Genomic DNA, 55,749 nt, shown 5'->3' with positions numbered 1-55,749 from the left:
TCGCGCCAGGGGGCCATGCCGCCGCCGATGGACGGGATCACGGTATCGCGTGACAGGAAGTAGCTGGTGGTCATGGTCTCCAGCTCGCAGCCCCGGCCCCGCAGCAATTCCAGGGCGCGCGGCACGTCGGGGTCGTTCTTGAAGCCGTAGTGGATCACCACCTGCCAGCAGTCATGGCCCAGCGGTTCGACCTGCAGGCGTTTGTCCAGGCCGATCCACGGCGTCTCGTGGTTGTGCACGGTGACGAACAGGTTCTGCTCGTGCAGCACCTTGTTGTGCTTGAGGTTGTGCAACAGCGCGTTGGGCACGGCACCGGTTTCTGCCGTAAGGAACACGGCTGTGCCGCTGACGCGGGTGGGCGGGCTGATGAACACCGACTCCAGAAAATCCTTGAGGTCGATCGCGTCTGCACGCAGCTTGTCGTTGAGCAGGCGGCGCCCTTCCTTCCAGGTCATCATCAGCGCAAACACAATGCCGCCGATGAGCAGCGGAAACCAGCCGCCCTTGAACAGCTTGAGCAGGTTGGACGCAAAAAACGCCAGGTCCACCACAAAGAAGCACCCCGTGGCCGCGATGCACAGCGCCAGCGGATAGCCCCAGCCATAGCGGATCACGAAGAAGGTGAGCGTGGTGGTGATCAGCATGTCCAGCGTGACGGCGATACCGTAGGCCGCAGCCAGATTGCTGGACGAGCGGAACATGACCACGGCCAGCACGATGGCAAAAAACAGGCCCCAATTAACCAGCGGGATGTAGATCTGCCCCGTGTCGCGCACGCTGGTGTGCTGGATGTTCAACCGCGGCAGGTAGCCCAGCTGGATCACCTGCTTGGTGACGCTGAAGGCCCCGGTGATGAGCGCCTGCGAGGCGATCACCGTGGCCATGGTGGCCAGGATCACCAGAGGGATCAGGGCCCAGTCGGGGGCCATCATGTAGAACGGGTTCTTCACGGCCTCGGGCTCGGCCAGCAGCAGCGCGCCCTGGCCGAAGTAGTTGAGCGTGAGCGCGGGCATGGCCACCGCAAACCACGCAAGCCGGATGGGCCGCTTGCCGAAGTGGCCCAGGTCGGCGTACAGCGCCTCGGCGCCCGTCACGCACAGCACCACGGCGCCCAGGATGATGAAGCTGGTGCCCGGGTTGGCCCACAGGAAGCCCAGCGCATGGTGCGGGCTCAACGCCCACAAAATCTCGGGGTGGCCCACGATGTGCGACACGCCCAGCACCGCGATGGAGATGAACCAGGTCAGCGTGATGGGGCCAAAGAATTTGCCGATGCCCCCCGTGCCCCGTTTTTGCACGGCAAACAAGCAGAACAGCACGACCAGCGTGAGCGGAATCACATAGCCCGCAAAGTGGGGCGAGACCACCTCCAGCCCCTCCACCGCTGACAGCACCGAGATGGCCGGGGTGATGACGCCGTCGCCATAGAACAGCGCCGTGCCAAACATGCCCACGGCCAGCAGCACACCGCGCAATCGGGGTTGGCCTTTGACGGCCTGAGAAGCCAGCGCCAGCATGGCCACCAGCCCGCCTTCGCCCTTGTTGTCCGCCCGCAGCACCAGCACCACGTACTTCAGCGAGACGATGACCGTCAGCGTCCAGAAGAAGATGGAGAGGATGCCGTAGATGTTGTCCTGCGTGAACGGCACATGGCCGGACCCGAAGACCTCCTTGACCGCGTACAGCACGCTGGTGCCGATATCGCCATACACGACGCCGATGGCGCCCAGCGTGAGGGCCGCCAACGAGGATTTGGAGTTTTGCACTGACCAGCCCCGCGCGCTGCGGGCGGGGTTCCATTACTGTGAGGAGCGTTATTGTGCGCCTGAGCTAGATGAAGTGTCCTGGGGGCGCCGCCCTATGTTGCAGCGCAGCAACTGGCCTTGGCAGAACGGCGCGGGCGTGGCAAGTCAGGGCGGGGCGCTGCCCCGTCTGGAAGGAGAGCGTTCAGTCGTACACCTCGGCGTCTGGGTTGGTCGCCTCCAGTTCATAGCTGGCCGCCAGCATCGCCAGCCGTGCCACCACGCCGTACATGTAAAAGCGGTTGGGCGCGCTGACACCCGGGCGCATGCCGGGCTGGGGCATGTGCGTGCTGTGCTCGAACGCCAGCGGCACAAAGCTCGCGCCGGGTGCGTTCAGATTCTCGTCCACGCCGCGCTCGGCATGCATGCGGTAGAAGCCGCCCACCACATAGCGGTCCATCATGTAGACCACGGGCTCGGCCACGGCCTCGTGCACGCGTTCTTGCGTCAGAACGCCTTCCTGGATCAGCAGGTCGTTCACCGGCTGGCCGTCCTTGATGACCGACATTTTGTTCTTGGTCTTGCGATTGACGGCGTCCAGCTCCTTGGCATCGCGCACGGTCATGATGCCCATGCCGTAGGTGCCGTTGTTGGCCTTGACGATGACAAAAGGCTTCTCGTTGATGCCGTATTCCTTGTACTTGCGGCGCACCTTGGTGAGCAACGCATCCACCGAGGTCTGCAGCTGGTCCATCCCCTTGTCCTCGGCGAAGTCCACGCCTTCGACCTGGCTGAACATGGGGTTGATGAGCCAGGGGTCGATCCCCAGCATCTTGCCAAAGCGCTTGGCCACTTCTTCGTAGTTCTTGAAGTGGGTGCTCTTGCGACGCACGCTCCAGCCGGCATGCAACGGGGGCAGAAGGTACTGCTCGTGGATGTCTTCCAGGATGCCCGGGGCGCCAGCCGAAAGGTCGTTGTTGAGCAGGATGGTGCAGGGGTCGAAATCCTTGAGTCCCAGGCGGCGCTTGGTGCGCACCACGGGCTCCAGCGTCACCGTGTCGCCGTTGGGCAGCTCGATCAGCGTGGGCTTCTTGATCTCGGGGCTGATGGAGCCCACGCGCACGTTCAGGCCCGCCATGTTGAAGATGCGCTGCAGCTGCACCACGTTGGCCAGGTAGAACGTGTTGCGCGTGTGGTTCTCCGGGATGATCAGCAGGTTGCGCGCCTCGGGGCAGATCTTCTCGATGGCGGCCATCGCGGCCTGCACGGCCAGGGGCAGCATCTCCTTGGTCAGGTTGTTCCAGCCGCCGGGGAACAGGTTGGTGTCCACCGGGGCGAGCTTGAAGCCCGCGTTGCGGATGTCCACCGAGGTATAGAACGGCGGCGTGTGCTCCATCCATTCCAGGCGGAACCAGCGTTCGATGGCGGGCATCGAGTCGAGAATGCGCTGTTCGAGTTCGTTGATCGGCCCGGTGAGGGCCGTGATGAGATGCGGAACCATAGAAGCCCTCGGGAAGCCAATTGCGGACGGATTGTAGGGATTTGGGGTCGCCCCGGTTTTTCGCAAGGCGCGCCGGCACCGTGCGTCACCGCCGCCAGAAAGCGGGCGTGAGCAGGGCCATGAAGCTCAGGATTTCCAGCCGCCCCAGCAGCATGGCCAGCGTACACACCCACACCTGAAAATCCGTCAGCACGGCATAGTTGGACGCCGGCCCCACGCTGCCCAGCCCCGGCCCCATGCAGTTGACGCTGGCAATCACGGCCGAAAACGCGGTCACCGGGTCCAGGTCAGTCAGCAGCAGGACCATGCTCAGGCCGATGATGGTGGCGCCGTACACCAGCATGAAAGCCAGCACTGAAAAGATCACCCGGTTGTCCACCACCGCATCGCCCAGCCGCACGGGCTGCACGGCGCGCGGGTGCACCAGGCGGTTCATCTCGCGCCGTGCCTGCTTGAGCAAAATCAGCATCCGCACCATCTTGATGCCGCAGCCCGTGGAGCCCGCACTGGTCGCCACGCCCGACAGAAGCAGCATGAACACAGGTGCAAACACCGGCCAGCCCAGGTAGTCCACCGTGGCGTAGCCGGTGGTGGTGGCGATGGACACCAGGTTGAACATGCCGTAGCGCAGCGCATCGAGCGGCGCGTACACGCCTTTCACCCACAGCAGCCCGGCCACCAGCAAGCCACCGCCGATCAGGGTGAACAAGGTTGCGCGCAGCTCAGGGTCGCGCCAGAAACCCTGCCAGTGGCCCTTGCGGATGGCGACGAAATACAGCGCAAAGTTGCAGCTGGCCACCAGCATGAACGCCACCGAAATGCCTTCGAGCAGGGGCGAATGGTAGAACCCGAAGCTCGTGTCATGCGGCGACATGCCGCCCAGGCTGACTGTGGTGAACATGTACATGACGGCATTGATGGGGTCCATGCCGCCCAGCCAGTACGCCAGCACACACGACAGGGAAAAGACCGCGTACACGCCCCATAGCCCCTTGGCGGTCTCGGTCATGCGCGGGGTGAGCTTGGCGTCCTTCACGGGCCCCGCCGCCTCGGCGCGGAACAGCTGGCTGCCGCCCACGCCCAACAGCGGCAGCACGGCCACCGCCAAGACCAGAATGCCCATGCCGCCCACCCATTGCAAAAAGGTACGCCACACGTTTACCGACACGGGCAGGCTGTCCAGCCCGGTCAACACGGTACCCCCGGACGTGGTGAGTCCTGACACGGCTTCGAAATACGCGTGGGTGAACGACATCGGCCGCCCCACCTCGTGCCCCGCCAGCATCAGCGGCAGCGCGGCACAAAGCGGCAGCAGCACCCACACCAGCGTGACCAGCATGACGCCATGGCGCGGCTGCAGCTCGCGCCGGAACAGGCGCAGCTTCCACCACAGGCCACAACCCACCGCAAACGTGGCTGCCATGGCGACCGGGTACACGTGCCATACCCCATCTGCCCAGAACCAGGACACTGCCAGCGGCAAACCCATGGCCAGCGCAAAGGTCATGATCAGGATGCCGAGCACCCGCAGAACGGGAAACATGTCCACCATGGCGTGTTGCTCGCAGGCTCTCAGAAAAAGGTGGCGCTCACGCGGAACAGCTTTTCCACCTCGCGCACCAGCCGCTTGTGGGGCAGGAAGAACACCACGTGGTCATTGCTCTCGATGACGGTGGAGCTGCGCGGAATGATGACCTCGGGTTCGCGCAGATCGTCCGGCGACACATCGGGAGAATCCGGCAGGCCGCGCACGATGAGCCCCATGTGCACTTCATGCGGCAGCTGCAGCTCGCTGACCTTGCGGCCCACCACCTTGGAGCTCTTGCGGTCGCCGCGCGCCACGATCTCCAGCGCCTCAGCCACGCCACGGCGCAGGCTGTGCACCGCCTGCACGTCGCCCTGGCGCACATAGGCCAGCAGCTCGCCCAGCATGGCCTGCGCAGGCGACAGCGCAATGTCGATCTGCGTGCCGTGCATCAGGTCGGCATAGCTGCGGCGGTTGATGAGCGCCAGCACGCGCCGGGCGCCCATACGCTTGGCCAGCAGGCACGACATGATGTTGTCCTCGTCGTCGTCGGTGAGGGCGAGGAACAGGTCGATCTCCTCCACGCTTTCGCCGCCCAGCAGGTCCTCGTCCGTCGTGTCGCCCTGCAGCACCAGCACATCGGAGGGCAGCTCCGACGCCAGCCCGATGCAGCGCTCGGCATCGGCCTCGATGACCTTGATGTGAAACCGCCCCGGCTCCTTGCTGAGCTGCCGCGCCAGCCGCAGGCCCACACGACCGCCCCCGGCGATCATGATGCGACGCACGGGCTTGACCGGCCGCGCGTCGCGCCGATGCAGCGCCGTCAGCACATTGGCAATGTGCCCGCTGGCAGCCAGCACGAACACCTCATCGCCTGGCTCGATGCGCGTGTTGCCGTCGCAGGCCACAAAGCGGTCGGGCTCGTCGGGAAAGCGGCGGTAGATGGCCACCAGGCGCATCGCCACGTCGGGCGAGCTTTCACGCAACTCGCAGATGGTGTGGCTGACCATGGGCGCGCCGGCCCGTGCGCGCACCGACACCAGGCAGGCCCGCCCACCCGCGAACTCGCGCACCTGCATGGCCTCGGGGTAGTCGATGAGCTTGCCGATGTAGCGCGTGAGCGATTCTTCGGGGCAGATGATGCGGTCCACGCCAAAGCCCTCCGGCCCGGTCAGCCGCTCGTCGAAGTGAAAGCCGGTGGACCGCACGCGCGCAACGCGCGTGGGGATGTTGAACAGCAGCTGCGCCATCTTGCAGCACACGAGGTTGGTCTCGTCCTGCGCGGCGCAGGCAATCAGCAGGTCGGTGTCCTGCGCGCCCGCCTCGGCCAGCACCGAGGGCTCGATGCCATTGCCCACCACCCCGCGCAGATCAAAGCGTGACTCCAGGTCGCGCAGGCGGGCGGCGTCGGTGTCGATGACGGTGATGTCATTGCGCTCGGACACCAGACTGTCTGCCACGCTTTGGCCCACGCGGCCCGCGCCGAGGATGATGATTTTCATAAGAAATCAGGGCCTAGCGCTTTACAGACAAGCGCAAACAGCTATCAATTAAGGAGCAAATCACCCCCGAACCTCGCCCTCGCCCAGCACGACGTACTTGAGCGAAGTGAGGCCTTCAATGCCCACCGGCCCTCGCGCATGGAACTTGTCGGTGCTGATGCCGATTTCCGCCCCCAGCCCATACTCAAAGCCATCGGCAAAGCGCGTGCTGGCATTCACCATCACGCTGGCCGAATCCACTTCCCGCAGGAACTGCTGGGCGTGCATGTGGTCACGCGTCAGGATGGCGTCGGTGTGGTGGCTGCCGTAGCGGTTGATGTGGGCAATCGCCTCATCCACGCCGGCCACCACCTTGATGCTGATGATGGGCGCAAGGTATTCCTCGCTCCAGTCCTGCTCGGTGGCCGGTGTCAGCAGCGCGCCGGGCACGTCCGCCAACAGCGCCAGCGACTCGGGACAGCCCCGCATCTCCACACCCTTGGCGGCATACACCACGCCAATTTGTGGCAGAAACTCCGCGGCCACGCCACGCGCCACCAGCAGGCCTTCACTCGCGTTGCAGGGGCTGTACTTGTTGGTCTTGGCGTTGTCGGCCACCTTCACCGCCATGGCCACGTCGCAAGGATCGTCCACATAGGTGTGGCAGTTGCCGTCCAGGTGCTTGATGACCGGCACCTTGGCCTCGCGGCTGATGCGCTCGATCAGGCCCTTGCCGCCGCGCGGAATGATCACATCCACAAACTGCGGCATGGCAATCAGCTGGCCAACGGCCTCGCGGTCGGTGGTCTGCACCAGCTGCACCGCGTCTTGCGGCAGGCCGGCTTCGGCCAGGGCCTGCTGCACCAGCTTGGCCAGCGCTTTGTTGGAGTCGATGGCCTCGGAGCCGCCGCGCAAGATGCAGGCGTTGCCGCTCTTGATGGACAACGATGCGGCTTCAATGGTCACGTTGGGGCGGCTCTCGTAAATCATGCCGAACACCCCAATCGGCACACGCATCTGGCCCACGCGGATGCCGCTGGGCTGCTGCTTCATGCCAAGGATTTCGCCAATGATGTCGGGCATGGCGGCCAGTTGCTCGCAGCCCTCGGCGCAGGTCTCCAGCACTTTGGGGCTGAGTTTCAGGCGGTCCACCATGGGCTCGGCCAGGCCAGCGGCGCGGGCGCGCTCCAGGTCGCGGGCGTTGTCCACCTGCAGTGCCTCCACGTTCTCGCGCAGCAGCCGGGCCAGGGTTTTGAGTGCTTTGTTTTTGATAGCTGCCGGCACCTTGGCCATGAGCGCGGAGGCCGTTTTGGCCTGCAGACCAAGGGTTTGCGTGTATTCGGCGACGTTGAGGGCGTTCATCCAGAGATTTTGCCGCACTTGGCTTTAACCTTGGAGTTTTGGCCCTCCACACGCCTCCCCCATGACCGACTCCCCTGCCGCACAACTCGCCACCCTGGCCCAGGCCCTGCAGGCCTTTGAACGCGGCGAGCACACCGCCGCCGCCCTGAGCCACCTGGCCCGCCAGCACACCACGCTACTCGCAGCCCTGCCGCCGCGCTACGGCGAGGTGTTGCTGAACTTGCTGGACCGGCTGGAATCAAGCGCGTTGTTTTCGGAGGAGAGCTGCTCGTTCAGCCAGAAGGATCTGGTGGCGAATTTGCAGATGTGGGTAGAGAAGGCGTGGGGGGTCGTGGCGGACAAAATGTAAGCTTGTCTGATCACTTACTCCCAAAAGGAACGATCCCGCGAGACTGCTGCCAGAAACCAAGGCGTGCCGCCGACATCCAGCGCCAAGATCAGCAAGCCTCCCGCCGCAATTGCCCAATCGCCGAAGCCCATCATGACCGAGATCACGACAAGCAGGGTTCCGACCAGCGGCGCGCCAGAAGCGCGCTTGTAGCCGTCCATAGAGCCGCTTGTCTGGAGCGAATAAATCCAGGGGCGAATGAACGACAAATAAAGATTCAACGCAGCGAATGCGCCGGCCAGCCCCAGTACCGAGACTGACCACGCCCCTCCTCTGACAAGTCCCGATGACATCAGCCCGTAGATCAGCGAGCCGACAGTCAGAAAAAGGGGGGAGAGCAGAAGAGCAATAAGCGAAACGTTTCGAATCAGTAATCGGAGACGCATCGCATTTGCCCTCAAGTCCTTCGGAGGCGACGTCAACGATTCACCGCGCCGCCTGCGTCAACCGGCACACCTGCAGCGCCAGCCTTTGCAGCGCCTGCCACCCATCCGTGGGCCAATCCGGCTGCTTGAGCCCCTTGACAATGCCGTCCACGACATGCGCCGACTGCAGCAACCGCGCCAGCGCCGCGTCGCTAGCCTTGGGCAGGATGCGTTCGTACAGCTTTTCCTTGGCGCCCCAGATGCGGTTTTCGCGCAGGGCCATGGGCAGGGGGCGGCCGGCGTTCATGGCGTCTTTCACGCGCTTCAGGGCGCGGATGTCTTCGGCCAGGGCCCAGTGCACCAGCACCTCGGCCTCGCCCTCGGCCTGCAGGCCGTCCAGCATGCGCTGCACGCGGGCCGTGTGGCCGGCCAGCACGGATTCGGACAGCTTGAACACGTCGTAGCGCGCCACGTTGAGCACGGCGGCCTCGACCTGGGCCCAGGTCAGCTCGCCTGCGGGGTGCAATAACGCCAGTTTCTGGATTTCCTGGTGCGCGGCCAGCAGGTTGCCTTCCACGCGGTCGGCAAAGAACTGCAGCGTGCGCTGGCCTTCCTCGCCCGCCACCACGCGTTGGCCCTGGGCGGCCAGGCGCTGGGCGATCCACTGGGGCAGCTGGGCGCGTTCGATGGGGTCGATCTGGATGGAGACGCCGCTGCCCTCCAGCGCGGCAAACCAGGCGCCGGTGCGGGTGGCCTTGTCCAGGCGGGGCAGCATGACGAGGGTCAACGTGCTGTCGTTGCCGCGGGCCGATTCAGCCACCTGCTGCAGTGCAGCACTGCCGTCCTTGCCGGGCTTGCCCGAGGGGATGCGGATTTCGACGATCTGCTTGTCGGCAAACAGGCTGAGCGAGCCACCTGCGGCCAGCACGGCGCTCCAGTCGAAATGGGCACCGGCCACGGTGTAGCTGCTGCGCTCGGTATAGCCCTGGGAGCGGGCCGTGGCGCGGATGGCGTCGGCCGCCTCTTGCTGCAGCAGGGGCTCGTCGCCGTGCAAAACATAAAGCGGCGACAAGCCCCGTTGGAGATGCTGAGGGAGTTGGGCCACGGCGACTTGCATGAGGGCGAAGTTTATCGCCCGAGGCGTCGCGCGCACTTTGAGCGTTACCTGTCATTTCGTCAGATATGTCTGGCACTTTGCTCAATAGACCACTGATATTGCACAGCTTTCTGGCTTTTCATTGGCTGTGGCGCCTTGGAGAATTCTGTGCATGGGGTGTCGTGCCGCAGGCCGACCCCAACACCCACAACCCATCTCGGAGACAACAACCATGGTGAACTACCTCGGCGTGAACAGCGTCCGCCAGCTGGTGCAGGCCGTGGGCCTGGCCCCGTTGCTGCAGCAACTCGTGGCGGCACTGGAGGAGGACTACCGCCGCTGGGCCGATTTCGACAAATCGGCCCGCCATGCGATTCATTCGCCGGGCGGCGTGATCGAGCTGATGCCCACCAGTGACGGCACGCTGTACTGCTTCAAATACGTCAACGGCCACCCCAAAAACACCGCCCAAGGGCTGCTCACGGTGACGGCTTTTGGCGTGCTGGCCGATGTGGACACCGGCTACCCCCTGCTGGTGTCCGAGCTGACCCTGACCACCGCGCTGCGCACCGCCGCCATGTCGGTGCTGGCCGCCCGGCACCTGGCGCGCACCCAGGGCCCGGGCGCGGACACCATGGCGCTGATCGGCAACGGTGCGCAGGCCGAGTTCCAAGCCCTGGCCTTCTACCACCAACTGGGGGTGCGCAGGCTGCAGCTGTTCGACACCGACCCGGCCGCCACGGCCAAGCTGCAGGCCAACCTGGCCCGACTGGCGCTGCCGGGGCTGACCGCTGAGGCCTGCGCCAGCACGGCCGATGCCGTGCAAGGCTGCGGCATCGTGACCACCGTCACGGCGGACAAGCGCAACGCCACCATCCTCACGCCCGACATGGTGGCGCCAGGCATGCACCTGAATGCCGTGGGCGGCGACTGCCCCGGCAAGACCGAGCTGCACCCCGACATCCTGCGCCGCCCGGACGCACGCGTGGTGGTGGAGTTCGCCCCCCAGTCGCGCATCGAAGGCGAAATCCAGCAACTGCCCGCCGACTTCCCCGTGGCCGAGTTTGCCGACGTGCTGGCAGGCCGCGCACCAGGCCGCACCGGGCCGGGCGATGTCACCGTGTTTGACTCGGTGGGCTTTGCGTTGGAAGATTTCTCTGCCTTGCGCACCTTGCACGCGCTGCTGCAACACCACCCGCACTTGGCCACGCCCATCGACCTGATTCCGCAGATGGACAATCCCAAGGACCTGTTCGGGCTGCTCCAGCCGCAGCGGACCACCACCCCACCCGCCCGGCACGCCACGGCGCGCCGGGCCACCACCACCCTCACCCCATGACCCTTGAGCCCCACGACACCGCCTCGCCTCCTGCCCGCACTGCCAGCCTGATCGGCGCGCCCACCGACATTGGCGCCGGCGCGCGCGGCGCGTCCATGGGGCCCGAGGCGCTGCGCGTGGCCGGCCTGCACGCGGCGCTGGCCAGCCACGGCCTGCGCGTGCGCGACTGCGGCAACCTGAACGGTCCCACCAACCCTTGGCAGGCACCCACCGAGGGCTACCGCCACCTGGCCGAGGTGGTGCAGTGGAACCAGCTGGTGTTCGACGCGGTGCTGGCCGAGCTGCGCGCCGGCCACCTTCCCATCCTGCTAGGCGGCGACCACAGCCTGGGCCTGGGCAGCATCAGCGCCGTGGCCCGCCACTGTGCCGAGTCTGGCAAAAAGCTGCGCGTGCTGTGGCTGGATGCGCATGCCGACTTCAACACCAGCGCGCTCACGCCCAGCGGCAATGTGCACGGCATGCCCGTGGCCTGCCTGTGTGGCTTTGGCCCGCGCGAACTGACGCATCTGGCCGGCATGCCCGGCGGCGGTCCGGCCCTGCACCCGTCGCAGATCCGCCAGATCGGCATCCGCAGCGTGGACCCGGGCGAAAAGCGCTTTGTGCACGAGCAGGGCCTGGAGGTGTTTGACATGCGCGCCATTGACGAGGTGGGCATGCGCGTGGTGATGGAGCGCGCCTTGAGCGGCCTGGATGCCGACACCCATCTGCACGTGAGCTTTGACGTGGACTTTCTGGACGCCGACATCGCCCCCGGCGTGGGCACTACCGTGCCCGGCGGCCCCACCTACCGCGAGGCGCAGCTGTGCATGGAGATGATTGCCGACAGCGGCCGCCTGGCGTCGCTGGACATCATGGAGCTGAACCCCGCCCTGGACGTGCGCAACCGCACGGCCGTACTGGCGGTGGACCTGGTGGAGTCGCTGTTTGGCAAGAGCACGCTGATGCGGACCCGGCCGGTGTGACGAGGCGCCCCCCGAACGACGGCACCAAACTATTAAATTGATAGCTGCTAGCGCTTATCCATCAAGCGCCAGAGACCAATTTCATTAAAAGTTCTGGCGGGTGATTGAGATGCCTCACCCCAGCACAGCCCGCACCTGCTCGGCCGTGGGCAGCGGCGCCACGGCGCCAAAGCCCTGCACGGCCAGCGATGCCGCCGTGTTGGCATAGGCCACCGCGGCGGCCAGGTCGTCGCCCAGCGCCAGGCGCGCGAGCAGGTTGCCATCAAAGCAATCGCCCGCCCCCGTGGCATCCACCAGCGCCACGCTGCGGCCCGGCACACGCTGGCGCGGCACGGCGGGGTCAGTGCTGCTCAGCAGCACGCCATCAGCCCCTAGCTTGACCACCACCGTGGCTGCGCCCTGCGCATGGCCCCAGTCGGCAATCGCATCCGCATCGTGCAGGCCCAGCAGCGCGGCCATGTCATCGAGCCCCGGCAGGAAGATGTCGCACAGCGACACCGCATGCGCGATGCAGGCCCGCGCCCGTGCCAGCGGCCAGAGCTTGAGGCGCAGGTTGGGGTCGAACGCCACGCGTGCACCGGCGGCCCGCGCCACGCGCATGGCCTCAAAGGCCGTGTCGCAGGCCGAGGCCGACACCGCCAGCGAGATGCCCGACACATGCAGGATGTGGCACTGCTGCAGCACCGCTGTGGGCGCATCCAGCAACCACGCAGGTGCCATGCGGCTGGCGGCCGAGCCCGCGCGCAGGTAGCTGAACTCGTGGCCCGCTGCGCCGTGCGTCACAAAGTAGATGCCCGTGGGGTGCTGCGCATCGCGCTCCACCGCCGTGGTGTCCACGCCCTCGCGCGCCCACAGGTCCAGCAGGGCCTGGCCAAAGGCATCGCTGCCCAGGCGGGTAAGGTATGCGGTGCGTGCGCCCGCGCGGGCGGCGGCGATCACGGCGTTGCTGGTGTCGCCCCCAAAGCCCTGCAGGTACTGCGGCTCGCCAGGACGCGTCTGGTTGAACTCCACCAGCGCCTCGCCCAGCGCCACCACGTCCCACACGGCTTGCTTGGCTGCGGTCATGGCTCAGCCGCGCGGCTTGTAGGCCGTCACGTCAATCTCGACCTTGGCGTCGATCATCAGGCGCGATTCGACGGTGGAGCGTGCGGGGCGGTGGTCGCCAAAACACTCCATGTACACGCGGTTGAAGCTGCCGAAGTCCCGCGCATCGGCCAGCCAGACGCTGACCTTGGCCACATCGTCCAGGGTGCAGTCGGCCAGGGCCAGGGCGTCCTTGACGCGCTGGAACACCTGGCGCGTCTGCGCTTCGATGCCGCCGACAACGACCTGGCCCTGGTCGTCGGTAGGCACCTGGCCCGAGACAAAAACGAAGTCGCCGGCACGGGTGGCGGGCGAGAGGGGGCGTGCGAGGCGATCGGACGCGAGCGGCGCTTGGCCGAGGGTTTCTACTGGCATGGAAAACGCTCCTTTGAGTAAAGATATTACACACTTCCTTCCAGAAATGCCCATCTCGTTCGCAATTCTGGCATCGAATGTGCTTATTCGTGTAATCCTATTACTTCGAGGTGTGCAATGCAAACGTCTGGAACCAACCTGGTGCAGCATCCGCTGCCAACGCCTGAACTGCGGGGCCGCCGCAAGCTGCTGGGTGCTGCGGCGCTGACCGCAGCCCTCACCCTGGCCTGCAGCGCCAGCTGGGCCCAAACGGCCGCCACCGCCCCAGTCAAGGGCGGCGCCGCCAACCTCGCCATGGTGGGCGAGCCCCAGGGCCTGGACCCCATGGTGAGCACCGCCGACCTGGTGGGCACCATCATGCAGCACGTGTACGAGCCGCTGTACACCTTCGACGCCAACTGGGCCATCGCCCCCATGCTGGCCGAGGGCCTGCCCACCGTCTCCAAGGACGGGCTGGCCTACACCATCCCCCTGCGCAAGGGCGTGAAGTTCCACAACGGCCGCGAGATGACGGCCGACGACGTGGTGGCCTCGCTGCAGCGCTGGATGGAGCTGAACCCTCGTGGCAAGGCCGTGGGCAAGGAAGTGGCCTCGCTCACCGCCAAGGGTGCACTGGCGGTGGAACTGAAGCTGAAAAATCCTTACGCGCCGCTGCTGGCCCAGCTGGCCCTGCCCAGCGGCATGGCTGCCATCATGGCCAAGGAGAGCATTGCGCCCCAGCTCAAGGACTTCGTCGGCACCGGCCCCTACCAGTTCAAGGAACGCCGCCCCGACCAGTTCACCGTGCTGGTGCGTTTTGACGGCTACGCCAGCCGCAAGGAAGCCGCCAGCGGCTACGCCGGCAAGCGCGAGGCGCTGCTCGACGAGCTGCGCTTTGTGCCCGTGCCCAGCGCCAACACGCGCGTCGAGGGCGCGCTCTCGGGCCAGTTCCAGTACGCCGACCTGCTGCCCGTGGAGGCTATTGGCCGCGTTGAAAAAGGCGCGCCCGCCGTGGTGCCCATCGTGACCAAGAACTTTGGCTTCCCGTACATCGTGTTCAACACCAAGGAAGGCGTGCTGGCCTCGCAGCCCATGCGCCGCGCGGTGCAGACCGCCGTGGGCACAGGCGAGCTGCTGGCCGCAGGCTTTGGCGACAACCGCTTCTTTGTGGTGGAGCCCAACTTCTTCCCCAAGGGCACGCCGTATTACTCGGACGCGGGCAGCAAGCTCTACAACGAGCGCAATCCGCAAGCCGCGAAAGACCAGGCAGCCAAGGCCAGCTACAACGGCCAGCCCGTGCGCATCATGGCCAGCCGCCAGTACGAGTTCCACTACAACATGGCGCTGGTGATGTCAGAGCAGCTCAAGAAGGCGGGCTTCAAAACCGAGCTGCAGGTGGTGGACTGGGCCACGCTGGTGCAGCGCCGCAACGATCCCAAGCTGTGGGACGTGTACTTCACCCACTCGGGCCTGTTTCCCGAGCCCATGCTCTCGCCACCACAACTGGGCGACGGTGCGCCAGGCTGGTGGGAGTCTGACGCCAAGAAGGCCGCGCTGTCTGCATTCAACCAAGAGACGGACCCCTCCAAGCGTGGCGCGCTGTGGGGCAAGGTGCAGCAAGTGGTGTACGACGAAGTGCCCTTCATCGAGGTGGGCAAGTTCAACGGCCTGTCGGCCCGCTCGGCCAAGCTGCAAGGCTATACCCCTGCCATCTGGCCGTTCTTCTGGAACACTGGCTTGGCCAAGTAAGCAGGGGCAGACAGCACCATGATGCGATTTCTGTTGAAGCGCCTGGGCGGCGCCGTGGTGGTGCTGGCCCTGGTGGCGGTGCTGGTGTTCTGCCTCACGCGGCTGGCCTCGGGCGACCCCGTGGCACTGCTGCTGGGCGACCAGGCCACCGCTGCCGACATTGCCCAGGCCCGCGCGCAGTACGGGCTGGACAAGCCCCTGCCCGTGCAGTTCGCGCTGTGGGTGGGCGAGCTGCTGCAGGGCAACCTGGGGCATTCGCTCTTTTTGCAGCGACCCGTGGCCCAGGCCCTGCTGGAGCGGGCCGAGCCCACGCTGTTCCTCGCGCTGTTTGCCGTGGGCATTGCCGCGCTGGTGGGCGTGCCCTGCGGCATGGCCGCCGCCGTCTGGCGCGGCAGCGCCACCGACCAGGCCGTGAGTGGTGTGGCCATGCTGGGCGCAAGCGTGCCCAGCTTCTGGCTGGGCCTCATCCTCATCCAGCTGTTTGCGGTCAAGCTCGGGTGGTTTCCCGCCTCGGGCTATGGCGACCCCACGGCCACGCTGGGCGAACGGCTGTCGCACCTCATGCTGCCCGCACTGGTGCTGGGCTTGCTCAATTCGGCGCTCATCATCCGCTTCACGCGTGCCTCCATGCTCGACATCCTGGGCGAAGACTATGTGCGCACCGCCCGCGCCAAGGGCCTGCCCGAAGGAACCATCATGGTCAAGCATGTGCTGCGCAATGCGCTGGTGCCCATCGTCACCGTGCTGGGGCTGACCATGGCGCTGATGATCGGCGGCACCGTGGTGACCGAGACCGTGTTCAACCTCCCCGGCGTGGGCAACCTGGTGGTGCGGGCCGTGCTGCGGCGCGACTACCCCGTGATCCAGGGCACGCTCTTGATGATTGCCGCCATCTACGTCTTCATCAACCTGGCCATCGACTTTCTGTACACGCTGGTGGACCCCCGTATCCGCCTGGAAGCACCATGAACCCGAGCCCTTCCTTCTGGCACCGCCTGCGGGCCGTGCTGCGCCGCCTGTTCGCCCGCAAGGTGGTGCTGGCCTCAGCCATCGTGATTGCGCTGGTGGCCAGCATCGCTGTCGTCTTCCCCTGGGTGTCCGATGCGGACCCCAACGCCCTGTCGATCAGCGAGCGGCTGCACGCGCCTTCGGGCACGCACTGGGCGGGCACCGACGAGCTGGGCCGCGATGTGTTGCTGCGCATCGTGCACGGCGCGCGCTATTCGCTGCTGATTGGCCTGGTCACCGCCGCAGGCGCTGTGCTGCTGGGCACGCTGCTGGGCATGTTTGCAGGGTTCTTCCGCAAGCTGGACGCACCACTGATGCGCGTGGTGGACGCGATGATGTCCTTCCCCGACATCCTGCTGGGCATTGCGCTGGTGTCCATCCTGGGCGTATCGCTGTGGAACGTGATGCTGGCGCTGGTCATCGTCTACACCCCGCGCGTGGCGCGTGTGGTGCGCGCCACCACGCTGGTGCTGCGCGAGCTGCTGTTTGTGGACGCGGCCCGCGCCCTGGGCGTGCGCACGCACCTCATCCTGTGGCGCCATATCCTGCCCAACCTGATGTCGCCCATCCTGGTACAGGTGACGTTCATCTTTGCCTACGCCATCCTGGCCGAGGCGGGCCTGTCCTTTCTGGGCGTGGGCGTGCCGCCCGACATCCCCACCTGGGGCACCATGATCGCGGGCAGCCTGGACTATGCCGACAAGGCCTTCTGGACCATCTTTGCCCCCGGCGTGGCCATTGTGCTCACAGCCCTGTCGCTGCAGATGCTGGGCGACGGCGTGCGCGACCTGCTTGACCCCAAACTGAAGAAGACCGTATGACCTCCCCCACGATGAGCGCCGCGCCGCGGCTCGAAGTCAGCGGCCTGTCCACCTCGTTCGCCACCGATGCGGGCCGCATCCAGAGCGTGGCCGATGTGTCCTTTGCCATCCACCCCGGCGAAACGCTGGCGCTGGTGGGCGAATCGGGCTCGGGCAAGTCGGTGACCAGCCTCACCCTCATGGGTCTGCACGCCCGCACCTCGCAGGCGCAGGTCACGGGCCAGGCCTGGTTTGTACAGCGCGACGGCCGCAAGGTCGATTTGCTGGCCATGCCCGAGGCCGAGAAGCGTACATTGCGCGGCAACGAGCTGGCCATGATCTTTCAGGAGCCCATGACCAGCCTGAACCCCGTGCTGACGGTGGGCGAGCAGATTGCCGAGTCCGCCCGCCTGCATTTGAAGCTGGACCGCAGCGCCGCACTGGCCCACGCCCGCCGCATGCTGGAGCTGGTCGAGATCCCCGCCGCTGCGCAGCGCGTGCACGAGTACCCGCACCAGCTCTCGGGCGGCATGCGCCAGCGCGTGATGATTGCGCTGGCCATGGCCTGCAACCCCACGCTGCTGATTGCCGACGAGCCCACCACCGCGCTGGACGTGACCATCCAGGCGCAGATCCTGTCGTTGATGGGGCGGCTGCAGAAAGAGACCGGCATGAGCATGCTGTTCATCACGCACAACCTGGGCGTGGTGGCGCAATACGCAGACGCCGTGGCCGTGATGTACGCCGGGCGCATTGTCGAGTCCGCACCTGTGCGCGACCTGTTTGCACGGCCCGAGCACCCCTACACGCGCGGCCTGCTGGCCTGCCTGCCCGGCGTGGCCCGGCGGCAAGCCCTGGCGGCAGGCACGCCCGCCCACGGCCGGCGGCAACTAGTGGCCATACCGGGCCAGGTGTCCAGCCCACTGGCGCCCCCCCCCGGCTGCGCCTTTGCGCCGCGCTGCGCCCGCCAGCAACCCGACTGCACCCACGCCATGCCCGCGCTGGAGGCGGCAGGCCCACGCCGCATGGTGCGCTGCCTGCACCGCGAGAAACACCCCGAACCCGCCGAGGTGAGTGCATGAACGCCGTCCTGAACCCACCCCCCACCATGGCCCCGGCCGATACCACCGCACCGCTTTTGGAAATTGCCCACCTGCGCAAGCACTTTGGCAGTGGCCCGCACCCCGTGCGCGCGGTGGACGACGTGAGCTTCACCATCCGCCGGGGCGAGACCCTGGGCCTGGTGGGCGAATCGGGCTCGGGCAAAAGCACCATTGGCCGCCTGCTCACGCGCCTGGTAGACCCCACCAGCGGCGAAATGCGCTACCACGGCGGCACGGTGCCGCAAGACCTGGCTCAGCTCTCGCAGTCGCAATACCGGCCGCTGCGCTCGCAGATCCAGATCATTTTTCAGGACCCGTACGCCAGCCTGAACCCCCGCATGCGCATCCGCGAAGTGCTGGCCGAGGCGCTGGATACGCACGGCCTGGCCAAGGGCGCTGCACGCCTGCCGCGCATCCACCAGTTGCTGGAGCAGGTGGGCCTCAGGCCCGAGCATGCCGAGCGTTTTCCGCACGAGTTCTCGGGCGGGCAGCGCCAGCGCATCGGCATTGCGCGTGCGCTGGCTGTAGAGCCCCAATTCATCGTGGCCGACGAGCCGCTGTCAGCACTAGACGTTTCCATCCAGGCACAGGTCGTGAACCTGCTGGGCGAGCTGAAAGAGCAGCTGGGCCTGACGCTGCTGTTCATCTCGCACGACCTCGACGTGGTGGAATACCTGTGCGACCGCGTGGTGGTGCTGTACCTGGGCCGGGTGATGGAGATTGCGCCGACCGAAGCGCTGTACGCCCAGCCCCAGCACCCCTACACCCAGGCCCTGCTGGCGGCAGCGCCCATCCCCGACCCCGCCCAGCGCCGCAGCATTGCGCTGCTGCAGGGCGACCTGCCCAGCCCGGCCCACCCGCCTTCGGGCTGCGTGTTCCGCACCCGTTGCACACAGGCCGAGGCGCGCTGCGCCAGCGCCGACATGCAGCTGCGCGAAGTGGCCCCCGGCCACCTGCACACCTGCTGGAAAACAGCACCTTCTCACCCCGCACCATGACCGACGAATTCCTGCTTGACCACCGCTGCAAGGGCTACCCGCTGCACGCAGCCCCCAGCCGCCCCGCCGACCTCGGCCAGCGCGGCTGGAACGTGCTGGCGGGCGACCTGCCCTTGCCCATTGCCGTCATCCGCGAAAGCGCCATGGCCCACAACCTGGCCTGGATGCAGGCCTATGCCGAGCGCAAGGGCGTGGCCCTGGCGCCGCACGGCAAGACCACCCTGTCGCCCGAGCTATTTGCCCAGCAGCTGCAGGCGGGCGCCTGGGGCCTGACCTTTGCTACCGTGTACCAGCTCTGCGTAGGGGTGGACGCCGGTGCGCGCCGCGCCATCATCGCCAACCAGGTGCTGTGCGATGCCGACCTGGACGGCCTGGACGCACTGCTGCAGCGCCACCCCGACCTGCGCGTGTGGTTCCTCATCGACAGCCTGGCTCAGCTGCGCTGCATTGAAGACTGGGCCGAGCGGCGCGGCCACACCGCGCGTGGTGAACGGCGCCTGGATACCTTGCTGGAGATGGGCGTGCCCGGCCAGCGCACCGGCTGCCGCACGCTGGAAGAAGCCCTGGCGCTGGCCCAGGCCATGGCTGCGTCGCCCGCCGTGCAGCTGGGCGGGGTGGAGTGCTACGAAGGCGGCGTGGCCCGCTGCGACAGTGAGCACGATGCACGCGAAGTCACGGCCCTGGTGCGCCGCGTGACCGAGGTGGCCCGCGCCTGCGATGCGCGGGGCCTGTTTGCCGATGCGGAGATTTTGCTCACCGCAGGCGGCTCGGCCGTGTTCGACCTCGTCATTCCGCTGCTGCGCACCCAAGGGCTGTCCAAACCCGTGCTGGGCGTGCTGCGCTCGGGCTGCTACATCACACACGACCATGGCAACTACCAGCGCTTCTTGAAGCATGTGGAGCAGCGCGAGGGGCTGGACGCATCGCTGCGCCCCGCGCTCGAAGTCTGGACCCTGGTGCAATCCGTACCCGAGCCTGGGCTGGCCCTGCTCAGCGGCGGGCGGCGCGATGTCTCGTACGATCTGGAGATGCCCGTGCCCGTGCGCTGGGCGCCGCGCCACGAGCGCCGCGCCGCCAGCACCCCCACCGGGTGGACGGTGAGCGCGCTCAACGACCACCACGCCTACCTGCGCTACGACCCCGCAACAGGCCCCGCCCCCGCCGTGGGCGACCGGGTGGCCCTGGGCATTTCGCACCCCTGCACCACTTTTGACAAATGGCGCTGGCTGCCCGTCGTGGACGACGAGGGCACCATCACCCGCGCCATCAGCACCCGTTTTTGACCATGTCCAAAGCTACCCCTACCAGCCTGCTGCAACAACTGCGCGAGCGCCAGCCCGAACTGCCCGAAGCGCAGCGCAACGTGGTGCGCGTGGTGCTGGACGACCCGCGCGCCGCCGTGGTCGCCACCGTGGAACAACTGGCCCAGCAGGCGGGCGTGTCCATGCCCACCATCGTGCGCACCTGCCGCAGCTTTGGCCACGATTCGGTGCGCGAATTCATGGTCGCCCTGGCGCAGGACTTGGCCGTGTCGGGCTCGCACCTGCACCGCAGCGTGCTGGCCGACGACAGCGCGCAGGACGTGGCCAGCAAGATCGTGCACGCCGCCGTCTCGTCGCTGACCGAGCTGGGGCGCAACCTGGATGCCGAAGTGCTCGACCAGGTGGCCGAGCGGCTGGCGCAGGCGCGGCGCATCGACTGCTACTCGGTCGGTGCGGCATCGACCTTCATGGCCAGCGAGCTGCAAAGCCGCCTGTTCCGCCTGGGCTGCACGGCCAACGCGATTTTTGATGCGCACCAGCAGCTGGTGTCGGCCAGCACGCTGGGGCCCGATGGCGTGGCCTTTGTCATCTCGCACGTGGGGCGCATGCCCTATGCGCTGGAGGCCGCGCGCTTTGCCCGCTCGCAAGGTGCCACCGTGGTGGCGCTGACCCAGCCCGGCACGCCGCTGGCCGAGGTGGCCGACCTAGTGCTGGCCGTGTCGGTGCCGCAGGACGCGGTGATGCGCGTAGGCACCGAGGCCTATCTGGCCCACCTGGTGGTGATTGAAATCCTGACCGTGCGCCTGGCGCAAAAGCTGGGCCCCGTGGCCACCCGCGGGCTGCAGCAGTTCAAGCAGCTGCTGCACAAACACGGTTTTGACAGCGCCGAATACGTCGGCGCGTTTGACAGCCACGCGGGCCAGAGCCACTCCAGCACCGCCAGCCACCCCACAGACCCATCGCGCGGCCGGGCCGCTGAGGAATGACATGGCGCATGCAACGCTGCTGAGCAATGGCCGCATCGTGGACGGCACGCCCCGCCCCGGCTGGGTGGGCGACCTGCTGATCGAGGGTGATCACATCACCGCCCTGGCCCCGCACGGCCAGATCGCCCCCGCCGCCCTGGCCCGTGCCCGGGCCAACGAACACTTCACCGAAGTGGACTGCACGGGCCGCGTGATCGCCCCGGGCTTCATCGACGTGCACACCCATGACGACGCCGCCGTGCTGGACACGCCCACCATGCTGCCCAAGCTATCGCAGGGCATCACCACCGTCATCGTGGGCAACTGCGGCATTTCGCTGGCCCCCGTGGTCACCGACAGCCCGCTCGCTCCGCTCTCGCTGCTGGGGCGCCTGCAGTTTCGCCATGCCAGCATGGCCGAATACGCCCGCGCCGTGAACGCAGCCCAGCCCGCCGTGAACGTGGCCGCGCTGATGGGCCACACGGCCCTGCGCATGCGCCACCTGGCCGACCTGCGACAGACCGCCACCGCCGACGAGCGCGCCGCCATGGCCGCCGACATGGAAGAAGCGATGGCCGCCGGGGCACTGGGCCTGTCGTCCGGCATCTTCTACAGCGAGGCCTACGCGGCCGATGTCGAGGAGCTGGTGGCTGTCGCCTCTGTGGCAGCCCGCCACGGCGGTGTGTATGCCACGCACATCCGCGACGAGCTGGCGGGCATCCTGCCTGCGCTGCAAGAGGCCGCGCTCACCGCCCGCCAGTCGGGCCTGCCGCTGGTGATCTCGCACCACAAATGCGCCGGACCCGCCAACTGGGGCCGCACGCGCGAGACACTGCCGCTGATCGACCAGCTGGCGCAGCAGCAAGAGATTGCGATGGACGTGTACCCGTACACCGCGGGCTCGACCGTGCTGCGCGAGGACCTGGTGGACGGCATCATCGACATCCTCATCACCGGCAGCCAGCCGCACCCCGAGATGGCCGGGCGCTACCTGGCGGACATTGCGCGCGAGTGGGGTGTGCCCCAGCAGGAGGCCGCCGTGCGCCTCCAGCCCGGCGGGGCCTGCTACTTCCAGATGCGCGAGGACGATGTGGAACGCGTGATTGCGCACCCGCTGTCCATGATTGGCTCAGATGGCCTGCCACACGACGAACGACCACACCCGCGCCTGTGGGGCGCGTTCCCGCGCGTGTTGGCCTGTTACTGGCGTGAAAAAGGCTTGCTGCAACTCGAAGAGGCCGTGCACAAGATGACGGGCCTGTCGGCCCAGCGGTTTCGCCTGGGTGGACGCGGCCTGCTGTTGGCGGGGAACATGGCCGATGTGGTGGTGCTGGACCCTGAGCGCGTGCGCGACCTGGCCACGTTCGAGCAGCCCCAGCAGTTCAGCGAGGGCATCGAGCAGGTGTGGGTGAATGGTGTGCTGAGCTACACCGCTGCACAGCGCGCCACGGGGGCGCGGGCGGGCCGCTTTGTGCGCAGGCAGGCCGTCGAGGCGGCACCGGCGTGAGCCACTCTTTGCGGGGTCTGGCCGGCATCAGTTGCTATAGATTCAATAGCTTTCAGCGCTTTCTGAATATGCGCTGGAGGTCATTTTGACTCAAACTCAAGCCCACCGTGCCGCCGCCAGGCGGCGCAGCAGTTGCTGCACCAGATCGGTCTGCATGTTGCGGAACAGCAGGGCCTCTTCGGCCTCTTTGGCCAAGGCGATGGTTTCGTTGTAGCTGATATCGCGCTGCTGCAGCAGCTCGGTCACGGGGATGACTTCGGTGCCGTCCTGCGTGCGCAGGCGGAACTTGATGCGCAGACGCAGCTGCAGTTCGCGCACCTGGCCGGAGGCGTTCTGGCCCACCACCACGCGCTCCTGCTGCTCCTGCAGCAGGTCCATGATGACCTGGGCCGTGGGCAGGGCAGCCGGGTCCCGCAGCACCTGCAGCGGGCTGCCGGAGCCTTCGAGCGTGCGCTGCAGCTCCCGCGCCAGCGGCGAGCCCACGGGCGCGGCGATGTAGAGCGAGCGGAACGCAAACTCGGGAACGCCCCGCAGCCGGAAGCCACAGGCAGAGAGCAACGCCAAGGGCGCCAGGGACAGCAGTGTGCGCTTTTGCATCGTCATCCCTGCCAATCAGACCACCACGTTGACGAGGCGGCCGGGGACAATGATGACGCGCTTGGGCGCGGCACCGGCGGCCTGGGCAATGAAGGCTTCGCTCGCCAGCGCAATGCGCTCGATCTCGGCCTTGTCGGCCTGGGCGGGCACGTGGATGGAGCCGCGCAGCTTGCCGTTGACCTGCAGCATGAGCTCGATCTCGTCCTGCACCAGCGCAGCCGGGTCCACCTGCGGCCAGGCGGCATCAAGCAGATCGCCCAGGTGGTTGGCATAGCCCAGGCTGCTCCACAGGCCGTGCGCAATGTGGGGGGTGGCCGGGTACAGGCAGCGCAGCAGGATGCCAAAGCCTTCGATCAGCGCCACCTGAGCACCAGCCGAGTCGGTGGCCTTGAAGTCTTCGAGCGCGTTGATCATCTTCATCGCGCCGGAGACCACGGTGTTGTACTGCATGCGCTGGTAGTCGTAGTCCACCTGCTTGAGCACGGTGTGGATCTCCAGGCGCAGGGCCTTGGCTTCTTTGCCAAACTCAACATCTTTCAGGCTGCTGGCGCTTACTACGCTTGCGCTTGCAGCTCCCATATCCATAGCAGACAGCTTGAGACCAAAGTTCCACACCCGGCGCAGGAAGCGGTAGCTGCCTTCCACCGCAGCGTCGTTCCACTCCAGCGTGGCCTCGGGCGGTGCGGTGAACATGGTGTACAGGCGGGCGGTATCGGCGCCGTACTTCTCGATCAGGTCCTGCGGGTCTACGCCATTGTTCTTGGACTTGGACATGGTGCCCACGCCCTCGTAGTCGATGGGCGTGCCCACGGGCAACATACCGTCGCCGCTGGTGGCCTCGTTCTTCAGCTTGGCACCGATGATCTTGCCGCCTTCGTCCAGCACATGCTCCACGTCGTGCGGCCAGAAATAGTCCTTGCCGCCCTTGGCGGTGCGGCGGCTGTAGATGTGGTTGAGCACCATGCCCTGCGTGAGCAGCTTGGTGAAGGGCTCATCGACCTTGACCAAGCCCAGGTCACGCATGACCTTGGTCCAGAAGCGCGCGTACAGCAGGTGCAGGATGGCGTGCTCAATGCCGCCGATGTACTGGTCCATCGGCATCCAGTAGTCCGCACCGCCCGCCACCATCGCGTCGGCGTTCTTGGGGTCGCAATACCGCATGAAGTACCACGAGCTGTCCACGAAGGTGTCCATGGTGTCCGTCTCGCGGCGCGCGGGCTTGCCGCACACGGGACAGGTCACGCCGGCGTGGAAGCCTTCGTGCTTGTGCAACGGGTTGCCAGAGCCGTCGGGGATGCAGTCTTGCGGCAGCACCACGGGCAGGTCTTTTTCGGGGACGGGCACCGCGCCGTGTTCGTCGCAGTGGATGATCGGAATCGGCGTGCCCCAGTAGCGCTGGCGGCTCACGCCCCAGTCGCGCAGACGCCAGGTGGTCTTCTTTTCGCCCAGGCCTTTTTGCTGCAGCGCGTGCGCCACGGCGTCCACGGCTTCCTTGTAGCTCATGCCGCTGAAGCTGTCGGAGTTGATGGTGACGCCGCGCTGCTTGTCGCCGTACCAGTCGTTCCAGTGGTGGAAATCAAAGTGCTCGCCATCGACCAGCACCACCTGCTTGATCTCGATGCCGTACTTGAGCGCAAACGCAAAGTCGCGCTCGTCGTGCGCAGGCACGCCCATCACCGCGCCGTCGCCATAGCCCATGAGCACGTAGTTGCCGACCCAGACCTCGACCTTTTCCTCGGTCAGCGGGTGGGTGACGAAGAGCCCCGTGGGCACGCCTTTCTTCTCTTGCGTGGCCAGCTCGGCCTCGGTGGTGCCTCCGGTCTTGCACTCTTCGATAAAGGCGGCCAGTTGCGGATTGGTCTTGGCAGCGTGCGTGGCCAGGGGGTGTTCGGGCGCCACGGCGCAGAAGGTCACGCCCATGATGGTGTCGGCGCGCGTGGTGAACACGTACATCTTGCCGTCGCCGATCAATGCGCCATCGTCGCCAGCGATGTCGTGCGTGAAGGCGAAGCGCACGCCTTCGCTCTTGCCGATCCAGTTCTCCTGCATCAGCTTCACACGTTCGGGCCAGCCGGGCAGCTTGTCGCCGGTTACGAAGTCGAGCAGTTCTTCGGCGTAATCGGTGATCTTGAGATAGTAGCCGGGGATCTCGCGCTTTTCAACCACGGCTCCGGTGCGCCAGCCCTTGCCGTCAATCACCTGCTCGTTGGCCAGCACGGTCTGGTCCACCGGGTCCCAGTTCACCACCTGGGTCTTGCGGTAGGCGATGCCCTTTTCCAGCATCTTCAAAAACAGCCACTGGTTCCACTTGTAGTACTCGGGGTCGCAGGTGGCGACCTCGCGGCTCCAGTCGATGGCAAGGCCCATGGCCTGCATCTGCTTCTTCATGTACGCGATGTTTTCGTACGTCCACTTGGCCGGTGGCACGCCGTTTTTCAGCGCCGCGTTTTCGGCGGGCAGGCCAAAGGCGTCCCAGCCCATGGGCATCAACACGTTGTGGCCGTTCATGCGCAGGTAGCGCGTGAGCATGTCGTTGATGGTGTAGTTGCGCACATGGCCCATGTGCAGCTTGCCGCTGGGGTACGGCAGCATGGAGCAGGCGTAGAACTTCTTCTTGCTCGTGTCTTCCGTCACGCGGTAGGCGTCGGTGGCGGTCCAGTGGTCGTGCGCGGCGCGTTCGACGTCTTGGGGAGAGTATTTGTCTTGCATGGGGGCTCGGGGTGAGAGAAGAGTGCAGCCGCTGGCCGCGCTGCGGGGGATTTTAGGCGGTGAAGCCCGCTGCGCTGGGGGGCGCTGTGTCAGCGCGACGGTGCAGAAGGGGCGGGCGGGCCGGCCGACGCCGCAGGCTCGGCCACAAAACCGATGCGCTGCAGGCCCGCAAGGTGCGCTGCGCCCATGACCTCGACCACGCGGCCGTAGGGTACGGCGGCGTCAGCCCGCAGTTGCACTTCGGTGTCCGGCCGCTCGGCACCGATGCGGCGTAGGCGCTCGGCCAGCGCGGCCTGGGCCAGCGGCTGGTCGTCCAGATACGCCTGGCCGGAGGCATCGACCACGAGGGTGACGAACTGCGGTGCCGTGCCCGGCGTGGCGCCCTCCGAGCGGGGCAGGTCCAGCCGGATCGAGCTGGCCAGCAACGGCGCAGTGAGTATGAAGATGACCACCAGCACCAGCATCACGTCCACCAGCGGCGTCATGTTGATGTCGCTCATGGGCTGCGGCCCCGTGGTGCGCTCAAGTCTGCCGAAAGCCATGGTTGCAGCGGGCTCCGCGAAGGGTCAGGGCTTGTGGGCGCTGGTGTCGAGGATAAGCTCGCGCAGGTCGCGCGCAAACCCTTCCAGGTCGGCCTCGACGCGGCCGATGAGCCGGCCGAACACGTTGTAGGCCAGCACCGCCGGAATCGCCACGGCCAGCCCTGCCGCGGTCATGACCAAGGCCTCGCCCACAGGGCCTGAGACCTTGTCGATGGTGATCTGCCCCGCCCCGGCCATGGCCGTGAGGGCATGGAAGATGCCCCAGACGGTGCCGAGCAGCCCCACAAACGGCGCAGTGGAGCCCACGGTGGCCAGCAGCACCTGCCCGTACTGCAGGCGCCCCAGCACCTCGTGCAGCGCATTGCGCAGCACGCGCGTGAGCCGCTGCGGCAGGCCGCCGGCCGTTGCCAGGCTGGCATGTTCACTGGGTGATGGCTCACTTGCTATGGAATATGCAGCAGCCACCAAAGGCAGGACAAGCGCTTCCCTGTCAAAAGATTGCAATCGCTGTGAGGCCAGGTCCAGCGAAGGTGCCTGCCAGAATGCCGCCGTGCAGCGAGCCACGTCCGTGGTTGCGCGCCGCATGAGGCGCAGCTTCCACACGATGACCACCCAGCTGGCCACCGACATGGCCAGCAGGATCAGCGCGGTGCCCTGCGTAACGGCGTCGCCCTGGCGCCACCAGTGGAGTGCATCCATGGCGAAGCGCGCGCCTAGCTGTTCAAACCGAGCACGTCGAACATGTCATACATGCCCACCTTGTGCTGCGCGAGGAAGCGGACTGCGCGCAGGCTGCCCTGGGCATAGGTAGCGCGGCTGGAGGACTTGTGGGTGATCTCGATGCGCTCGCCGATGCCGGCGAACAGCACCGTGTGGTCGCCCACGATGTCGCCGCCGCGGATGGTGGCAAAGCCGATGCTGGACGGGTCGCGCTCGCCTGTCACGCCCTCGCGGGCGTAGACGGCGCACTCCTTGAGGTCGCGGCCCATGGCGTCGGCGATCACCTCGCCCATCTTGAGCGCGGTGCCCGACGGTGCGTCGACCTTGTGGCGGTGGTGGGCTTCGATGATCTCGATGTCGTACCCGGTGGACATCGCCTTGGCGGCCATCTGCAGCAGCTTGAGCGTGACGTTGACACCCACGCTCATGTTGGGAGCCATGACAATGGCCGTGTGCCGGGCAAAAGCGGCGATTTCGGCCTTTTGCGCATCGCTGAAACCCGTGGTGCCGATGACGGCCTTCACACCCAGCTGGCTGCACACGGCCAGGTGGGCCAGCGTGCCTTCAGGGCGCGTGAAATCGATCAGGACATCGGCGTTCTGCAGGCCCGCCTTGATGTCGGAGGTGATGGCCACGCCACTGGCATGGCCAAGGAAGGCCGTTGCGTCGGACCCCACTGCAGGGCTCGCGGCCACGTCCAGCGCGCCTGCCAGCACGCAATCGTCGCTGGCGCGGATGGCTTCGATCAGCATGCGGCCCATGCGGCCCGATGCGCCGGCCACGGCCACGCGGCAAGGGGCGCTAGAAGGGGCTGCGGCGGCGGGCGAAGGTATCCCTGTCATGAAAATCCTGTGCTTAGAGAATCTGGGAAATTGCCACGGCACGTACCCCGAGGGCCCCATGCCGCAATACCGCTGCCCGTGTCAGCGTCCGGGCGCTTCCAGCGGTGGGTAGCTGATGGATGCGGGCTCCAGCGGAGCGGCCGTGGGCGCGGTGGGCGGGCGCGGTGAGGGCGGATACTTGGCCAGTTGCTCGGGCGTGGCCTCCAGCACGGGCACCTTGCCCTTGGCACCGCGCGATCCCAGCGAGGCCACAAACTCGGTCTCGGTGGGCATCTCATCGCCCTCGGAGCGCTCCAGCACGTCGCCGGTGAAATACACGGTCAGCTTGCGCGTCTGGATCTCTTCATTGGCGCGTTTGAGCGTGAACACGTACTCCCAGCGGTCGGCGTGGAACAGGCTGGTGACCAGGGGCGTACCAAGGATCTCGCGCACCTGCTGGCGGCTCATGCCGGGCTGCAAGGCTTCGACCTGCTCGCGCGACACAAAGTTGCCCTGCACGATGTCCACCTTGTAGGGCGTGACCATGCTGGCTATGCGGTTACTGGCGCCATTGAAACTGCTGCAGCCAGCCAGGGCCGCCATGCTGGCGCCGATCAAGAGGACCACCGCCGGGCGGGCGCTGCAACGGGCTTTGACGGGCATGGATAGAGGGGCTGAGGATATGATCGCCCCATTGTAGCGGCAGCCCCCCGGCCCCTGGGGCCGGGCCCGCCTCCCGAAAGACCATGCCATGACCAACATCGACGAACTCAAAAGCACGGGACTCAAGGCCACGCTGCCCCGCCTGAAGATTCTGGAGATATTCCAGAAAGGCACTCAGCGCCACATGACCGCCGAAGATGTGTTCCGCGTGCTGCTGGAGGAACGCTCGGACATCGGCCTGGCCACGGTCTACCGCGTGCTTACGCAGTTCGAGCAGGCCAGCATCCTGATCCGCAGCAATTTCGAGAGCGGCAAGGCGGTCTACGAGCTCAACGAAGGCCAGCACCACGACCACTTCATCTGCACCAGCTGCGGCAAGGTGGAAGAGTTCTACGACGCGGAGATCGAAAAACGCCAGCAGGCCGTGGCCAAGGCCAAGGGGTGGGTGGTGCAGGACCACACAATGGCGCTATACGGGCAGTGTGCCGCCTGCGCAAAAAAAGGGTAACCCCCTGAGCCGCTTCGCGCCATCCCCCTGAAGGGGGACGCCCCCAGCGCACGGAGTGGAACCGACATTTGCATGTCAGGCGGCCCTTGCGCGAGGACACTGGCGCTGGGGAGCGCCAGTGCGCACCCGCGTTTAAGCATCAGAATCGGCCTTTTCGCCCGTCCATCAAGCGCAAATAGCTATCAAATACAGAGCAAACTAGCCACCCGTGTCGCGCTCCATGGCGCGACGGTGGCGTTCGACGAATTCCTGGTAGGTGTCGATGCCGCGCAGTTGCAGGATGGTGTTGCGCACGGCGGCTTCGACCAGCACGGCAATGTTGCGGCCGGCCACCACCTGGATTACGACCTTGAGCACGGGCACGCCCAGCACGTCCTGCGTGAGCGGCTCGTAGGGCAGACGCTCGTAATCGCGCTCCAGCGTCTCTTTGCGCACCAGGTGCACGATGAGCTTGAGCCGCATCTTGCGGCGCACCGCCGTCTCGCCAAAGATGGCGCGAATATCAAGAAGACCGATGCCGCGCACTTCCAGCAGGTTCTGCAGCAGCTCGGGGCACTTGCCTTCGATGGTGGTCTGGTTGATGCGGAAGAAGTCCACCGCATCGTCCGCCACCAGGCCGTTGCCGCGCGAGATCAACTCCAGGCCCAGTTCACTTTTGCCGAGGCCTGATTCGCCGGTGATCAGCACGCCCAGCCCCAGGATGTCCATGAACACCCCGTGCATGGTGGTGCGGTCGGCGAAGTGCTTGGACAGGTAGGCGCGCAGCACATCGATGACAAACGCCGACGACTCGCGCGTGGAGAACATCGGAATCTGCGCGCGCTCGCACATGGACACCAGGGCGTCGGGCGCGGTCTGGTTGTCGGCCAACACGAGCACCGGCGGCTCCAGCGTGACGATGCGCGCAATACGGCGCTTGCAGTCGTCGGGCGACGCGTTGCTGAGATAGGCGATCTCGCGCTCGCCCAGGATCTGGACGCGATAGGGGTGGATGTAGTTGAGGTAGCCGACCAGGTCGGCGCCCGAGCGCGCGGAGCGCACAGCCACTTCGTCGAACCGGCGCTCCGAAGCGCCAAGGCCCGCCACCCATTCCCATTTCAGCAGCCCACGGAATTCCTCGAACAGGACATCGGCACTGACAACGTTGGGCTTCACGGCGGGTCAGAAAAAGCGCAGCAGCCGCAAAAAAAGGATCAGGCGGTCTGCGTGGACTGCCAGCCCGCGATCATGCCGTGCAGCTCGGCGGCATCGGTGCAGGCCTTGAGCTTTTCGCGCAGGGCGGAATCGCTCAGCAGCTCGGCAATTTCAGACAGGATTTCCAGGTGCTTTTGCGTGGCGGCCTCGGGTACCAGCAAAAAGATCAGCAGGCCCACCGGCTGCTCGTCGGGCGCATCGAAACCGATGGGGTTGAGCAGCTGGAACACCGCGGCCATCGGGGCCTTGAGCCCCTTGATGCGGCCGTGCGGGATGGCGACGCCATGGCCCAGGCCCGTGGAACCGAGCCGCTCGCGCGCAAAAAGGCTGTCTGTAATCAGCGCGCGGGACAGGCCATGCTGGCTTTCGAACAGGAGACCCGCTTCTTCAAAAGCACGCTTCTTGCTGGTGGCGTCCAGGCTGACGAGCACTTGTGCGGAGGGCAGGATGGAGGCGAGTCGGTTCATGGTGAAGGGTAACAATTATGCACAGGTTGGCGAAAACCCTGAGGTAAAGGTGCGCCGGGCAACAAAAAAACCGCCCGTTCGGGGCGGCTGCGTGCCAGGTTCAGGGCAGTCGCATCAGGCGTGCATCACTGCAACACGCGTTTGGCAGATTCGTGCTGGTGGTCCTGCAGGCGGTCCTTGTGGCGCACGACCTGCCGATCCATCTTGTCGACAAGATCATCTACAGCGGCATACAGGTCAGCATGGGAGCTTTCGGCAAACAGGTCGTTTCCTTTGACGTGGATGTTGCATTCCGCTCGCTGCCTCTTCTCCTTTTCCTTCTGCTTCTCTACGGTCAGCAGGACCTTGACATCGACAACCTGGTCAAAATGGCGGGTGATCCGGTCCAGCTTGGTGGTGACGTAGTTGCGCAAGGCGGGGGTTACTTCGAGGTGGTGGCCGCTGATCGTCAAGTTCATAAGTAAGTCTCCTGTGGCTCTCGGTGAAAGAAACGCCGCCCTGGATCAGAGGAGCGGCTCGGCGAACTTGGATGCATCCGTTGACGTGAGTTCACTATGCCCCTGCCCCCTCCGAAATGCAATCCCATTCCGCTCCGGCATGCTGGGTTATGCCGGCAGAGGTGCCAAAGGACCCGAATGAGCGCACAATGAGCAAGTTATCCGGAGCGAGTCACCCTGCCGCCGCTTCGCGCAGCGTCCCTCGGGGACACACCTCAACGCGCCGTGTCCGAGGCCCCATGCAAGCGCAGGCGGCCTACCACCACCATGGACAGCAGGCTGGCGGCAATGCCCACCAGCGCAGCCACCCAGTAGTGCTGCACCAGCCCCTGCGCATCGCGGCTGATGATCACCCCCCCGACAAACGAGGCCACGCCCATGGCAGCCGACTGCACCGAAGCGTTGAGCGTCATGAATGTGCCCCGCAGCGATGGCTGCGCCGCCGAAGTGATGATGGCCATGCCGGGAATCATGCGGCCGCTAACAAAAGCAAACATGAGCGTGGACACCAGCAACACGCCCCACAGCGGCAGGCCCTGCGTGAGCGTGATGCCCAGGATGCACGGCAACCCCGCCAGCGCCAGCCAGCGGAACGTGACCACCTTGCCATGGCGGTCCGTGGCCCGCCCGAAGATGCGGGCCGTGAACAGCGTGGCCACGCCGCCGCACAGGTAGGCCAGCGGGATCTGGTCGGCACGCACCCCGGCGTTGGCCTGCATGTAGATCGTGATGTAGGGGATGACCGTGAACCCCGCAGACATCAGCAACCCAGAGTACAGGAACGCCCAGCGGTGGTTAGCATCGGCCAGCACCTGCGCAATGCCGCCCAGGACCGAGCGGCCGCTGGCAGCGTGCACGTGGCCGGTGAGGGTGGGCATGGTGCGCGCCGCCAGCACAGCCAACACACCCACCATGGCCGCAATGCCGAAAAACGGCAGGTTCCAGCCGCCGTATTGCGCAGCGATGAGCCCGATCGGCACGCCCGCCACGGTGGAGACGGAGAACGCGGTCATGATGATGCCCATGGCGCGCCCGCGCCGCTCGTAGGGCACCACGTCCGCCACGATGGTCTGCGACAGCGCCGACAGCACACCGCCGAACACCCCGGCCAGAATGCGCGCACCCATGAGCGTGCCGTACGTGGGCGCCAAGCCACAGGCCAACGTGGCCAAGCCAAACAGCCCGTATAGCACCAGCAGCAGGCGCTTGCGGCCGAACCTGTCGATATAGGTGGACGCCATCAGGCCGGAAGCCCCGGCAGACAGCGTGTAGGCCGACACCAGCAGTCCGAACTGGGCGTCGCTGATGGAAAACAGCGCTGTGAGCTGCGGCCCCAGCGGCATCATGATCATGAAGTCCAGGATGTGGGTGAACTGGATCCCCGCCAGGGTCAACAGCAGCCAGAGTTCGCGGCGCGGCGATAGCAGAGGGGCAGAGCCCGGGGCGCCAGGCGGCGCAGAGGTGGAAATGGCAGACACAGTCAGGCAGGGCGGGCGGCGGCCAACGGAGGTGCAGGGCCGCACAGTGTGCCGCATGCGCAGCGACATCGCAGAGACAGCGACGGCCGGCTGGGTCGCTGGCTGGCCCCGCGCGTAAAATCCGCAGCTTGCCCGCGCCCGTGCGCGCACTGCCGCAGCGGGCACAGCGTCCTCCCCTACCCCACACCATGACCCAGCCCAGCTCCAACGCCCTGCACACCTCCGCCCTGACTTCGCTGCCCCTGCTGGCACGCGGCAAGGTGCGCGACAACTACGCCGTGGGCGACGACCGCATCCTGATGGTGGCCAGCGACCGCCTTTCGGCATTCGACGTGATCATGGGCGAGCCCATTCCTGGCAAGGGCGAACTGCTCACGCAGATGGCGCTGTTCTGGTTCGACAAGCTGGGCCATATCTGCCCCAACCACCTGACCGGCGATGCCCCCGAGAGCGTGGTCAGCCCGGCAGAAGCCGCGCAGATCCGCGGGCGGTCCATGCTCGTGCGGCGCCTCAAACCCATCCCGGTGGAAGCTGTGGTGCGCGGCTACCTGGCCGGCAGTGGCTGGAAGGAATACCAGGAAAGCCGCTCTGTGTGCGGCGTGCCGCTGCCCGAGGGCCTGACCAACGCCGCCAAGCTACCCGAGCCCATCTACACCCCGGCCGCCAAGGCCGCGGTGGGCGAGCACGATGAGAACATCACCTTTGAGCGCACGGTCGAGATGATCGGGCTCGATCTGGCCACCCGCATCCGCGACCTGAGCATCGCCATCTACAAGGCGGCTGCAGAGATCGCGCTGACCAAAGGCATGATCATTGCCGACACGAAATTCGAGTTTGGTCTGGCGCCCGACGGCACGCTGGTTTTGATGGACGAAGTGCTCACCCCCGACAGCTCGCGCTACTGGCCTGTGGAGGGCTACGAGGCCGCACTCGCCGCAGGCCAGAACCCGCCCAGCTACGACAAGCAGTTTGTGCGCGACTGGCTGGAGCAGGCCCAGGTCAACGGCAAGCCCTGGGACAAGACCGCGCCCTCGCCGCGCCTGCCGCAGGCGGTGATTGAGAAGACCGCAGCCAAGTACCGCGAGGCGCTGGAGCGGTTGACGGGCTGAACCCGGCTCATCCCCAAGGCGCTTCCATGGCCCTCTCTCTCCAAATCGCCGGGATCACTGCAGCAGCGTTTCAGCCGCCTCCAGGCGCATCAGCGGCTGGCCGTCGGCATCGCGCAGCACCAGCTGCCGGCCCTGCAGACGAAAGCTCTGCACCGCAGCCAGCGCGGCCAAGTAGCGCTCCTCGGTAGCACCCGACGCCAAGCACAAAGAGATGCCGGACACCAGTCCCGCAAACTGCAGCCGCCCGCCCTGCACGGCGTAGTCCACCAGAAACCGGTTGCAGCCGCCAAACCCCATGGCACGCGGCTCGTCGGCCTGCAGTAGCAAGTATGGTGCAGCGCTCCCCTCGGCCGGCACGGGCACGGGCTCGCCTTCCAGTTCCACCAGACGCCAGTGCGTCAGGGCCAGCGGCACGGCGGCCTCCACGGTCGCGGCGTGGGGCGGCACCCGCAGCAACTGCAGGCTCACGCGGCGGTAGGCAGCGTCCTGCGGCACGGGGGTGCGGGTATCGGTGGTCCACAACACGCGGTCTTCGAGCGAGATGGTGGCACGCACCTCGTACCGGCCCTTGGGCACAAAGCGGGACGAGGGATAGGGAATCTGTAGCGCAAACGGGGGCTGACCGGCCGGCGCTCGGCGCTGGCGGCCCAGCACCACGGGCGGCTGGTCGGGCTGGGTGACGTCAAGCAGCGTGGCCTCGAAGACCGCCTCGGGCGGCAGCACCACCCGCTCGCGCGCCACGGCCACGCCAGTGACCACGGCGTCCGGCTCGGGCGGGCGGGACGCGCAGCCCGCCGTTGCCAGCACCACGAGCAGCACAAGGGCCAGCCCAACGGCAGAGGAGCAGCGCGAAGGGTCGCGGGTGCCCAGAACGTTCATGGCTTTACCAACCCACCAGAAGCGCGGCGGACAACCAGCCTGCCGCGCTGGGTGCTAGTCCACTGGATCCGAGAAATCGGCGGTACGCCGGGGCTGCGGCGGGTGCGCGGCAAGGCGCCTGGCGCAGCCAAGGCTGCCTGCCTTGGCAAGGCAGGCAACGCCGCCGCGCGCCCACCGCAACCCCGGCCCGCAGGGTGAGGGTCTGGCAAAGCCGCACTCGTCGTTGCCGTGCTCGCCGGGTGTACAACCCGGCTGCGCCCGGCGCCTAGATTGCGGCTTTGCCAGACCCTCACGCACCGCCGATTTCTCGGATCCAGTGGACTAGCCCTCAGCTCAGCACCACGCTCGACAGGCGGCGGCGGTACGTGGCCACCACCGGGTCGTCGGGCGGAATCTGGCCGTCGGCCACCTTCACCTTGGGGGGCTCGATGAGGTCGAGGATGGCCACGTAAGTCTTTCGCGCCGCCTCGTCGTTCCAGGCCTTGTCGCGCATGAGGATTTCCAGCAGTTCGTCCATGGCATCCGTCCAGCGCTGGCCGGCGATAAGCCAGCGCGCGCGGGCAAACCGGGTGTCGAAATCACGTTTGTTAGCGGCAATTTTTGAATCAAATTCGGCTCCAGCGCTTTCTCGATAAGCGCCAGCAGCTACAAAATCAAGAGCGTCCATCCAGGTCTTGAGCGCTGCGAGCTTGCGCGAGGTGCCTGCCTTGGCGATCACAGGGGCGAAGGCCACCTTGGCATCGTCGTCGCGGCCCAGCTGCAGCAGCAGCTTGACGTAGTCAAACCGCACCTCGTCGTTGGACGGGTCCGTCACCACGGCGTGCTGCAGCTTCTCCAGCGCCGTGCCGGTGTCGCCTTCTGCCAGCGCGTCCAGGGCCTCTTCCTCCTCGGCCTCGGCCACCATTTCTTCGGCGGTGGGCACGTGCTTGTCGAGGAAGGCGCGCACCTGGCCTTCGGGCAGCGCGCCCATGAAGCCATCCACAGGCTGGCCGTTCATGAGAAGCACACAGGTGGGGATGCTGCGGATGCCGAACATGCCGGCGAGCTGCTGCTCCTGGTCAGAGTCGATCTTGACGAGCTTGAAGCGGCCCGCGTATTCGGTTTCGAGCTTTTCGAGCACCGGGCCGAGCGACTTGCAGGGGCCGCACCAAGGTGCCCAGAAGTCCACCAACACGGGGACGTTCATGGAGGCGGCAACCACCTCGACTTCAAAGTTTTCTACGGTGACGTCAATCATGGTGAATCCGGGCCTGGGGCCGGTGCAATGTGGGAAGTTCGCGCTATTTTGGCCCATGGACGGCGCAACGCGCGGTGCAGGGGAAACGCAAAAAGTAAAATCGCGGGTTCCACCTACAGCGGTGCGGCAGTCCCCGGGCGCCGCCGCCACCCTCCAACCACCATGAAACCCATCCAGATCGGCGTGGTCATGGGTTCCAGCAGCGACTGGGACACCATGCAGCACGCGGTGCAAATCCTTGAGCAGTTCGGCATTGCCCATGAAGCCCGCGTGGTGTCGGCCCACCGCATGCCCGACGACATGTTCGCCTACGCCGAAGCCGCCGCCGGCCGGGGCCTGAAGGCCATCATCGCAGGCGCAGGTGGCGCCGCCCACCTGCCGGGCATGATCGCCGCCAAGACCCCCGTGCCCGTGCTGGGCGTGCCCGTGGCCAGCCGCCACCTGCAGGGCGTGGATTCGCTGCATTCCATCGTGCAGATGCCCAAAGGCATCCCCGTGGCCACGTTCGCGATTGGCACGGCGGGCGCGGCCAATGCGGCCCTGTTTGCCGTGGCCCTGCTGGCCAATGAAAGCACTGAGCTTCGCCAGCGCCTGGAAGCCTTCCGCGCCGAGCAGACCGAAGTGGCGCGCAACATGACCCTGCCGCCCGTCGCATGACTTCCAGCCAACCACTCTTGCCGGGTTCGACGCTGGGCGTGCTCGGCGGCGGCCAGCTGGGCCGCATGTTCGTGCACCAGGCGCAGGCCATGGGCTACTTCACCGCCGTGCTGGACGCCGACCCCGACAGCCCCGCCGGCCTGGTGAGCCATCACCACATCCGCACCGGCTACGAAGACCCCACCGGCCTGGCCGAGCTGGCCCGCGTGGCCGATGCGGTGACCACCGAATTCGAGAACGTGCCCGCCGCCGCGCTGGCCGCCCTGGCACAGCAGCGGCCGGTGTCCCCGGCCGCCAGCGCCGTGTCGGTGGCGCAAGACCGCGCACGGGAGAAAGCGCATTTCGTCGCCTGCGGCGTGCCCTGCGCGCCGTATGCCGTCATCGAGACCGCGGAGCAGCTGGCAGCCACCTCCTCTGACTTGCTGCCGGGCATCTTGAAAACCGCCCGCATGGGCTACGACGGCAAGGGCCAAGTGCGCGTGAAGACGCCCGCCGAGCTGTCCGCCGCCTGGGACTCTGTGGGCCGCGTACCCTGCGTGCTGGAGAAGATGCTGCCGCTGGCGCTTGAATGCTCGGTGATCGTGGCGCGGGGCCACGACGGCGCCATGGTGCACTTGCCCGTGCAGCGCAACCTGCACCGGGACGGCATCCTGGCCGTGACCGAGGTTTATGAACAAAACCTGCCCCCAGCGCTTGCTACACAAGCGGTAGCAGCTGCGAAATCTGTAGCACAAGTCCTGCAGTACGTGGGCGTGCTGTGCGTGGAATTCTTCGTGCTGCAGGATGGCAGCCTGGTAGTCAACGAGATTGCCCCGCGCCCCCACAACAGCGGCCACTACAGCCAGAACGCGTGCGACATGTCGCAGTTCGAGCTGCAGGTTCGCACCCTGGCCCGCATGCCGCTGACGCAGCCGCGCCAGCACAGCGCGGCCGTGATGCTCAACCTGCTGGGCGACCTGTGGTTTGCGCACGGCGGCGACACTGCGCAGACGCCCCCCTGGGCGGAGGTCCTGGCCTTGCCCGGCACGCACCTGCACCTGTACGGCAAGCGGGATGCCAAGCGCGGCCGCAAGATGGGCCACCTCAACATCACGGCCGCCACGCCCGAGGCCGCGCGCGCCACGGCGCTGAAGGCGGCTGAGTTTCTCGGCATCGCGCCGTTCTGACCATGGTTCTTGACGGCAACGACCCTAAGGCCATCGCCGCCGCCGCCCGTGCGGTGCGTAGCGGCGCCCTGCTCGGCCTGCCCACCGAAACGGTGTACGGCCTCGCGGCCGACGCCAGCAGCGACGCGGCTGTGGCGCAGATTTTTGCCGCCAAAGGTCGGCCCAGCGACCACCCGCTGATCGTGCACGTGGCCAATGCCAACGGCATCGCGCACTTCGCCCGAGAGGTGCCCGCGTTCGCTCAGAAGCTGGTGGACGCTTTCTGGCCCGGCCCGCTCACCGTCATCCTGCCGCGCCTGCCCGGCGTGGCCACGGCCGCCACGGGCGGCCAGGACAGCGTGGGCCTGCGCTGCCCGGCCCACCCCGTGGCGCATGCGCTGCTGCTGGCCTGCGCGGCGCCGGGCGATGGCCCCGAGGCCGGAGGCCCGCCCGTGTGGGGCGTGGCCGCGCCCAGCGCCAACCGCTTTGGCCGCGTGAGCCCCACCACCGCGCAGCATGTGCAGGACGAGCTGGGCCCGGATTTGCTGGTGCTGGACGGCGGTCCCTGCCAGGTGGGTATCGAAAGCACCATCGTGGACTGCACGCGCGGCGTGCCCGTGCTGCTGCGCCCCGGCGCCATCACGCGCGAGCAGATTGCGCGGGCTTGCGGCATGGCGCCCTTGTCCAAGGACGAGCTGCCCGAGCACACGCCCCGCGCCTCGGGCACGCTGGAGTCGCATTACGCCCCCACCGCAAAGGTGCGCCTGATGGACGCCAAGGCCCTGCAGACTGGCCTGGATGTGCTGGGCGCCGACGCCCGCAACATTGCCGTGTATGCGCGTGCGGCGCTGCGCACCCAGTCTTCCGAACTGGTGATGCGCCGCATGCCGGACGACGCTGCCGCCACAGCCCAGCAATTGTTTGCCGTGCTGCGCGGGTTTGACGATGAAGGCGTGAAGCTGATCTGGATCGAAACCCCACCCGCCACGCCCGAGTGGGAAGGTGTGCGCGACCGCTTGCAAAGAGCGGCGGCTGGGTGATATCTCCGTCTGGCGCCCTGCGGCTTCCCTGGCCTGCGCGGCGCCGGTGTCCACCAGCACTTCATGTACTGGGGCCGCTTTACAAGCGTTGACTTGGCGTCGTTAAACTACCCGCCACCTTTTCTGGAGAAATACATGGCAGCAAATTGGATGCGGCGCACCGCAATGGTCGCCGCAGTTGCATCGGCCGCGTTGCTCGCGGCCTGTGGTTCCAGCACCACCGAATCGGCGATCACGCCGTCGCGCTTCATTGCGTTTGGCGACGCCAATGCCGACGTGGGCCAGAACGGCTCGCGCTACACCGTGAACGATGGCAGCGTGAACAATTGGACGCTGCAGGTCGCCGCGAACTACGGCAAGTCGCTCACCCCGGCGTCTGCGGGGGGCCTGAGCTACGCCACCGGCAATGCCCGCGTCCAGGCCAAGCCGGACGCTGCCGGCAACGCCAGCACACGCACAGTGACCGAGCAGATCGATGCCTTCCTGGCCAGCGGGAGCTTTGGCGCCAGCGATATGGTGCTGGTGACCGGTGGCATCAGCGACGTGATCGCTGGCATGGCCGCCGTCAATGCAGGCACGATGACGCCCGAAGCCATGGTGGCCGCATCGCGCAAGGCGGGCGAAGACCTGGCCGCGCAAGTGCGCCGCCTGGTGCAGGCCGGTGCGAAATATGTGGTGGTGGCCGGCACCTACGACCTGAGCAAGACCCCCTGGGCCAAGGCCATCGGCCGCGAGGCGCTGCTGACCGACGCCAGCAGCCGCTTCAATGACGGCCTGCTGGTGAACATCGTGGACCTGGGCGCCAACGTGCTGTACGTGGACCTGGCCTACTACGTGAACCTCTACGCCGGCGTGCCCGGCAACTATGGTTTCAACAACGCCACGGACGCCGTCTGCACCTCGGTGGATGCGGGCAACGGCATCGGCATCGGCGCGGGCCAGGTCAACTCGGCGCTGTGCAACGCCTCCACCCTGTTGCCCAATGCCAACCAGACGTCCTATGTGTTTGCCGACCGTGTATACCTCACGCCCTCGGCGCAGCGCCAGTTTGGCACCTACGCTTACGACCGCCTGCGCGCACGCTGGTAAACGCGCGAGGGCTGCGGCCCTGCGCTTCGCCATGCAAAAAGGGCCGCCCTGCGGGGCGGCCCTTTTTTATGTCCGAAAGCGGCCCGAAGGCAGCAGGACGGTTTTGCTTACTTCACCGTCTCGAACATCGCGCGCGCCTGGGCGTGACAGAACGGGGGTTCGTAAGTGCCGTGGTAGGCGCCGTAGTAGGTGGCAAACGCAGCCGAGGTGGGGTCGGTGGGCGCCACGCCGCCGGGGGCAAACGCGGCCTGGATCATGGCGTCTACGTCCACCGAGGTGACGTTGGTCACGCCGCGCGCGTCAAAGTCGGCCTTCATCACGGCCTGGTGAATGGCGGGCGGCACGGTGGGGTCGCCCGCGCCACCGCACAGCAGCACGCGCGCCTTGGGCGTCCAGCCCAGCAAGTCGTTCTTCTTGGCCGCGAGGTACAGCGGGTGGGTGGTGCTGGTTTGCGAGCCAGCGATGAATTCAGGCTGGAACACCGCGTCGCGGGCCTGGTTGGGTGTGCCACCGGGCAGGGTGCCACTGGTCACCAGCGTGGTGTAGTTCAGGGTGGGGTGGGGCAGGAGGTTCTCGATGTAGCCCGAATACGGGGTCTTGAACACTGTACGCACGTCGGTATAGACATCGCCATACACCTTCTGCCATGCGGTCACCAGATAGGGCACAAAGAATTGCACGCCCGCAATCGCATCAGGAATGCGCAGCGAGCCGGACAGGTTGTAGGGCCCGGCCAGGTGGGCGCCGCCCACCACGTTGAATTCGTTGCCATAGTCTCGCTCGGCCGCGCGGTGGGCGGCCATGGACGAGTGCCCGCCCTGCGAGTAGCCGGTGAACATCACCTTGCCCGACAGGCTGGCGCCCACCGTGCCTGCCGCATTGCGCGCGGCCCGCACCGAGTCGATGACTGAGGTGGCCTCTGAGTCTGCGTGCAGATAAGGATGGAAGCTGTAGCCGGACTTGGCAAAGCCCAGGTAATCAGTGGCCACCACGGCATAGCCCTGTGCCGCATACATGGCGGCGAGCAGGAAGGTTTCGCTGTCCTGCGGGTTGGCCAGCGTGCGAGGTTTTTGCACATCCGTGCCCTTGGCGTAGGCCACCAGAGGTGCGGCCGCCGTGCTGCAACTGCCAGCGGGCACCAGCATCACGCCCGATGCGTTGGTGCGCTCGCCGCTCTTAGCACCCACGGTCGCATAGTTCAGCGACACCACCTTCACGTCGCATTTGGCTTTTCCGCTGACGGCCTGCAGGCCGCTGCTCTGGGTGCCGGCATCGATCTGCGCAGCACTCAGCGTGGCCAGCGTCGCCGGCGGATCTATCAGTGCGCCGCGAGCGGGGTCGTCGGAGCCACCACAAGCCACAAGCAGGACCGCAGCGGCGGCGACACAGGAAAGGCGGAAACAGTTCATGGATGGATACCTCGGTCAGTGAAGAACGAGGCATCCTGCGCGCATCTGCGCTGCAACATCCATTGGGGAATACGCGGGCCGCGCCGCCACGCAGACGCGTAGGCGACAGCGGCGGCGCGGGCCCGGCCGCGCGCCGGGCGGTGCTCAACGTTCGCTGCGGGTGCCGTAGCGCAGCTTCATGCCCAGGATGGCGCTCGCCAACACCAGGGTGATGGCATTGGCCGCCACGATGGGCCAGGCCGACAAGGCCAGCCCGTAGACCAGCCACAGCGCAATGCCCGCCGTGAAAACGCTGTACATGCCAAGCGAAATGCCGCTCACGTCCCGCGTGCGGAAGGTGTGCAGCGCCTGCGGCACAAAGCTGCAGGTGGTCAGGGCGGCGGCAAGGTAGCCGATCAGTTCGGGGATGAGCATGGGGCTTGGATGGGTAGGCTGGCGGGCACGAAGCTTGTGGATGAGCGTCAACGGCGGCAAGTGCTGAACGTCAGCGCTTCACTTCACTGGTCTCGCGCCGTCCAGTCGATCAGGCTGTCGAGCACAGGCCGCGCCGTGCCAGCGTTGGCATGGTTGACCACGGCCACCAGCACGTAGCGGCGCCCGCTGGCGGCGTGCACGTAGCCGGCCACAGCCATCACGTCACGCAGGCTGCCGGTCTTGAGGTGGGCCGTGCCCGCGCGGCTTTGGCTGCGGCGCAGCGTGCCGTCCACGCCCGAGATGGGCAGCGACGCCACCAGCTCTGGCATCACCGGGGCCGCCCAGGCCACCTGCAGCATGCGGCCCAGCGCCTGGGCAGTCAGGCGCGCGTCGCGGCTCAGCCCCGCACCGTTGTCCGCCAGCGGGACCTCCGCATCACCCACCCGGGACAACCACCATTGGCGCAGCGTGTCGCGCGCTCCGTCAAAGGTGGCCACGCCATTCTTTTGCAATGCCAGGGTCAGGAACACGTGCTGGGCCATCACGTTGTTGCTGAACTTGTTCACGTCGCGCACCACTTCGGCCAGCGTGGGCGAGGTCACGACAAATGCCGGCTTGAGCCCCGCCGGCACCTTGCCCTCGCGCACGCTCCCCGTGAGCTTGCCGCCCAGCTCGCGCCACATGCCCTCCACGGCGCGCGCGGCAAAACCGCGCGGGTCGGCCGCAGCGACGGGCCACACGCGCTCGCCGCACGCGGCGGGGTACACGCCCTGGAAGACGACCTTGGCAGGGTCGTTCAGTTCGGCCCGCAATGCGCCGCGCCAGTCGCCGCACTCCGTGCCTGCGGCGGCCAGTGCCACCGTGGCCTGGCGCTGCACACCCGCCAGCGGTGGGTCGTACTGGATGCGAGCCAGCCCGGCAGCCACATCGGGCACAAAGGTCATGACGGACGACTTGTAGTTCAGCAGCAGCGCGTCCGGCGCGGCGTTGTAGGGGCGCAGCGGCTCGCCGTCAAACCGCGCAGGGTCGTGCTCGGGCACATCGAAAGCCGTGCGGTCCAGCACGATGTCGCCAACGATCACCTGGATGCCCTGGCCCTGCAGGCGCCGCATCAACAGCCACAGGCGTTCCATCACGAGCTTGGGGTCCCCCTGGCCCTGGATGTAAACGTTGCCGCGCAGACTGCCGTCCTGCACTGTGCCCTGCAGATAGACTGGTGTATTCCAGACATAGGCGGGCCCGAGCTGCTCCAGCGCCGCATAGGTGGTCACGAGCTTCATGACCGAGGCCGGATTGACAGGCACCTGCGCGCGGTGCGCCAGGCGCGGCGCCGTGCGCGGCGTGCCTTGCGCGTCCCCCACCAGCACACTGAGCGCATCCCGCGGCAGCCGGGCGCGCGCGAGTGCGGCTTCGACCTCGGGCGGCAGGGGCGCAGCCGCGGCAGCCACTCCCTGGGGTGGGGTCTGTGCCTGGGCCATGCCTGCCGCGCCTGTCCCCACGGCGGCACTCAAAGCCATCACCACCGTGACAGGCCTGCAGGCGACCAGGAAGCGCAAGAATTTCTTCATTTTTTGCATGCCCGGCAGTCTAGCTTCGCTCCAAAGCGTGGCGCAGAGCGCACAGTTCTGCCGCTGCAACTGCTTACACTCGATAACCAATGGCGGGATTCCCCGACCGGCGCATATCCCCCGCCTCAAGCCAGCGCCTACCAATGCACTCCGTTCCATGAGCCTGTTTTCAAACCTCTCCGTTGCCAAGCGTCTTGCACTGGGTTTTGCCCTGGTGCTGTTGTTGTCCATGGCCGTCATCGGCTTGAGCATTTCCCGCCTGAACGCCTTGGCTGACGCCACGGAAGAGATGGTGCAAAACCCCATCAAGACCGAGCGCCTGGTGAGCGACTGGGCGCGCAACCTGCGCAGCGGGATCACGCGCACTGCGGCTGTCGCGCGCAGCAGCGACGCCTCACTGGCAGATTTTTTTGCCGAAGACAGCAAAGCGTCCTCCAAAAGCTCGGGCGAGCTGCAAAAGGCCGTGGAGACGCTTATGCAGCTGGACTCGGAGAAAAAACTTTTCCAGGAGATCGGCGAGCTGCGCACCGTGTACCTCAAGAACCGCGACACCATCTTTGCGCTGAAGAAGGAAGGCAAGGTGGACGAAGCCAATACGCTGCTGGAGACGCAGTTCATGCCCGACGCCGCCCGCTACGCGGCCAAGATGGAAGACCTGCTGCGCAACCAGCGCGAGCAGGTGGACCGGCTGGGCCAAGCCATTCAGGACAATCGCCAGGCGAGTCGCCGGCTGCTGCTGGCTCTGGGCTTGCTGAGCGTGGCCCTGGGCGCGCTGTTTTCGTGGCTGCTGGCCCGCTCGGTCACCCAGCCGCTGGCCCAGGCGTCTGACTTGGCCCGCCGCGTGGCGGACGGCGACCTCACGGCACCTGTACCAGCCCACGGCAAGGATGAGCTGGGCGCGCTGATGTCGTCGCTGGAACTCATGCAGAACAACCTGGCGAACGTGGTGGACCGGGTGCGCAGCGGCTCCGAGTCGGTGTCGAACGCCAGCGCCGAGATCGCCCAGGGCAACAGCGACCTGAGTGCGCGCACGGAGCACCAGGCCAGCGCGCTGGAGGAAACGGCAGCCAGCATGGAGCAGCTCAACTCGGCCGTGCGCCATAACGCGGACAACGCACGCCAGGCCAACCAGCTTGCACTGACCGCGTCCCAGGTGGCCGCGCAGGGTGGCGCAGTGGTGGGCGAAGTGGTGGAGACCATGAAGGGCATCAACGACGCAAGCCGCAAGATCAGCGACATCATCAGCGTGATCGACAGCATCGCCTTCCAGACCAACATCCTGGCGCTGAACGCCGCCGTGGAGGCTGCCCGTGCGGGCGAACAAGGCCGCGGTTTTGCGGTGGTGGCGTCGGAAGTGCGAAGCCTGGCCAGCCGCAGCGCCGAGGCTGCCAAGGAAATCAAGACCCTCATCAGCGCCAGCGTGGAACGCGTGGAGCAGGGCACAGCGCTGGTGGACAAGGCGGGCGCCACGATGAGCGAAGTGGTGGGCAGCATCCGCCGCGTCACGGACATCATGGGCGAGATCAGTTCGGCCAGCAACGAACAAAGCGCCGGCGTGGCCCAGGTGGGCGAGGCCGTTACTTCCATGGACCAGGCCACACAGCAGAACGCGGCACTGGTGGAAGAAATGGCTGCCGCGGCCAGCAGCCTGCGCACCCAGGCGCAAGACCTGGTCCAGGTGGTGGCGGTGTTCAAGCTCGCGGCGCATCAGCAGCGCACCCCGGCGGCGGCCGTTGTTGCGGCTGCGCCCCGTGCGCCCCGCCCGGCCGCAGCCACCCCGCCCACGCCCGCAGCCCGGACCAGCGCGACCGCCAAGGCGGCCTCACCCCGGCCTCTGCCAGCCAAAGCGGCCGCAGACAAGGCCCCGGCGCCCGCGCTGCCCGCTGCGGGACGCGCGGCAGCAGGCAGCGATGACGATTGGGAGTCGTTCTGACCGCCTGAGCCCGCCTCAGCCACGCGCCCGCCGATAATCGGCGGATGCGTCTATCTCCCCGCGCCATGGGCCTGCTGGCGGCCGTCGTGACGGTCACCATCTGGACGGGCTTCATCGTGATTGCCCGCGCTTCGGCCCAGCGCACGCTCACCCCGTTCGACATCGCGCTGATGCGCATCACTGGCGCCAGCCTGGTTTTGCTGCCCTGGGGATGGTGGATGGTGCGGCGGCGCAAGGCTGCACACGCGGCCGAAGCCGCACGGGCCGGAGCGGACGGTGGGGTGCCGCCCTCCAGCCTGCTTGGTATCTCCCCGCTCCCGCTGCGCACGACCGCGCTGCTGGGCAGCTTTGGCGGGCTGCTGTATGCGCTGCTGGCGTATTCGGGGTTCTTCCATGCGCCTGCCACGCACGCGGCCGTTCTGATGCCCGGCAGCCTGCCGCTGTGGACGGCGCTGCTGGCGGCCGCGCTGCTGCGCGACCACATCACCCCGTTGCGTGCTGCGGGGCTGGCGCTGATTGTGGCGGGCGACCTGCTGGTGGGCGGGCGCAGCCTGCTGGCGGCGTTTTCGGGCGGCGACGTGTGGAAGGGCGATGTGCTCTTCATGCTGGCCGCCGCCTGCTGGGCCACCTACAGCGTGCTCGCGCGCCGCCACGCGGTGGACGCCGTGCAGGCCACCATTGCCATCACGGCCTTCGCCTGTCTGGTGTACCTGCCCGCCTATGCCCTGCTGGTGGCGCTGGGCGCCGTCACCAGCCACTTGGCGATGGCGCCGTGGAGCGAGATCGTTTTCCAGATGATCTTCCAAGGCTGCGGCTCCGTGGTGATCTCGGGCATCAGCTTCACGCGCATGATCCAGCACTACGGCCCGGTGCGCTCCACCATGATCACCGCGCTGGTGCCGGGCCTCTCGGCCATCGGTGCGGTGGTGTTCCTGCACGAACCCATGTACTGGAACCTGGTGGCCGGGCTGCTGCTGGTCACCATGGGTATTCTGCTGGGCGTGCTGCGCAAGCCCGGCCCGGGCGCGGCACATGCTGCTGCACCTGCCGCGCCCACCACGCCCGTTGCCTCTTCCGTGAAGCCCCGATGAATCTGCTCGCTTTCGACACCAGTACCGACACGCTTTCCATCGCCGTACAGCACGCCGGCGGCACGGTGCAACACACCGGCCCGGGCGGCGCCCAGGCCTCGGCCACGCTGATCCCCGCCGTGCGGCAGCTGCTGGCGCAGGCGGGGCTGTCCTTCGACACGCTGGACGCCATCGTTTTCGGCCGCGGGCCCGGCTCCTTCACGGGCCTGCGCACCGCCTGTGCCGTGGCGCAGGGGCTGGCCTTTGGCGCACGCGGCGGCCAGGGTGTGCCGGTGCTGCCCGTGGACACGCTGCTGGCCGTGGCCGAAGCCGCGCGCCTGCAGCACGGCTGCACGCAGGTGGTGGCGGTGCTCGACGCGCGCATGGACGAGGTCTACCACGCGCGCTGCGAGTGGCAGCCGGCCGAAGCCCGTTGGCGCACCGATGCCGACTTTGGCGTGAGCGCCCCCGACACCGTGCTTCCCCCCGCCGGGTGGACGGTGGCGGGCAATGCGCAGGCGGCCTATGGCGAGCGGCTGGCACCCGGCGCGCGCCACGTGCACACCCTGCCCACGGCAGCCGCGCTGGTCAGTCTGGCTCCCGCCCTGCTGGCCGCGGGTGGGGCCATGGCCGCCAGCGACGCGCTGCCGCGTTACATCCGCGATAAAGTGGCGCAAACAACGGCCGAACGTGCGGCCTTGCGTGCTGCAGCCGCCTCTGCCACACCCACCTGACCCCACCGACAAACCCGCATGAGCGCCCTGCCAACGCCCACTGACGCCACCCTGCCGCCCCAGCCCCAGGCGCGCTTCGAGACGCTGACGCTGGCTCGGCTGGATGCCGTGCTGGCCGTGGAGCAGCGCGCCTACTCGCACCCCTGGACGCGCGGCAACTTCACCGACGCGCTGGCTTCGGGCTACCAGGCCCAGCTGCTGATGGCGGGCGACCACTTGCTGGGCTACTTTGTGGCCATGCTGGGTGTGGATGAGGTGCACCTGCTCAACATCACCGTGGCACCGGAGTTCCAGCGCCAGGGCTGGGCCCGGGTGCTGCTGGACGCGCTGGCCCTGTGGTCGCGTGGCCGCGGCGCGCAGTGGCTGTGGCTGGAGGTGCGCGCCAGCAACCTGCGTGCCCAGCACATCTACGAGGCGCACGGGTATCGCCGCGTGGGTGAGCGCAAGCGCTACTACCCCGCAGACCATGGCCAGCGCGAGGACGCCGTCGTCATGAGCCTGCCCCTGTGACGCAGCAGCGCTTCCCCCAATTCACCTTGCCACCCCTTCCACCGCACTACCCTGTATGAGCCTTCACCTTGATGCGCGGCAGCGCGCCATGCTGCAAGAAATGGGTATCACCGTGTGGGGGCCGCCCGAGGCCACGGCGGTAGAAGCACCATCAGGCCCGGTGGCAGCGCCGGTGTCTGCGCGCGCACCGGCAAGCCCTGCATCCGCTTCGTTGCCGCCCTCCCCAGCACCGGCGGCCAGCCCGCCTGCAGCCCGCGCGGCTGTACCGGCCACGGCGGCGCCCGCTCCCACTGCCGCCGGCGACGTCCCTTCGCCACAGCTGCACCAGTTGCACCCGGCCCGCCCGCTCTACCCTGGCGCAGACCCGGCCAAGACTCCCGCCGGCCTGGGCGCAGGATGGCTCATCGTGGCCGAAGTGCCCCAGCCCGCCGACCCGCTGGCCGGCGACGTGGGCCGCCTGCTGGACAACATGCTGCGCGCCATGCAACTGCACCGCCATCCGCGTGTGTACCTGGCGGCGCTGGAGCGCGTGGCGCCTGGCGGGCCTTCACCCACGCCCCCCGGCGCTACGAGGGACGTGGCCACAGCGCTGGCCGACGCCGTGGCCGCGCTGCAGCCCGCCATGGTGCTGGTGCTGGGCCATGTCGCCGCGCGCATCGCGCTTGGCCGCTCGGAGCCCCTCGGCCGCCTGCGCGCGGGGCCGCACCAAGTGGCGGGGTGCCCCGCCGTGGTCACCTACGACCCGGCGTTTTTGCTGCGGTCACAAGACAGCAAGGCCGCCACCTGGGCCGACCTGTGCCGCGCGCTGGCCACCGTGCGCAGCGCAGCGCAGGGTGGTGCGGTGCCATAATCCGCCGCCTGCCGTGTTTTTGATGCGGCGCGCTTCTTTTCTTCTTACTACGACACATACGGAGACAGCTCCTTGGAAACCTACCCCAGTTGGTAGCTTTCAGCTCCCCGGCGCCTGCCGCGTGGGGTTGAAAGCACCCCACCACCCCCACCGCAGATGCAACACAACAAGGGAGTGAGCCCATGCTCAACATCTTCACGCTCGCCAATGGCCGGCTGTTCCAGGAAGAAATTGAATCGCTGGAAGAGCTGACCAAGTTCCAGCCGATCTGGGTGGACCTGGAAGCCCCCACGCTCGAAGAAAAACGCTGGATCAAGCAGCACTACGGCCTGTCCATCCCCGAGGATGCGATGGACGAGGACATCGAGGAGTCCGCCCGCTTCTACGAAGAAGACAACGGTGAGCTGCACATCCGCAGTGACTTTCTGATTGACGACGACGAAGACCCCCGCTCGGTGCGCGTGGCGTTCATCCTGAACCAGCACAACGCCAACCTCAAGAGCCGGGGCGTGCTGTTTTCCATCCACGATGAAGACGTGCCCGTGTTCCGCCTGCTGCGAATGCGCGCGCGCCGGGCCCCGGGGTTGATCGAAGACGCCAAGGAAGTGCTGCTCAAGCTGTTTGATGCAGACGCCGAGTATTCGGCCGACACGCTGGAAGGCATCTACGATGAGTTGGAGCAAGTGAGCAAGCAGGTGCTGGCCGGCGACGTGACCGACACCCGCGCCGGCGAGGTGCTGGCCGCGATAGCGCGCCAGGAAGACTTGAACGGCCGCATCCGCCGCAACGTGATGGACACGCGCCGCGCCGTGAGCTTCATGATGCGCAGCAAGATGCTCAACTCCGAGCAGTTCGAGGAAGCCCGCCAGATCCTGCGCGACATCGAGTCGCTGGACAACCACACGGCATTTCTGTTCGACAAGATCAACTTCCTGATGGACGCCACGGTCGGTTTCATCAACATCAACCAGAACAAGATCATCAAGATCTTCTCGGTGGCGAGCGTGGCCTTGCTGCCGCCCACGCTGATCGCCAGCGTTTACGGCATGAACTTCAAGTTCATGCCCGAACTGGACTGGGCGCTGGGGTATCCGTATGCGCTGGGGCTGATGCTGGCAAGTGCGCTCGGGCCCATGTGGTACTTCCGCAAACGCGGCTGGTTGAAATAGGTTCCCCCCTGTGGCGCTGCGCGCCTTCCCCCTGAGGGGGACGCCTCCAGTGGGCCGGCGAAGCCGGATCCACGGTGGCGCTGGTATTTCGGGCGCGCCGGTTTCACTGCGCGGTGGCGGAACTGGTCGCTGCTGGCGTTTTGACTCCCCAAGCCCACGCCCCGCTCCTTCGGGCTGAGCTTGTCGAAGCCTCTGCAAGCCTGATGGCGGATTCAGCGGCCCGCCCAGCGAAAATATGAGTCAAATCACCCTCTTGCGCTTACCCATCAAGCGCTAGCAGCTATCAATTTCATAGTTTTTGCATCAACGTCAGCACCATGTGCTCGGCGTAGCGGCTAGCGACCGTCTGCACAAAGCGGGGGAAGTCCACGTGCGCGGTGTCGTCGGCGCGGTCGGAGATCGTGCGCGCGGCGGCAAAGGGGATGCCATAGTCGTGGCACACCTGGGCGACGGCGGCGCCTTCCATCTCCACGGCCAGCGCGGGGTGGCCGGCGTCTTGCAATGTGGTGCGCAGGCGGTGCGCCTCGTCGGCGGCGCAGACAAAGCGGTCGCCGCTGGCGATCAGACCGTGGTGGGCCCGGTGGGAGGTGACTGCGGGCGCGCCCAGCAGCTCAGGTTTGAAGCCGAATTGGCCTCTAGCGCTTGCCACACATGCGCCAGCAGCTTCCAAAAGAATAGCAGACAGGTCTGCATCGCAGGCCAGGCGGCTGCGGGCGTAGCCGGGTACTTCCCAGCGCGGGAACAGGGGTGATGCGTCCATGTCGTGCTGCAGGTAGTCCTCGGCCACCACCACGTCGCCCACGTTCACCCCGTCCCCCAGGCCGCCCGCCACGCCGGTAAACACGATGCGCGCCACGCCAAACCGCTCGACGAGTGCCGTCGCCGTGGTGGCCGCTGCCACCTTGCCAATGCCGGAGAGGGCCAGCACCACCGCGCGGCCAGCCAGTTCGCCGCGCCAGAAGGCACGTCCCGCATGCATCAGGCGCTGCGGGTGGGCGAGGTGGGCGACCAGGGTGCTTTGTTCTTCGGGCAGAGCGCTAAGGATGGCGGTAGTCATTGCGCCATATGGTTAAAACTGGCACACCCCAGACCAGCGGACGCCGCGCAAGCGCCGCCAAGCCGCCTGAGCGGCGCTTCGCTTGCGTGCGCTGGCGTCGTCCCCCTTCCTGCTGCGCGCAGCGCATCGAGAGAAGGGGCTGAGGGCCGCGGCTCCGAGCCTGCCTGCGCAGGCTTGGACAGCCCGAAGAGCTGCCGCCTCTGGCGGCCAGCACCGAGCCGTGAAGCGGCTCAGGGGGATGCTCACTTCTTATCCCGCAGCTCGCGGCGCAGGATCTTGCCCACGGGGGTCTTGGGCAGCTCGGTGCGGAACTCGATCACCTTGGGCTGCTTGTAGCCCGTCAGGTTGGCCTTGCAGTACTCCTTGACCTGCGCCTCGGTCAGCGCCGGGTCCTTCTTCACGATGACCAGCTTCACGGCCTCGCCGGTCTTCTCGTCGGGCACGCCGACCACGGCGCATTCGAGCACGCCGGGGCAGTTGGCCACCACTTCCTCGACCTCGTTGGGGTAGACGTTGAAGCCGCTGACCAGCACCATGTCCTTCTTGCGGTCCACGATCTTGAAGTAACCGCGCTCGTCCATGATGCCGATGTCGCCGGACTTGAAGAAGCCGTCGTCGGTCATGACCTTGGCGGTTTCGTCGGGGCGCTGCCAGTAGCCGGCCATCACCTGCGGGCCCTTGATCGCGATCTCGCCGGGCTGGCCGAAGGTGGTCACTTCGCGGCCTTCGTCGTCCAGCAGCTTCATCCAGGTGCCTGGCAGGGGAACGCCGATGGTGCCGGTGTATTCGGTGGCCGTCACCGGGTTGCAGCTGGCCGAAGGGCTGGTCTCCGACAAGCCGTAGCCTTCGCAGATGGGGCAGCCGGTCTTCTCCAGCCACAGCTTGGCCACCGCGCCCTGCACGGCCATGCCGCCGCCCACCGAGACCTTGAGGTTTTTCCAGTTGACCGTGTTGAAGTCGGGGTGGTTGGCCAGGCCGTTGAACAGCGTGTTGACGGCCGGGAAGCTGTGGAAGGTGTGCTTGGACAGTTCCTTCAGCACCGCGGGCAGGTCGCGCGGGTTGGGGATCAGGATGGTCTTGCCGCCCGTGCGCATGCTCAGCATCATGTTCACGGTGAACGCGAAGATGTGGTACAGCGGCAGCGCGCACACGGCCGTTGGCTGCTCGCCTGCAGGCACCTTGCTCATCACCGGCGAGTTCCAGGCCTCGGACTGCAGCACGTTGGCGAGGATGTTGCGGTGGAGCAGCACCGCGCCCTTGCTCACGCCGGTGGTGCCGCCGGTGTATTGCAGCAGCGCGATGTCGTCGGGGCGGATGTCGGGCTTCTTGAGCGAACCGCGTGTGCCCTGGGCCACGGCGTCGTTGAAGCGCACCGCGCCGGGCAGGTCAAAGGTGGGCACCATCTTCTTGACGTTGCGCACCACGTAATTGACCAGCGCACCTTTGAGCAGGCCCAGCTGGTCGCCCATGGCGCACAGCACCACGTGCTTGACGGGCGTGTTGGCAATGCAGCTTTGCAGGGTGGCCGCAAAGTTCTCGATGATGACGATGGCCTTGGCTCCCGAGTCCTTGAGCTGGTGCTCCAGTTCGCGCGGGGTGTACAGCGGGTTCACGTTGACCACGACAAAGCCCGCGCGCAGGATGGCCGCCACGGCCACGGGATACTGCGGCACATTGGGCATCATGATGGCCACGCGGTCACCCTTGACCAAGCCCAGGCTCTGCAAGTACGCCGCAAACGCGCTGGAGAGCGAGTCGGTCTGGGCGTAGGTCACCTCTTTGCCCATGAAGCTGTAGGCCACCCGGCTGGCGTACTTCGCAAAGGCCTCGTCCATCAAGGCCACGAGGGAGGGGTACTGCGAGGGGTCGATGTCGGCAGGAACACCTTGGGGATAGGCTGCCAGCCAGGGGCGGTCGGTCATTTGCGTTGTCTCCTAGTCAGTTTATTGGGGGCCATAAAAACCGTGCCATCGCTTTCAGCACGGTCGTGCTTTTTTCGCAGGGGAATTATGCCTGTCAGCTCTTGAGGGTGGCGAGCACTTCGTCGAGCATTTTCTTGGCATCGCCGAACAGCATGCGGTTGTTGTCCTTGTAGAACAGAGGGTTGTCCACACCCGCATAGCCGGACGCCATGGAGCGCTTCATCACGATGGAGGTTCTGGCCTTCCACACCTCCAGCACAGGCATGCCCGCAATGGGGCTGGTGGGGTCGTCCAGGGCGCTGGGGTTCACGATGTCGTTGGCGCCGATGACCATGGCCACGTCGGTGTCGCCGAAGTCCTCGTTGATCTCGTCCATTTCCATCACGATGTCGTAGGGCACCTTGGCCTCGGCCAGCAGCACGTTCATGTGGCCCGGCATGCGACCCGCGACCGGGTGGATCCCAAAGCGCACGTTCACGCCCTTGCTGCGCAGGGTTTGGGTGATCTCGTTCACGGTGTGCTGCGCCTGCGCCACGGCCATGCCGTAACCGGGCACGATGATGACGCTCTTGGCATCGCGCAGCAGCTCGGCGGTCTCGGCAGCACTCACTGGCACGGCTTCGCCTTGGGGCTCGGCAGCATCGCCCTTCTTGGCCGGCGTGCCCGCGCCGGACCCGAATCCGCCCGCAATCACGCTGATGAAGTTGCGGTTCATCGCATTGCACATGATGTAGCTCAGGATGGCGCCGGACGAACCTACGAGCGCGCCGGTGACGATCAACAGGTCGTTGCTGAGCATGAAGCCCGTGGCCGCAGCCGCCCAGCCGGAATAGCTGTTGAGCATGGACACCACCACGGGCATGTCGGCCCCGCCTATGGCCATCACCATGTGGATGCCGAAGAGCAGCGCGATGACCGTCATCACCATCAGCGGCACCATGCCTTGCTCCACCGTTTCGGCACGCAGGAACTCGCGGCCGAACCAGATCACGATCAGCAGCGCAGCGAGGTTGAGCCAGTGGCGCGCCGGCAGCAGCAGCGGCTTGCCGCCAATCTTGCCGTTGAGCTTGCCGAAGGCGATCAGCGAGCCGCTGAAGGTGACGGCACCAATAAGGATACCTACATAGATCTCCACCTCATGGATGGCCTTTTCTGCGCCCTGCAGCTGGATGGACGTGTCCACGTAGCTCGCAAACCCCACCAGGCAAGCCGCCAAGCCCACCAGGCTGTGCATCAGGGCGACCAGCTCGGGCATCTGCGTCATCTTGACAATGCGGGCGGCAAACAGGCCAATGCCGCCCCCGATGACCAGCGCCGCAATGATCCAGGCGATTCCCCCGCTGCTCACGCGCGGGCCGAACACCGTGGCCAGCACGGCCAGCGCCATGCCGACCATGCCGAACAGGTTGCCCCGGCGCGAGGTTTCGGGGTTGGAGAGTCCGCCCAGGCTCAGGATGAACAAAATGGCCGCGCCCAGGTAGGCCACGGTGGCAAGGCTTTGGGACATGTTCTGTGCTCCTCGTTCTTGTTGTTGTGATGACTTACTTGCGGAACATGGCCAGCATGCGGCGCGTGACCGCAAAGCCGCCGAACATGTTGATGGCCGTGAGCACGATGGCCGCAAACGCCAGCCACTGAATGAGCCCGTCCGGGCGCCCGTTCACCCCAGCTTCGGGCGGCGCAATCTGCACCAGCGCGCCGATGGCAATGATGCTGGAGATGGCGTTGGTCACACTCATAAGCGGCGTGTGCAGCGCGGGTGTGACGTTCCACACAACCATGTAGCCGATGAAGCAGGCCAGCACGAACACCGTGAAGTGGCCCAGGAACGCCGCGGGCGCGTAGGCGCCGATGAACCAGAAAGCTACGGCGGCAACCGCAAAAAGGATGGCCAGCGTCTTGGCGGGCAGCGGGGCGCTGCTGCCATGGCCGTGCCCGCCCTTCTTCTGCTCAACCAGCGCTGCAGCCTTGGGTGCAGGGGCGGGGGCTTGCTGGAGCGGCGGCGCGGGCCAGGTGATGGCACCGTCCTTGACCACGGTGAGGCCGCGGATCGCATCGTCTTCCATGTTGACCACGGCCACGCCGTCCTTGGCCTTGCACAGCTCTTCCGTCAGGCGCAGCAGGTTGGTGGCATAGAGGGTGGAAGACTGCTTGGCCAGGCGCGATGCCAGGTCGGTGTAGCCGACGATGGTGACGCCGTGGCGCACTACCGCCTCGCCAGGCACCGTCAGCTCGCAGTTGCCACCTTGCTCGGCGGCCATGTCCACGATCACGCTGCCAGGCTTCATGCTCTGCACCATTTCGGCGGTGATGAGCTTGGGCGCGGGTTTGCCAGGGATCAGCGCGGTGGTGATGATGATGTCGGCGTCCTTGGCCTGCTCCGCATACATCTTGCGCTGCGCGGCCTGGAAGCCTTCGCTCATCACCTTGGCGTAGCCACCGCCGCCCGAGCCCTCTTCCTCATAGTCCACTTTCACGAACTCGCCGCCCAGCGACTTGACCTGGTCGGCCACCTCGGCGCGCGTGTCGTTGGCACGCACGATGGCGCCCAGGTTGGCGGCCGTACCTATGGCCGCGAGGCCCGCGACGCCAGCACCCGCAATAAACACCTTGGCGGGCGGCACCTTGCCCGCGGCCGTGATCTGGCCGTTGAAGAAGCGGCCGAAGGCGTTGGCCGCCTCGATGACGGCGCGGTAGCCGCTGACCCCGGCCGTGGAAGTGAGCGCATCCATCTTCTGTGCGCGGCTCAGGGTGCGCGGCAGGCAGTCAATGGCCAACACGGTGGCCTTGCGGGCTGCGAGTTGCTGCATCAGCTCGGGGTTCTGGGCAGGCCAGATGAAGTCGATGAGTGTGGTGCCCTCTCGCAGCAGCGCCACTTCGCCGCTGGTGGGCGGGCGCACCTTGAAGACGATGTCCGCAGCGCCCCACAGTGCGGCCGCGTCGGGCAGCACCTGCGCGCCGGCGGCGCGGTAGGCATCGTCACTGAAATTGGCCGCTTCCCCGGCGCCCGATTCCACCGCCACCTCGAACCCCAGCTTGATCAGCTTTTCGACCACATCGGGCACGGTGGCGACGCGCTTTTCGCCGGGGTATATCTCCTTCGGCACGCCAATACGCTGCGGCGGTGGGACAGGGTTTGAGGTCTGCATGGGCGGTCTCCTTGGATGGGTG

General features: G+C 66.7%; 51 protein-coding genes (1 of these 51 cut by a window edge). 23 read left to right on the top strand and 28 right to left on the bottom strand.

Annotated elements, in window-relative coordinates; genetic code table 11:
* From ACK4HJ_RS04455 to ACK4HJ_RS04435, 5 genes are all read right to left on the bottom strand, one after another.
* On the bottom strand, positions 1–1,766 hold the 5' portion of the coding sequence (locus tag ACK4HJ_RS04455) for a potassium transporter Kup (RefSeq protein WP_409828069.1). The gene continues 103 nt to the left of window position 1, outside the view; the window shows 1,766 of its 1,869 coding nt (coding positions 1–1,766); it begins with the start codon at positions 1,764–1,766; its stop codon lies beyond the left edge, outside the window.
* 181 nt (positions 1,767–1,947) lie between these two features.
* The gene (gene gshA / locus ACK4HJ_RS04450) at positions 1,948–3,243 is read right to left on the bottom strand and encodes a glutamate--cysteine ligase (protein WP_409828068.1); all 1,296 of its coding nucleotides are present in this window, start codon (positions 3,241–3,243) and stop codon (positions 1,948–1,950) included.
* Between the two features lie 85 nt (positions 3,244–3,328).
* On the bottom strand, positions 3,329–4,795 hold the full coding sequence (locus tag ACK4HJ_RS04445) for a TrkH family potassium uptake protein (RefSeq protein WP_409828066.1): 1,467 nt from the start codon (positions 4,793–4,795) through the stop codon (positions 3,329–3,331).
* A gap of 20 nt (positions 4,796–4,815) precedes the next feature.
* A complete protein-coding gene (gene trkA / locus ACK4HJ_RS04440) occupies positions 4,816–6,270 on the bottom strand; it encodes a Trk system potassium transporter TrkA (RefSeq protein WP_409828064.1) in 1,455 nt (484 codons plus the stop codon).
* Positions 6,271–6,330: 60 nt separating this feature from the next.
* Positions 6,331–7,611, bottom strand: a complete 1,281-nt coding sequence (locus tag ACK4HJ_RS04435; RefSeq protein ID WP_409828062.1) for a glutamate-5-semialdehyde dehydrogenase — start codon at positions 7,609–7,611, stop codon at positions 6,331–6,333.
* Positions 7,612–7,672: 61 nt separating this feature from the next.
* Here ACK4HJ_RS04435 and ACK4HJ_RS04430 point away from each other — a divergent pair, with 61 nt between their 5' ends.
* Positions 7,673–7,960 carry a hypothetical protein gene (locus tag ACK4HJ_RS04430; RefSeq protein ID WP_409828060.1) on the top strand — a complete coding sequence of 96 codons (288 nt, stop codon included), beginning with the start codon at positions 7,673–7,675 and terminating at the stop codon, positions 7,958–7,960.
* 14 nt (positions 7,961–7,974) lie between these two features.
* On the opposite strand, the gene ACK4HJ_RS04425 is transcribed toward ACK4HJ_RS04430, so the two are convergent.
* Both ACK4HJ_RS04425 and holA read right to left on the bottom strand, forming a co-directional pair.
* Positions 7,975–8,385, bottom strand: coding sequence for a hypothetical protein (locus tag ACK4HJ_RS04425; protein ID WP_409828058.1), 411 nt, complete (start codon positions 8,383–8,385; stop codon positions 7,975–7,977).
* Positions 8,386–8,425: 40 nt separating this feature from the next.
* Positions 8,426–9,481: a DNA polymerase III subunit delta gene (gene holA, locus ACK4HJ_RS04420; RefSeq protein ID WP_409828057.1), complete on the bottom strand. Its 1,056-nt coding sequence runs from the start codon at positions 9,479–9,481 to the stop codon at positions 8,426–8,428.
* Positions 9,482–9,692: 211 nt separating this feature from the next.
* On the opposite strand from holA, the gene ACK4HJ_RS04415 reads away from it, so the two are divergent.
* Complete coding sequence (locus tag ACK4HJ_RS04415) at positions 9,693–10,799, top strand: ornithine cyclodeaminase (RefSeq protein ID WP_409828055.1); 1,107 nt, start codon at positions 9,693–9,695, stop codon at positions 10,797–10,799.
* Complete coding sequence (rocF, locus tag ACK4HJ_RS04410) at positions 10,796–11,761, top strand: arginase (protein ID WP_409828053.1); 966 nt, start codon at positions 10,796–10,798, stop codon at positions 11,759–11,761. Before ACK4HJ_RS04415 ends, rocF begins: the two co-directional genes overlap by 4 nt.
* Before the next feature lie 114 nt (positions 11,762–11,875).
* Here rocF and ACK4HJ_RS04405 read toward each other — a convergent pair whose 3' ends face one another.
* Together ACK4HJ_RS04405 and ACK4HJ_RS04400 are read right to left on the bottom strand one after the other, a co-directional pair.
* Complete coding sequence (locus ACK4HJ_RS04405; protein WP_409828052.1) at positions 11,876–12,826, bottom strand: sugar kinase; 951 nt, start codon at positions 12,824–12,826, stop codon at positions 11,876–11,878.
* Between the two features lie 3 nt (positions 12,827–12,829).
* A complete protein-coding gene (locus ACK4HJ_RS04400) occupies positions 12,830–13,219 on the bottom strand; it encodes a RidA family protein (RefSeq protein ID WP_192429645.1) in 390 nt (129 codons plus the stop codon).
* 117 nt (positions 13,220–13,336) lie between these two features.
* Between ACK4HJ_RS04400 and ACK4HJ_RS04395 the strand changes: the two genes are divergently transcribed.
* The 8 genes from ACK4HJ_RS04395 to ACK4HJ_RS04360 are packed head-to-tail and all read left to right on the top strand — an operon-like array spanning position 13,337 to position 22,590.
* The gene (locus tag ACK4HJ_RS04395; RefSeq protein WP_409828050.1) at positions 13,337–14,947 is read left to right on the top strand and encodes an ABC transporter substrate-binding protein; all 1,611 of its coding nucleotides are present in this window, start codon (positions 13,337–13,339) and stop codon (positions 14,945–14,947) included.
* Positions 14,948–14,965: 18 nt separating this feature from the next.
* Positions 14,966–15,916 carry an ABC transporter permease gene (locus ACK4HJ_RS04390; RefSeq protein ID WP_409828049.1) on the top strand — a complete coding sequence of 317 codons (951 nt, stop codon included), beginning with the start codon at positions 14,966–14,968 and terminating at the stop codon, positions 15,914–15,916.
* Positions 15,913–16,776, top strand: coding sequence for an ABC transporter permease (locus tag ACK4HJ_RS04385; RefSeq protein ID WP_010466583.1), 864 nt, complete (start codon positions 15,913–15,915; stop codon positions 16,774–16,776). The genes ACK4HJ_RS04390 and ACK4HJ_RS04385 overlap by 4 nt, the downstream gene beginning before the upstream one ends.
* The gene (locus ACK4HJ_RS04380) at positions 16,773–17,837 is read left to right on the top strand and encodes an ABC transporter ATP-binding protein (RefSeq protein ID WP_409828048.1); all 1,065 of its coding nucleotides are present in this window, start codon (positions 16,773–16,775) and stop codon (positions 17,835–17,837) included. Before ACK4HJ_RS04385 ends, ACK4HJ_RS04380 begins: the two co-directional genes overlap by 4 nt.
* Positions 17,834–18,856 (top strand): ABC transporter ATP-binding protein, encoded by a 1,023-nt coding sequence (locus tag ACK4HJ_RS04375; RefSeq protein WP_409828046.1) that lies wholly within the window; start codon positions 17,834–17,836, stop codon positions 18,854–18,856. The genes ACK4HJ_RS04380 and ACK4HJ_RS04375 overlap by 4 nt, the downstream gene beginning before the upstream one ends.
* Positions 18,853–20,139 carry an amino acid deaminase gene (locus ACK4HJ_RS04370; RefSeq protein ID WP_409828044.1) on the top strand — a complete coding sequence of 429 codons (1,287 nt, stop codon included), beginning with the start codon at positions 18,853–18,855 and terminating at the stop codon, positions 20,137–20,139. Before ACK4HJ_RS04375 ends, ACK4HJ_RS04370 begins: the two co-directional genes overlap by 4 nt.
* Positions 20,140–20,141: 2 nt before the next feature.
* On the top strand, positions 20,142–21,104 hold the full coding sequence (locus ACK4HJ_RS04365) for a MurR/RpiR family transcriptional regulator (protein ID WP_409828043.1): 963 nt from the start codon (positions 20,142–20,144) through the stop codon (positions 21,102–21,104).
* Between the two features lies 1 nt (position 21,105).
* Positions 21,106–22,590 carry an N-acyl-D-amino-acid deacylase family protein gene (locus ACK4HJ_RS04360; RefSeq protein ID WP_409828041.1) on the top strand — a complete coding sequence of 495 codons (1,485 nt, stop codon included), beginning with the start codon at positions 21,106–21,108 and terminating at the stop codon, positions 22,588–22,590.
* A 96-nt stretch (positions 22,591–22,686) separates the two neighbouring features.
* On the opposite strand, the gene lptE is transcribed toward ACK4HJ_RS04360, so the two are convergent.
* From lptE to ACK4HJ_RS04330, 6 genes are all read right to left on the bottom strand, one after another.
* A complete protein-coding gene (gene lptE, locus ACK4HJ_RS04355; RefSeq protein WP_409828040.1) occupies positions 22,687–23,187 on the bottom strand; it encodes an LPS assembly lipoprotein LptE in 501 nt (166 codons plus the stop codon).
* Between the two features lie 15 nt (positions 23,188–23,202).
* Positions 23,203–25,896 carry a leucine--tRNA ligase gene (leuS, locus tag ACK4HJ_RS04350; RefSeq protein WP_409828038.1) on the bottom strand — a complete coding sequence of 898 codons (2,694 nt, stop codon included), beginning with the start codon at positions 25,894–25,896 and terminating at the stop codon, positions 23,203–23,205.
* 89 nt (positions 25,897–25,985) lie between these two features.
* On the bottom strand, positions 25,986–26,438 hold the full coding sequence (locus ACK4HJ_RS04345) for an ExbD/TolR family protein (protein WP_409828036.1): 453 nt from the start codon (positions 26,436–26,438) through the stop codon (positions 25,986–25,988).
* Positions 26,439–26,462: 24 nt separating this feature from the next.
* Positions 26,463–27,137, bottom strand: coding sequence for a MotA/TolQ/ExbB proton channel family protein (locus ACK4HJ_RS04340; protein WP_409828034.1), 675 nt, complete (start codon positions 27,135–27,137; stop codon positions 26,463–26,465).
* A 14-nt stretch (positions 27,138–27,151) separates the two neighbouring features.
* Complete coding sequence (dapB, locus tag ACK4HJ_RS04335; RefSeq protein WP_409828032.1) at positions 27,152–28,000, bottom strand: 4-hydroxy-tetrahydrodipicolinate reductase; 849 nt, start codon at positions 27,998–28,000, stop codon at positions 27,152–27,154.
* Between the two features lie 81 nt (positions 28,001–28,081).
* A complete protein-coding gene (locus tag ACK4HJ_RS04330) occupies positions 28,082–28,642 on the bottom strand; it encodes an outer membrane protein assembly factor BamE (RefSeq protein WP_409828030.1) in 561 nt (186 codons plus the stop codon).
* A gap of 88 nt (positions 28,643–28,730) precedes the next feature.
* On the opposite strand from ACK4HJ_RS04330, the gene fur reads away from it, so the two are divergent.
* Positions 28,731–29,150 carry a ferric iron uptake transcriptional regulator gene (fur, locus tag ACK4HJ_RS04325; RefSeq protein ID WP_409828029.1) on the top strand — a complete coding sequence of 140 codons (420 nt, stop codon included), beginning with the start codon at positions 28,731–28,733 and terminating at the stop codon, positions 29,148–29,150.
* Between the two features lie 198 nt (positions 29,151–29,348).
* On the opposite strand, the gene hprK is transcribed toward fur, so the two are convergent.
* The 4 genes from hprK to ACK4HJ_RS04305 form a co-directional block, all read right to left on the bottom strand.
* Positions 29,349–30,305 carry an HPr(Ser) kinase/phosphatase gene (hprK, locus tag ACK4HJ_RS04320; protein WP_409828028.1) on the bottom strand — a complete coding sequence of 319 codons (957 nt, stop codon included), beginning with the start codon at positions 30,303–30,305 and terminating at the stop codon, positions 29,349–29,351.
* 38 nt (positions 30,306–30,343) lie between these two features.
* Positions 30,344–30,811: a PTS sugar transporter subunit IIA gene (locus ACK4HJ_RS04315; protein ID WP_409828026.1), complete on the bottom strand. Its 468-nt coding sequence runs from the start codon at positions 30,809–30,811 to the stop codon at positions 30,344–30,346.
* Between the two features lie 125 nt (positions 30,812–30,936).
* Positions 30,937–31,269: a ribosome hibernation-promoting factor, HPF/YfiA family gene (hpf, locus tag ACK4HJ_RS04310; protein ID WP_409828024.1), complete on the bottom strand. Its 333-nt coding sequence runs from the start codon at positions 31,267–31,269 to the stop codon at positions 30,937–30,939.
* A gap of 254 nt (positions 31,270–31,523) precedes the next feature.
* A complete protein-coding gene (locus tag ACK4HJ_RS04305; RefSeq protein ID WP_409828023.1) occupies positions 31,524–32,786 on the bottom strand; it encodes an MFS transporter in 1,263 nt (420 codons plus the stop codon).
* Between the two features lie 188 nt (positions 32,787–32,974).
* On the opposite strand from ACK4HJ_RS04305, the gene ACK4HJ_RS04300 reads away from it, so the two are divergent.
* A complete protein-coding gene (locus ACK4HJ_RS04300) occupies positions 32,975–33,895 on the top strand; it encodes a phosphoribosylaminoimidazolesuccinocarboxamide synthase (protein WP_409828022.1) in 921 nt (306 codons plus the stop codon).
* Positions 33,896–33,949: 54 nt separating this feature from the next.
* Here ACK4HJ_RS04300 and ACK4HJ_RS04295 read toward each other — a convergent pair whose 3' ends face one another.
* Together ACK4HJ_RS04295 and trxA are read right to left on the bottom strand one after the other, a co-directional pair.
* Positions 33,950–34,774, bottom strand: coding sequence for an META domain-containing protein (locus ACK4HJ_RS04295; protein WP_409828020.1), 825 nt, complete (start codon positions 34,772–34,774; stop codon positions 33,950–33,952).
* A 328-nt stretch (positions 34,775–35,102) separates the two neighbouring features.
* Positions 35,103–36,011 carry a thioredoxin gene (gene trxA, locus ACK4HJ_RS04290; protein WP_409828018.1) on the bottom strand — a complete coding sequence of 303 codons (909 nt, stop codon included), beginning with the start codon at positions 36,009–36,011 and terminating at the stop codon, positions 35,103–35,105.
* Between the two features lie 162 nt (positions 36,012–36,173).
* Between trxA and purE the strand changes: the two genes are divergently transcribed.
* From purE to ACK4HJ_RS04270, 4 genes are all read left to right on the top strand, one after another.
* Positions 36,174–36,668: a 5-(carboxyamino)imidazole ribonucleotide mutase gene (gene purE, locus ACK4HJ_RS04285; RefSeq protein WP_409828017.1), complete on the top strand. Its 495-nt coding sequence runs from the start codon at positions 36,174–36,176 to the stop codon at positions 36,666–36,668.
* Positions 36,665–37,834: a 5-(carboxyamino)imidazole ribonucleotide synthase gene (locus ACK4HJ_RS04280; protein WP_409828014.1), complete on the top strand. Its 1,170-nt coding sequence runs from the start codon at positions 36,665–36,667 to the stop codon at positions 37,832–37,834. Before purE ends, ACK4HJ_RS04280 begins: the two co-directional genes overlap by 4 nt.
* A gap of 2 nt (positions 37,835–37,836) precedes the next feature.
* Entirely contained in the window at positions 37,837–38,853 is a 1,017-nt protein-coding gene (locus ACK4HJ_RS04275) for an L-threonylcarbamoyladenylate synthase (protein ID WP_409828013.1), read from the top strand.
* Between the two features lie 135 nt (positions 38,854–38,988).
* Positions 38,989–39,942 (top strand): SGNH/GDSL hydrolase family protein, encoded by a 954-nt coding sequence (locus tag ACK4HJ_RS04270; protein ID WP_409828010.1) that lies wholly within the window; start codon positions 38,989–38,991, stop codon positions 39,940–39,942.
* 107 nt (positions 39,943–40,049) lie between these two features.
* Here ACK4HJ_RS04270 and ACK4HJ_RS04265 read toward each other — a convergent pair whose 3' ends face one another.
* The 3 genes from ACK4HJ_RS04265 to dacB form a co-directional block, all read right to left on the bottom strand.
* Entirely contained in the window at positions 40,050–41,351 is a 1,302-nt protein-coding gene (locus tag ACK4HJ_RS04265; RefSeq protein ID WP_409828008.1) for a lipase family protein, read from the bottom strand.
* Positions 41,352–41,495: 144 nt separating this feature from the next.
* A complete protein-coding gene (locus ACK4HJ_RS04260) occupies positions 41,496–41,765 on the bottom strand; it encodes a SemiSWEET transporter (RefSeq protein ID WP_409828006.1) in 270 nt (89 codons plus the stop codon).
* 83 nt (positions 41,766–41,848) lie between these two features.
* A complete protein-coding gene (gene dacB / locus ACK4HJ_RS04255) occupies positions 41,849–43,333 on the bottom strand; it encodes a D-alanyl-D-alanine carboxypeptidase/D-alanyl-D-alanine-endopeptidase (protein ID WP_409828004.1) in 1,485 nt (494 codons plus the stop codon).
* Positions 43,334–43,490: 157 nt separating this feature from the next.
* Here dacB and ACK4HJ_RS04250 point away from each other — a divergent pair, with 157 nt between their 5' ends.
* From ACK4HJ_RS04250 to corA, 6 genes are all read left to right on the top strand, one after another.
* Positions 43,491–45,266, top strand: a complete 1,776-nt coding sequence (locus ACK4HJ_RS04250) for a methyl-accepting chemotaxis protein (RefSeq protein ID WP_409828002.1) — start codon at positions 43,491–43,493, stop codon at positions 45,264–45,266.
* Between the two features lie 44 nt (positions 45,267–45,310).
* A complete protein-coding gene (locus tag ACK4HJ_RS04245) occupies positions 45,311–46,357 on the top strand; it encodes a DMT family transporter (RefSeq protein WP_409828000.1) in 1,047 nt (348 codons plus the stop codon).
* Entirely contained in the window at positions 46,354–47,070 is a 717-nt protein-coding gene (gene tsaB, locus ACK4HJ_RS04240; RefSeq protein ID WP_409827998.1) for a tRNA (adenosine(37)-N6)-threonylcarbamoyltransferase complex dimerization subunit type 1 TsaB, read from the top strand. The genes ACK4HJ_RS04245 and tsaB overlap by 4 nt, the downstream gene beginning before the upstream one ends.
* An 18-nt stretch (positions 47,071–47,088) precedes the next feature.
* Entirely contained in the window at positions 47,089–47,580 is a 492-nt protein-coding gene (gene rimI, locus ACK4HJ_RS04235) for a ribosomal protein S18-alanine N-acetyltransferase (protein WP_409827996.1), read from the top strand.
* A 55-nt stretch (positions 47,581–47,635) separates the two neighbouring features.
* Positions 47,636–48,430: a uracil-DNA glycosylase family protein gene (locus tag ACK4HJ_RS04230; protein WP_409827994.1), complete on the top strand. Its 795-nt coding sequence runs from the start codon at positions 47,636–47,638 to the stop codon at positions 48,428–48,430.
* Positions 48,431–48,612: 182 nt separating this feature from the next.
* Positions 48,613–49,599, top strand: a complete 987-nt coding sequence (gene corA, locus ACK4HJ_RS04225; RefSeq protein WP_409827992.1) for a magnesium/cobalt transporter CorA — start codon at positions 48,613–48,615, stop codon at positions 49,597–49,599.
* A 289-nt stretch (positions 49,600–49,888) separates the two neighbouring features.
* On the opposite strand, the gene ACK4HJ_RS04220 is transcribed toward corA, so the two are convergent.
* From ACK4HJ_RS04220 to ACK4HJ_RS04205, 4 genes are all read right to left on the bottom strand, one after another.
* Positions 49,889–50,656, bottom strand: a complete 768-nt coding sequence (locus ACK4HJ_RS04220; protein ID WP_409827990.1) for a 5'-methylthioadenosine/adenosylhomocysteine nucleosidase — start codon at positions 50,654–50,656, stop codon at positions 49,889–49,891.
* Between the two features lie 242 nt (positions 50,657–50,898).
* A complete protein-coding gene (locus ACK4HJ_RS04215) occupies positions 50,899–52,578 on the bottom strand; it encodes a long-chain-fatty-acid--CoA ligase (protein WP_409827988.1) in 1,680 nt (559 codons plus the stop codon).
* A gap of 94 nt (positions 52,579–52,672) precedes the next feature.
* On the bottom strand, positions 52,673–54,085 hold the full coding sequence (pntB, locus tag ACK4HJ_RS04210) for a Re/Si-specific NAD(P)(+) transhydrogenase subunit beta (protein WP_409827987.1): 1,413 nt from the start codon (positions 54,083–54,085) through the stop codon (positions 52,673–52,675).
* 34 nt (positions 54,086–54,119) lie between these two features.
* Positions 54,120–55,727: a Re/Si-specific NAD(P)(+) transhydrogenase subunit alpha gene (locus tag ACK4HJ_RS04205; RefSeq protein WP_409827985.1), complete on the bottom strand. Its 1,608-nt coding sequence runs from the start codon at positions 55,725–55,727 to the stop codon at positions 54,120–54,122.
* Positions 55,728–55,749: the final 22 nt, after the last annotated feature.

The sequence above is a fragment of the Acidovorax sp. genome (genome assembly GCF_046294525.1).
Taxonomy (GTDB): domain Bacteria; phylum Pseudomonadota; class Gammaproteobacteria; order Burkholderiales; family Burkholderiaceae_C; genus Acidovorax.
Note: the sequence above shows the minus strand (reverse complement) of the source record. Positions and strands in the feature narration are given on the sequence as shown.

What these genes read in the sequence shown, in the direction of transcription:
- gshA (WP_409828068.1), bottom strand. Translation starts at nt 3,243, where the DNA reads ATGGTTCCGCATCTCATCACGGCCCTCACCGGGCCGATCAACGAACTC.
- ACK4HJ_RS04445 (WP_409828066.1), bottom strand. Translation starts at nt 4,795, where the DNA reads ATGGTGGACATGTTTCCCGTTCTGCGGGTGCTCGGCATCCTGATCATG.
- trkA (WP_409828064.1), bottom strand. Translation starts at nt 6,270, where the DNA reads ATGAAAATCATCATCCTCGGCGCGGGCCGCGTGGGCCAAAGCGTGGCA.
- ACK4HJ_RS04435 (WP_409828062.1), bottom strand. Translation starts at nt 7,611, where the DNA reads ATGAACGCCCTCAACGTCGCCGAATACACGCAAACCCTTGGTCTGCAG.
- ACK4HJ_RS04430 (WP_409828060.1), top strand. Translation starts at nt 7,673, where the DNA reads ATGACCGACTCCCCTGCCGCACAACTCGCCACCCTGGCCCAGGCCCTG.
- ACK4HJ_RS04425 (WP_409828058.1), bottom strand. Translation starts at nt 8,385, where the DNA reads ATGCGTCTCCGATTACTGATTCGAAACGTTTCGCTTATTGCTCTTCTG.
- holA (WP_409828057.1), bottom strand. Translation starts at nt 9,481, where the DNA reads ATGCAAGTCGCCGTGGCCCAACTCCCTCAGCATCTCCAACGGGGCTTG.
- ACK4HJ_RS04415 (WP_409828055.1), top strand. Translation starts at nt 9,693, where the DNA reads ATGGTGAACTACCTCGGCGTGAACAGCGTCCGCCAGCTGGTGCAGGCC.
- rocF (WP_409828053.1), top strand. Translation starts at nt 10,796, where the DNA reads ATGACCCTTGAGCCCCACGACACCGCCTCGCCTCCTGCCCGCACTGCC.
- ACK4HJ_RS04405 (WP_409828052.1), bottom strand. Translation starts at nt 12,826, where the DNA reads ATGACCGCAGCCAAGCAAGCCGTGTGGGACGTGGTGGCGCTGGGCGAG.
- ACK4HJ_RS04400 (WP_192429645.1), bottom strand. Translation starts at nt 13,219, where the DNA reads ATGCCAGTAGAAACCCTCGGCCAAGCGCCGCTCGCGTCCGATCGCCTC.
- ACK4HJ_RS04395 (WP_409828050.1), top strand. Translation starts at nt 13,337, where the DNA reads ATGCAAACGTCTGGAACCAACCTGGTGCAGCATCCGCTGCCAACGCCT.
- ACK4HJ_RS04390 (WP_409828049.1), top strand. Translation starts at nt 14,966, where the DNA reads ATGATGCGATTTCTGTTGAAGCGCCTGGGCGGCGCCGTGGTGGTGCTG.
- ACK4HJ_RS04385 (WP_010466583.1), top strand. Translation starts at nt 15,913, where the DNA reads ATGAACCCGAGCCCTTCCTTCTGGCACCGCCTGCGGGCCGTGCTGCGC.
- ACK4HJ_RS04380 (WP_409828048.1), top strand. Translation starts at nt 16,773, where the DNA reads ATGACCTCCCCCACGATGAGCGCCGCGCCGCGGCTCGAAGTCAGCGGC.
- ACK4HJ_RS04375 (WP_409828046.1), top strand. Translation starts at nt 17,834, where the DNA reads ATGAACGCCGTCCTGAACCCACCCCCCACCATGGCCCCGGCCGATACC.
- ACK4HJ_RS04370 (WP_409828044.1), top strand. Translation starts at nt 18,853, where the DNA reads ATGACCGACGAATTCCTGCTTGACCACCGCTGCAAGGGCTACCCGCTG.
- ACK4HJ_RS04365 (WP_409828043.1), top strand. Translation starts at nt 20,142, where the DNA reads ATGTCCAAAGCTACCCCTACCAGCCTGCTGCAACAACTGCGCGAGCGC.
- ACK4HJ_RS04360 (WP_409828041.1), top strand. Translation starts at nt 21,106, where the DNA reads ATGGCGCATGCAACGCTGCTGAGCAATGGCCGCATCGTGGACGGCACG.
- lptE (WP_409828040.1), bottom strand. Translation starts at nt 23,187, where the DNA reads ATGCAAAAGCGCACACTGCTGTCCCTGGCGCCCTTGGCGTTGCTCTCT.
- leuS (WP_409828038.1), bottom strand. Translation starts at nt 25,896, where the DNA reads ATGCAAGACAAATACTCTCCCCAAGACGTCGAACGCGCCGCGCACGAC.
- ACK4HJ_RS04345 (WP_409828036.1), bottom strand. Translation starts at nt 26,438, where the DNA reads ATGGCTTTCGGCAGACTTGAGCGCACCACGGGGCCGCAGCCCATGAGC.
- ACK4HJ_RS04340 (WP_409828034.1), bottom strand. Translation starts at nt 27,137, where the DNA reads ATGGATGCACTCCACTGGTGGCGCCAGGGCGACGCCGTTACGCAGGGC.
- dapB (WP_409828032.1), bottom strand. Translation starts at nt 28,000, where the DNA reads ATGACAGGGATACCTTCGCCCGCCGCCGCAGCCCCTTCTAGCGCCCCT.
- ACK4HJ_RS04330 (WP_409828030.1), bottom strand. Translation starts at nt 28,642, where the DNA reads ATGCCCGTCAAAGCCCGTTGCAGCGCCCGCCCGGCGGTGGTCCTCTTG.
- fur (WP_409828029.1), top strand. Translation starts at nt 28,731, where the DNA reads ATGACCAACATCGACGAACTCAAAAGCACGGGACTCAAGGCCACGCTG.
- ACK4HJ_RS04315 (WP_409828026.1), bottom strand. Translation starts at nt 30,811, where the DNA reads ATGAACCGACTCGCCTCCATCCTGCCCTCCGCACAAGTGCTCGTCAGC.
- hpf (WP_409828024.1), bottom strand. Translation starts at nt 31,269, where the DNA reads ATGAACTTGACGATCAGCGGCCACCACCTCGAAGTAACCCCCGCCTTG.
- ACK4HJ_RS04300 (WP_409828022.1), top strand. Translation starts at nt 32,975, where the DNA reads ATGACCCAGCCCAGCTCCAACGCCCTGCACACCTCCGCCCTGACTTCG.
- ACK4HJ_RS04295 (WP_409828020.1), bottom strand. Translation starts at nt 34,774, where the DNA reads ATGAACGTTCTGGGCACCCGCGACCCTTCGCGCTGCTCCTCTGCCGTT.
- trxA (WP_409828018.1), bottom strand. Translation starts at nt 36,011, where the DNA reads ATGATTGACGTCACCGTAGAAAACTTTGAAGTCGAGGTGGTTGCCGCC.
- purE (WP_409828017.1), top strand. Translation starts at nt 36,174, where the DNA reads ATGAAACCCATCCAGATCGGCGTGGTCATGGGTTCCAGCAGCGACTGG.
- ACK4HJ_RS04280 (WP_409828014.1), top strand. Translation starts at nt 36,665, where the DNA reads ATGACTTCCAGCCAACCACTCTTGCCGGGTTCGACGCTGGGCGTGCTC.
- ACK4HJ_RS04275 (WP_409828013.1), top strand. Translation starts at nt 37,837, where the DNA reads ATGGTTCTTGACGGCAACGACCCTAAGGCCATCGCCGCCGCCGCCCGT.
- ACK4HJ_RS04270 (WP_409828010.1), top strand. Translation starts at nt 38,989, where the DNA reads ATGGCAGCAAATTGGATGCGGCGCACCGCAATGGTCGCCGCAGTTGCA.
- ACK4HJ_RS04265 (WP_409828008.1), bottom strand. Translation starts at nt 41,351, where the DNA reads ATGAACTGTTTCCGCCTTTCCTGTGTCGCCGCCGCTGCGGTCCTGCTT.
- ACK4HJ_RS04260 (WP_409828006.1), bottom strand. Translation starts at nt 41,765, where the DNA reads ATGCTCATCCCCGAACTGATCGGCTACCTTGCCGCCGCCCTGACCACC.
- dacB (WP_409828004.1), bottom strand. Translation starts at nt 43,333, where the DNA reads ATGAAGAAATTCTTGCGCTTCCTGGTCGCCTGCAGGCCTGTCACGGTG.
- ACK4HJ_RS04250 (WP_409828002.1), top strand. Translation starts at nt 43,491, where the DNA reads ATGAGCCTGTTTTCAAACCTCTCCGTTGCCAAGCGTCTTGCACTGGGT.
- ACK4HJ_RS04245 (WP_409828000.1), top strand. Translation starts at nt 45,311, where the DNA reads ATGCGTCTATCTCCCCGCGCCATGGGCCTGCTGGCGGCCGTCGTGACG.
- tsaB (WP_409827998.1), top strand. Translation starts at nt 46,354, where the DNA reads ATGAATCTGCTCGCTTTCGACACCAGTACCGACACGCTTTCCATCGCC.
- rimI (WP_409827996.1), top strand. Translation starts at nt 47,089, where the DNA reads ATGAGCGCCCTGCCAACGCCCACTGACGCCACCCTGCCGCCCCAGCCC.
- ACK4HJ_RS04230 (WP_409827994.1), top strand. Translation starts at nt 47,636, where the DNA reads ATGAGCCTTCACCTTGATGCGCGGCAGCGCGCCATGCTGCAAGAAATG.
- corA (WP_409827992.1), top strand. Translation starts at nt 48,613, where the DNA reads ATGCTCAACATCTTCACGCTCGCCAATGGCCGGCTGTTCCAGGAAGAA.
- ACK4HJ_RS04220 (WP_409827990.1), bottom strand. Translation starts at nt 50,656, where the DNA reads ATGACTACCGCCATCCTTAGCGCTCTGCCCGAAGAACAAAGCACCCTG.
- ACK4HJ_RS04215 (WP_409827988.1), bottom strand. Translation starts at nt 52,578, where the DNA reads ATGACCGACCGCCCCTGGCTGGCAGCCTATCCCCAAGGTGTTCCTGCC.
- pntB (WP_409827987.1), bottom strand. Translation starts at nt 54,085, where the DNA reads ATGTCCCAAAGCCTTGCCACCGTGGCCTACCTGGGCGCGGCCATTTTG.
- ACK4HJ_RS04205 (WP_409827985.1), bottom strand. Translation starts at nt 55,727, where the DNA reads ATGCAGACCTCAAACCCTGTCCCACCGCCGCAGCGTATTGGCGTGCCG.